The sequence below is a fragment of the Zunongwangia sp. genome, from assembly GCF_048269745.1.
Taxonomy (GTDB): Bacteria; Bacteroidota; Bacteroidia; order Flavobacteriales; family Flavobacteriaceae; genus Zunongwangia.
Genome location: NZ_JBLXIB010000016.1, coordinates 1 through 57,671, shown reverse-complemented (window position 1 = coordinate 57,671; position 57,671 = coordinate 1). Strand labels below are relative to the sequence as shown.

The 57,671-nt window shown below is 32.3% G+C and carries 51 protein-coding genes and 1 tRNA gene (1 of these 52 running past the window's edge); 29 read left to right on the top strand and 23 right to left on the bottom strand.

The annotated features are described in order from the left end of the window. The 6 genes from ACN0WI_RS15090 to ACN0WI_RS15065 form a co-directional block, all read left to right on the top strand. Positions 1-226: the end of a DUF1853 family protein gene (locus ACN0WI_RS15090; protein ID WP_417887883.1), read on the top strand. Its footprint begins 602 nt before the window's first position; 226 of the gene's 828 nt are visible here — the last part of the coding sequence; the start codon falls outside the window, past its left edge; it ends in the stop codon at positions 224-226. A gap of 65 nt (positions 227-291) precedes the next feature. Further along, the gene (locus tag ACN0WI_RS15085) at positions 292-1,164 is read left to right on the top strand and encodes a cation diffusion facilitator family transporter (protein ID WP_417887876.1); all 873 of its coding nucleotides are present in this window, start codon (positions 292-294) and stop codon (positions 1,162-1,164) included. A 106-nt stretch (positions 1,165-1,270) separates the two neighbouring features. Then, a complete protein-coding gene (locus ACN0WI_RS15080) occupies positions 1,271-2,014 on the top strand; it encodes an NYN domain-containing protein (protein ID WP_417887875.1) in 744 nt (247 codons plus the stop codon). Between the two features lie 157 nt (positions 2,015-2,171). Further along, a complete protein-coding gene (locus ACN0WI_RS15075; RefSeq protein WP_417887874.1) occupies positions 2,172-3,026 on the top strand; it encodes a pirin family protein in 855 nt (284 codons plus the stop codon). A gap of 323 nt (positions 3,027-3,349) precedes the next feature. Continuing rightward, positions 3,350-4,144, top strand: coding sequence for a carbonic anhydrase (locus ACN0WI_RS15070; protein ID WP_417887873.1), 795 nt, complete (start codon positions 3,350-3,352; stop codon positions 4,142-4,144). Positions 4,145-4,363: 219 nt separating this feature from the next. Continuing rightward, entirely contained in the window at positions 4,364-6,232 is a 1,869-nt protein-coding gene (locus ACN0WI_RS15065; RefSeq protein WP_417887872.1) for a DUF4139 domain-containing protein, read from the top strand. 26 nt (positions 6,233-6,258) lie between these two features. On the opposite strand, the gene ACN0WI_RS15060 is transcribed toward ACN0WI_RS15065, so the two are convergent. The 9 genes from ACN0WI_RS15060 to ACN0WI_RS15020 all read right to left on the bottom strand — a co-directional run bounded on the left by ACN0WI_RS15060 (position 6,259) and on the right by ACN0WI_RS15020 (position 20,604). Then, positions 6,259-7,287 (bottom strand): LacI family DNA-binding transcriptional regulator, encoded by a 1,029-nt coding sequence (locus ACN0WI_RS15060; protein ID WP_417887871.1) that lies wholly within the window; start codon positions 7,285-7,287, stop codon positions 6,259-6,261. Between the two features lie 116 nt (positions 7,288-7,403). Further along, complete coding sequence (locus ACN0WI_RS15055; RefSeq protein WP_417887870.1) at positions 7,404-9,107, bottom strand: sodium:solute symporter; 1,704 nt, start codon at positions 9,105-9,107, stop codon at positions 7,404-7,406. A gap of 1 nt (position 9,108) precedes the next feature. Then, the gene (locus ACN0WI_RS15050) at positions 9,109-10,296 is read right to left on the bottom strand and encodes an aldose epimerase family protein (RefSeq protein ID WP_417887869.1); all 1,188 of its coding nucleotides are present in this window, start codon (positions 10,294-10,296) and stop codon (positions 9,109-9,111) included. 12 nt (positions 10,297-10,308) lie between these two features. Further along, entirely contained in the window at positions 10,309-11,817 is a 1,509-nt protein-coding gene (gene araA, locus ACN0WI_RS15045; RefSeq protein WP_417887882.1) for an L-arabinose isomerase, read from the bottom strand. 25 nt (positions 11,818-11,842) lie between these two features. Next, positions 11,843-12,547 (bottom strand): L-ribulose-5-phosphate 4-epimerase, encoded by a 705-nt coding sequence (locus tag ACN0WI_RS15040; protein WP_417887868.1) that lies wholly within the window; start codon positions 12,545-12,547, stop codon positions 11,843-11,845. Further along, positions 12,548-14,227 carry a ribulokinase gene (locus ACN0WI_RS15035; RefSeq protein ID WP_417887867.1) on the bottom strand — a complete coding sequence of 560 codons (1,680 nt, stop codon included), beginning with the start codon at positions 14,225-14,227 and terminating at the stop codon, positions 12,548-12,550. It abuts the gene before it with no gap. A 97-nt stretch (positions 14,228-14,324) separates the two neighbouring features. Beyond that, positions 14,325-16,292, bottom strand: a complete 1,968-nt coding sequence (locus ACN0WI_RS15030; RefSeq protein WP_417887866.1) for an alpha-L-arabinofuranosidase C-terminal domain-containing protein — start codon at positions 16,290-16,292, stop codon at positions 14,325-14,327. Positions 16,293-16,439: 147 nt separating this feature from the next. After that, positions 16,440-18,824 (bottom strand): beta-L-arabinofuranosidase domain-containing protein, encoded by a 2,385-nt coding sequence (locus ACN0WI_RS15025; RefSeq protein WP_417887865.1) that lies wholly within the window; start codon positions 18,822-18,824, stop codon positions 16,440-16,442. A gap of 232 nt (positions 18,825-19,056) precedes the next feature. Further along, positions 19,057-20,604: an alpha-N-arabinofuranosidase gene (locus ACN0WI_RS15020; RefSeq protein ID WP_417887864.1), complete on the bottom strand. Its 1,548-nt coding sequence runs from the start codon at positions 20,602-20,604 to the stop codon at positions 19,057-19,059. Between the two features lie 394 nt (positions 20,605-20,998). On the opposite strand from ACN0WI_RS15020, the gene ACN0WI_RS15015 reads away from it, so the two are divergent. Beyond that, entirely contained in the window at positions 20,999-21,688 is a 690-nt protein-coding gene (locus ACN0WI_RS15015; RefSeq protein WP_417887863.1) for an NUDIX hydrolase, read from the top strand. A gap of 104 nt (positions 21,689-21,792) precedes the next feature. On the opposite strand, the gene ACN0WI_RS15010 is transcribed toward ACN0WI_RS15015, so the two are convergent. Together ACN0WI_RS15010 and ACN0WI_RS15005 are read right to left on the bottom strand one after the other, a co-directional pair. Further along, the gene (locus ACN0WI_RS15010) at positions 21,793-22,374 is read right to left on the bottom strand and encodes a hypothetical protein (protein ID WP_417887862.1); all 582 of its coding nucleotides are present in this window, start codon (positions 22,372-22,374) and stop codon (positions 21,793-21,795) included. A gap of 894 nt (positions 22,375-23,268) precedes the next feature. Next, complete coding sequence (locus ACN0WI_RS15005; protein ID WP_417887861.1) at positions 23,269-23,850, bottom strand: hypothetical protein; 582 nt, start codon at positions 23,848-23,850, stop codon at positions 23,269-23,271. A 218-nt stretch (positions 23,851-24,068) separates the two neighbouring features. On the opposite strand from ACN0WI_RS15005, the gene ACN0WI_RS15000 reads away from it, so the two are divergent. Then, positions 24,069-24,947, top strand: coding sequence for an AraC family transcriptional regulator (locus ACN0WI_RS15000; protein WP_417887860.1), 879 nt, complete (start codon positions 24,069-24,071; stop codon positions 24,945-24,947). A gap of 58 nt (positions 24,948-25,005) precedes the next feature. Here ACN0WI_RS15000 and ACN0WI_RS14995 read toward each other — a convergent pair whose 3' ends face one another. Beyond that, positions 25,006-25,353: a 4Fe-4S dicluster domain-containing protein gene (locus tag ACN0WI_RS14995; RefSeq protein WP_417887859.1), complete on the bottom strand. Its 348-nt coding sequence runs from the start codon at positions 25,351-25,353 to the stop codon at positions 25,006-25,008. 145 nt (positions 25,354-25,498) lie between these two features. Between ACN0WI_RS14995 and ACN0WI_RS14990 the strand changes: the two genes are divergently transcribed. From ACN0WI_RS14990 to ACN0WI_RS14965, 6 genes are all read left to right on the top strand, one after another. Next, positions 25,499-26,560 carry an acyl-CoA reductase gene (locus tag ACN0WI_RS14990; protein ID WP_417887858.1) on the top strand — a complete coding sequence of 354 codons (1,062 nt, stop codon included), beginning with the start codon at positions 25,499-25,501 and terminating at the stop codon, positions 26,558-26,560. Positions 26,561-26,568: 8 nt separating this feature from the next. Next, on the top strand, positions 26,569-27,633 hold the full coding sequence (gene serC / locus ACN0WI_RS14985) for a 3-phosphoserine/phosphohydroxythreonine transaminase (protein ID WP_417887857.1): 1,065 nt from the start codon (positions 26,569-26,571) through the stop codon (positions 27,631-27,633). Between the two features lie 18 nt (positions 27,634-27,651). Further along, positions 27,652-28,623, top strand: a complete 972-nt coding sequence (locus ACN0WI_RS14980) for an NAD(P)-dependent oxidoreductase (RefSeq protein WP_417887856.1) — start codon at positions 27,652-27,654, stop codon at positions 28,621-28,623. Positions 28,624-28,750: 127 nt separating this feature from the next. Continuing rightward, positions 28,751-29,371, top strand: a complete 621-nt coding sequence (locus tag ACN0WI_RS14975; RefSeq protein ID WP_417887855.1) for a hypothetical protein — start codon at positions 28,751-28,753, stop codon at positions 29,369-29,371. 25 nt (positions 29,372-29,396) lie between these two features. After that, positions 29,397-29,822: a DUF6146 family protein gene (locus ACN0WI_RS14970; protein ID WP_417887854.1), complete on the top strand. Its 426-nt coding sequence runs from the start codon at positions 29,397-29,399 to the stop codon at positions 29,820-29,822. Between the two features lie 42 nt (positions 29,823-29,864). Continuing rightward, on the top strand, positions 29,865-30,167 hold the full coding sequence (locus ACN0WI_RS14965) for a DUF6787 family protein (RefSeq protein WP_417887853.1): 303 nt from the start codon (positions 29,865-29,867) through the stop codon (positions 30,165-30,167). Positions 30,168-30,234: 67 nt separating this feature from the next. Here ACN0WI_RS14965 and ACN0WI_RS14960 read toward each other — a convergent pair whose 3' ends face one another. Beyond that, positions 30,235-30,531 (bottom strand): hypothetical protein, encoded by a 297-nt coding sequence (locus ACN0WI_RS14960; protein ID WP_417887852.1) that lies wholly within the window; start codon positions 30,529-30,531, stop codon positions 30,235-30,237. A 59-nt stretch (positions 30,532-30,590) separates the two neighbouring features. Then, positions 30,591-31,127, bottom strand: a complete 537-nt coding sequence (msrA, locus tag ACN0WI_RS14955; RefSeq protein WP_417887851.1) for a peptide-methionine (S)-S-oxide reductase MsrA — start codon at positions 31,125-31,127, stop codon at positions 30,591-30,593. A gap of 144 nt (positions 31,128-31,271) precedes the next feature. Here msrA and ACN0WI_RS14950 point away from each other — a divergent pair, with 144 nt between their 5' ends. From ACN0WI_RS14950 to ACN0WI_RS14920, 7 genes are all read left to right on the top strand, one after another. Further along, entirely contained in the window at positions 31,272-31,931 is a 660-nt protein-coding gene (locus ACN0WI_RS14950; protein WP_417887850.1) for an ABC transporter ATP-binding protein, read from the top strand. Between the two features lie 16 nt (positions 31,932-31,947). Then, entirely contained in the window at positions 31,948-32,712 is a 765-nt protein-coding gene (locus ACN0WI_RS14945) for a TIGR02757 family protein (RefSeq protein WP_417887849.1), read from the top strand. Positions 32,713-32,895: 183 nt separating this feature from the next. Next, positions 32,896-34,149: a dihydroorotase gene (locus ACN0WI_RS14940; RefSeq protein WP_417887848.1), complete on the top strand. Its 1,254-nt coding sequence runs from the start codon at positions 32,896-32,898 to the stop codon at positions 34,147-34,149. A gap of 10 nt (positions 34,150-34,159) precedes the next feature. Then, positions 34,160-34,483 carry a hypothetical protein gene (locus ACN0WI_RS14935; RefSeq protein ID WP_417887847.1) on the top strand — a complete coding sequence of 108 codons (324 nt, stop codon included), beginning with the start codon at positions 34,160-34,162 and terminating at the stop codon, positions 34,481-34,483. Then, positions 34,483-35,142: an alpha/beta hydrolase gene (locus tag ACN0WI_RS14930; protein ID WP_417887846.1), complete on the top strand. Its 660-nt coding sequence runs from the start codon at positions 34,483-34,485 to the stop codon at positions 35,140-35,142. Before ACN0WI_RS14935 ends, ACN0WI_RS14930 begins: the two co-directional genes overlap by 1 nt. Before the next feature lie 113 nt (positions 35,143-35,255). Beyond that, complete coding sequence (gene pta / locus ACN0WI_RS14925) at positions 35,256-37,349, top strand: phosphate acetyltransferase (protein ID WP_417887845.1); 2,094 nt, start codon at positions 35,256-35,258, stop codon at positions 37,347-37,349. A gap of 7 nt (positions 37,350-37,356) precedes the next feature. Then, the gene (locus tag ACN0WI_RS14920) at positions 37,357-38,553 is read left to right on the top strand and encodes an acetate/propionate family kinase (RefSeq protein ID WP_417887844.1); all 1,197 of its coding nucleotides are present in this window, start codon (positions 37,357-37,359) and stop codon (positions 38,551-38,553) included. A gap of 84 nt (positions 38,554-38,637) precedes the next feature. On the opposite strand, the gene ACN0WI_RS14915 is transcribed toward ACN0WI_RS14920, so the two are convergent. Together ACN0WI_RS14915 and ACN0WI_RS14910 are read right to left on the bottom strand one after the other, a co-directional pair. Further along, a complete protein-coding gene (locus tag ACN0WI_RS14915; RefSeq protein ID WP_417887843.1) occupies positions 38,638-39,120 on the bottom strand; it encodes a hypothetical protein in 483 nt (160 codons plus the stop codon). Then, positions 39,110-39,883 carry an MBL fold metallo-hydrolase gene (locus tag ACN0WI_RS14910; protein WP_417887842.1) on the bottom strand — a complete coding sequence of 258 codons (774 nt, stop codon included), beginning with the start codon at positions 39,881-39,883 and terminating at the stop codon, positions 39,110-39,112. The genes ACN0WI_RS14915 and ACN0WI_RS14910 overlap by 11 nt, the downstream gene beginning before the upstream one ends. Positions 39,884-39,985: 102 nt before the next feature. Here ACN0WI_RS14910 and ACN0WI_RS14905 point away from each other — a divergent pair, with 102 nt between their 5' ends. After that, on the top strand, positions 39,986-41,443 hold the full coding sequence (locus ACN0WI_RS14905) for a TonB-dependent receptor (RefSeq protein ID WP_417887841.1): 1,458 nt from the start codon (positions 39,986-39,988) through the stop codon (positions 41,441-41,443). 231 nt (positions 41,444-41,674) lie between these two features. Next, entirely contained in the window at positions 41,675-44,029 is a 2,355-nt protein-coding gene (locus tag ACN0WI_RS14900; RefSeq protein ID WP_417887840.1) for a TonB-dependent siderophore receptor, read from the top strand. Positions 44,030-44,389: 360 nt separating this feature from the next. Here the strand turns inward: ACN0WI_RS14900 and murA are convergent, their stop codons facing one another. The 3 genes from murA to ACN0WI_RS14885 all read right to left on the bottom strand — a co-directional run bounded on the left by murA (position 44,390) and on the right by ACN0WI_RS14885 (position 46,761). Next, positions 44,390-45,703, bottom strand: coding sequence for a UDP-N-acetylglucosamine 1-carboxyvinyltransferase (gene murA / locus ACN0WI_RS14895; protein ID WP_417887839.1), 1,314 nt, complete (start codon positions 45,701-45,703; stop codon positions 44,390-44,392). A 14-nt stretch (positions 45,704-45,717) separates the two neighbouring features. Further along, entirely contained in the window at positions 45,718-46,353 is a 636-nt protein-coding gene (locus ACN0WI_RS14890) for a DUF4290 domain-containing protein (RefSeq protein ID WP_417887838.1), read from the bottom strand. Between the two features lie 114 nt (positions 46,354-46,467). Continuing rightward, on the bottom strand, positions 46,468-46,761 hold the full coding sequence (locus tag ACN0WI_RS14885; protein ID WP_417887837.1) for a DUF493 family protein: 294 nt from the start codon (positions 46,759-46,761) through the stop codon (positions 46,468-46,470). Positions 46,762-46,843: 82 nt separating this feature from the next. Between ACN0WI_RS14885 and ACN0WI_RS14880 the strand changes: the two genes are divergently transcribed. The 5 genes from ACN0WI_RS14880 to ACN0WI_RS14860 all read left to right on the top strand — a co-directional run bounded on the left by ACN0WI_RS14880 (position 46,844) and on the right by ACN0WI_RS14860 (position 51,374). After that, complete coding sequence (locus tag ACN0WI_RS14880; RefSeq protein ID WP_417887836.1) at positions 46,844-47,383, top strand: AAA family ATPase; 540 nt, start codon at positions 46,844-46,846, stop codon at positions 47,381-47,383. 3 nt (positions 47,384-47,386) lie between these two features. Next, complete coding sequence (locus tag ACN0WI_RS14875; protein ID WP_417887835.1) at positions 47,387-49,291, top strand: RecQ family ATP-dependent DNA helicase; 1,905 nt, start codon at positions 47,387-47,389, stop codon at positions 49,289-49,291. Beyond that, positions 49,288-50,235, top strand: a complete 948-nt coding sequence (gene fmt / locus ACN0WI_RS14870; RefSeq protein ID WP_417887834.1) for a methionyl-tRNA formyltransferase — start codon at positions 49,288-49,290, stop codon at positions 50,233-50,235. Before ACN0WI_RS14875 ends, fmt begins: the two co-directional genes overlap by 4 nt. Before the next feature lie 184 nt (positions 50,236-50,419). Next, complete coding sequence (locus ACN0WI_RS14865; RefSeq protein ID WP_013071944.1) at positions 50,420-50,692, top strand: HU family DNA-binding protein; 273 nt, start codon at positions 50,420-50,422, stop codon at positions 50,690-50,692. Between the two features lie 121 nt (positions 50,693-50,813). After that, positions 50,814-51,374 (top strand): YqgE/AlgH family protein, encoded by a 561-nt coding sequence (locus tag ACN0WI_RS14860; protein WP_417887833.1) that lies wholly within the window; start codon positions 50,814-50,816, stop codon positions 51,372-51,374. A 16-nt stretch (positions 51,375-51,390) separates the two neighbouring features. Here ACN0WI_RS14860 and ACN0WI_RS14855 read toward each other — a convergent pair whose 3' ends face one another. Together ACN0WI_RS14855 and ACN0WI_RS14850 are read right to left on the bottom strand one after the other, a co-directional pair. Next, the gene (locus ACN0WI_RS14855) at positions 51,391-52,236 is read right to left on the bottom strand and encodes an aminotransferase class IV (protein ID WP_417887832.1); all 846 of its coding nucleotides are present in this window, start codon (positions 52,234-52,236) and stop codon (positions 51,391-51,393) included. Between the two features lie 54 nt (positions 52,237-52,290). Beyond that, positions 52,291-52,680, bottom strand: a complete 390-nt coding sequence (locus tag ACN0WI_RS14850) for an START-like domain-containing protein (RefSeq protein WP_417887831.1) — start codon at positions 52,678-52,680, stop codon at positions 52,291-52,293. 171 nt (positions 52,681-52,851) lie between these two features. On the opposite strand from ACN0WI_RS14850, the gene ACN0WI_RS14845 reads away from it, so the two are divergent. Further along, positions 52,852-52,925 (top strand) — tRNA-Met (locus tag ACN0WI_RS14845). Positions 52,926-53,117: 192 nt separating this feature from the next. Here the strand turns inward: ACN0WI_RS14845 and ACN0WI_RS14840 are convergent. Together ACN0WI_RS14840 and dinB are read right to left on the bottom strand one after the other, a co-directional pair. Further along, positions 53,118-56,108: a DNA polymerase III subunit alpha gene (locus ACN0WI_RS14840; protein ID WP_417887830.1), complete on the bottom strand. Its 2,991-nt coding sequence runs from the start codon at positions 56,106-56,108 to the stop codon at positions 53,118-53,120. A gap of 2 nt (positions 56,109-56,110) precedes the next feature. After that, complete coding sequence (gene dinB, locus ACN0WI_RS14835; protein ID WP_417887829.1) at positions 56,111-57,325, bottom strand: DNA polymerase IV; 1,215 nt, start codon at positions 57,323-57,325, stop codon at positions 56,111-56,113. Positions 57,326-57,671 lie beyond the last annotated feature (346 nt).

The following is a 57,671-nucleotide window of genomic DNA, read 5'->3' as shown; positions in this document are numbered from 1 at the left end:
ATTTTGGATTTCTTTTAAAGCATTTAAAGAGTCTGAATATGGAAACGCAACATTTTACAGTCCAACAAAACAATTTTGGCCGGTTGATCCTTCTAAAAATAAAAATTGGCTCAATTATTCCACTATTTTACCGGAAATTCAAGAATTCATAAGGCAAAAAAGGTCTCCCCTAGTGTGGATGAAGCTGGAAAACAGCTTCGAACGTTTTTTTATTGTTTGGTGGTAAATTATTGGTGTTTTATTAGCATGCTTAGTATTTGGTTGTAAATTTGTATTCTTAATTTATAAATAATGGATGCGCAGGTAGAAAAGGCTGTTAAAACATCTTTTTTAAGTATTTTAGGAAATGCCGCGTTAGCTATGGTTAAATTTCTTGCAGGTATTTTCGGTAATTCTTATGCTTTAATAGCGGATGCAATAGAATCTACTGCAGATGTTTTTTCTTCAATATTAGTATTATTAGGCTTGCGTTTTGCAGCTAAACCACCTGATAAAAATCATCCTTACGGGCATGGACGTGTAGAACCTTTAATAACATTTGCTATTGTTGGTTTTTTAATTGTTTCAGCAACTATAATTGTTTATGAAAGTGTTGAACATATTTTAACACCTCATAAATCTCCAAAACCTTATACTTTAATTGTGCTAGCGGTTATTGTAATTGTAAAAGAAATATTTTACAGATTCGTTTCCAAAAAAGGTGATGAAACAAATAGCTCTTCACTTAAGGCGGATGCATGGCACCATAGAAGTGATGCCATTACCTCGCTTACAGCATTTATAGGAATTAGTATAGCATTAACCATGGGGAAAGGTTATGAAAGTGCAGATGATTGGGCCGCTTTAATTGCTTCTGGAATTATATTAGTAAATGCTTATTTTATATTACGTCCGGCATTAGGAGAAATAATGGATGAGCATATGTATGATGATTTAATAACTGATATTAGAATTAAAACTTTAGAGGTTGATGGCGTAAAAGACACGGAAAAATGTTTTGTTAGAAAAACAGGAATGACCTTTTTTGTGGATCTTCATATTTTTGTTGATGGTAATATTACTGTAAAATCGGGACATGATATTGCTCATAAAGCAAAACGACATCTTCAAAAAGAATTTCCGGAAATAGCCGATGTGCTAATCCATATGGAACCCGATAAATAAACTTTAGTATAAATCAGTATTTTATTTCTTCTTTTTAACCTAAAAAAACTAATCTATAATATTACTTTTCTTAAAAAACCTTAAATTTATTTACAAATAAAAATACATGGAAAATAACTTGGCAGTCTTAATTGATGGAGATAATATTCCATCTGCCTATGTAAAAGAAATGATGGAAGAATTAGCGAAATTCGGAAATCCTACTATCAAACGAATTTATGGCGACTGGACCAATCCACACTTAGCAAAATGGAAATCCGTTTTGTTAGAAAATGCCATTACCCCTATTCAACAGTACGGATATACGCAAGGTAAAAACGCAACTGATTCTGCGATGATTATCGATGCTATGGATATTTTATACTCTAATAAAGTAGATGGTTTTTGCCTAGTTTCTAGTGATAGCGATTTTACACGATTAGCAACACGATTAAGAGAAGCCGGAAAAAATGTAATTGGTATTGGAGAGAAGAAAACTCCAGATCCTTTTATTGTAGCTTGCGATCGTTTTATATATCTTGAAATTCTAAAGAATAAAAAAGAAGACCAAACAGAAAATAACCAAGAGAAAGCTCAGAAGAAGAGTAATGTAGATCGAATAACTCCACGCGTAATACGCCTTATCGCTAATAGTATTTATGATGTTGCCGATGAAGATGGTTGGGCATTTATGGGAGATATAGGAAGTTTAATACAAAAAAAACAACCTAATTTTGACTCTCGAAATTATGGCTTCCAAAAATTAACACCAATGATTAACTCTATTGAACAATTTGAAATAGAATCTAGAGAGAATAATAACAGTAACAAATTCAAATTAATTTACGTTCGTAATAAGGCTTCTTCATAAATTTTAGGGAGCTCTACTTATTGATAGCAGCTATCAAAAAAATATCGAAATTATTGAATTTCAATTAAAAAATAAACTAGTAACTTATATGTTAGTTAGTTGACCTTCAAAATAATCGATTTTTAGTACTTCTTTTATTAATTTCGATATAAAAACTATGCGAAGTATAAAAAAGATACATCAGGCAGATTGGCGTCCTATTGGAGATTTAGTAACCTACTCTCCTATTCCAACGGCAAGTTTACAAATGATAGATCCTTTTATTTTTTTGAATCATCACGGTCCACAAGTATATCCAGAAAATAGTAATGGTTTACCGTTTGGCCCTCATCCACACCGAGGTATGGAAACAGTTACTTTTATTTTAGATGGTGATATTGCACATAAAGATTCTGATGGACATAATAGTGTTATCGAAAGTGGTGGTGTACAGTGGATGACAGCTGGTAGCGGACTAATACATGCTGAGGTTTCTTCTGAAAAATTTAAAAAAGAAGGTGGTGACTTAGAAATTCTTCAGCTTTGGGTTAACCTTCCGGCCAAATACAAAATGAATTCTCCTAAATATAAAGGACTTCAAAAAGAAGAGATTCCAGTTGTAAAAAATTCAGACGAATCAGTAACTGCACAAGTAATTTCTGGTGAATTTTTAGATACAAAAGGTGCTTTTGAAACCTTAACTGATATAACCTTGACTACGCTTTTTTTCAACTCAAATTCAAAATTGAATTTAGAAATTCCTACTATTCAAAATATATTTTTCTATGTAGTAAAAGGAAAGCTAAACGTTAATGGAAAAAATGTTACTGAAAGGCATTTAGTTGAATTTACTAACGATGATACTAAACTAGCAATATCCTCAGAAGAGGAGAGTATTCTGCTATTTGGCTATGCTACTCCTTTTAATGAACCTGTGGTTGCACGTGGACCTTTTGTAATGAATAGTATGGAAGAAATAGATCAAGCTTATCAAGATTTTCAAAATGGAAAAATGGGCTCTTGGAATAGCTAATTAAATAGAATGAAATCTTATAATTAAACCCTCAAATTTAAGTTTTTAAATTTGAGGGTTTTTTAGTGTATTCCGTAAAATATTACCATTTATACTTTCAAAGTATAGATAATACCTCAATACTAAACAAAAAGCCTTTTTTTATTACAAGTATCTCTATTTAGAATCAAATAAAAAATTACACTTAAACAAAAATATGTTAGTAAAATGTTAAATTAGTAGTAAGATTTAGTAAATTAGTAAAAGAATCCCCATTTGTTCATTTAAATATTAAGTACTGTATTTCAGTAACTTAAAACCAACTAAACTAATTTTATTTACTAATGAAAACAAGCATTTTAGTAATGATTGCACTTATTTTATTTTCGTGCAAAAACAACAATGAGGATTCAGTAGCAACAAAAACTTCAACAGAAAAAAATCCGGAACACCACTGGACATATCAGGGTGAAACCGGTCCTGAGCATTGGTCGGAAATCGAGAAAGATTCAGATTGTAGCGGCGATAGGCAATCTCCTATAAATATTATAGAGGTAAATGTAAAAAAGAATGCATCTTTAAGCGCATTAGATATTCATTATTCCGATGAAGTAAAAATACATGAGGTAACCAATAATGGCCATTCTATACAATATAATTTTGAGAAAGGTGATTATATCAAAGTTGATGGGCAGCAATACGATTTAAAGCAAATTCATTTTCATGAAGCTTCTGAACATACTGTAAATGGTGTTCGCTATCCATTAGAAATCCATTTAGTACACACTGGAAGTAATCAAGAGATTGTAGTACTTTCTATTTTGGTAGAAGAAGGAAAAAACAGTGAACCTTTTACATTTTTAGAACAATTTTTACCTATAAAAAAGGGTGAAACAAAAGCTATCGATAAAAATTTTGACCTTAATCTTAATTTCCCAGCAGATAAATCGTACTACACTTATAAAGGTTCCTTAACTACACCTCCTTGTACTGAAAATGTTACTTGGTTTGTTTTTAAACAGCCTATTACCGTTGCTTTAGATCAAGTAAAATTATTACAAGACTTAATGCCTATTAATAATTACCGAACTGAGCAACCTATAAACGATCGTATCGTAGAAAGCTATGATATCGAGTGATTTTTTATTTTTTTCTTCGGGAGTGTACGCTCCCGAAGTTTTTTCTCATCAATTTTTCTGTAGAAAAACATTTAATACTTCACCAATTACTATTCAGTAAATTCCTCTCTTTTTATTCCTTCTTCAAATTAAATTTAACTGTTATTTACTCAAAAAACACAACGGTTAAAACTAAAAAATTGGTATCTTAGAAATAGCATCGACATATACTGATTTTCTATGAAAAAATACTTCTTTCTATTAATTACACTCATTACTTCTACCCTATTTAGCCAAAATATTCCTGAAAAATCCATACAAACTGAAGTTGAAGGAGCAACGGTTTTCTTAAAAGGTGCTCAAATTTTCCGGAATAAAAAAGTTAGTTTAAATAAAGGAATTTCAATTTTAAAATTTACAAATCTCTCCCCTTTTATAGATCCTAAAAGTATTCAGGTTAAAGCCGATGGCGAAATTATGGTACTTACTGTGAATCATCAGCAAAATTATTTAAACGAAAAGGAAAATTCTGAAGCATATTCTAAGATTGAAAATCGTTTAGAATCAATTAACGATAAAATTGAATTAGAAAACACTTATATATCCATTATAAAAGAAGAAATTAAATTTTTAAACGAAAACAGAGATGTAAGCGGAAAAAATAAGCAAATTAATGTAAGCAATTTACAACAGGCTTCTGAATTTTATGGAAATAAGCTTACTCGCCTAAAATTAAAAGAGATTGAACGTACTAAAAATTTAAAGGATTTTTTTAAAATTAAATCTGATTTGCAAAATCAGATAAATACAATTACAAAAACTAAAGATTATCCTTCGGGAGAAATTTTGGTGAAAATTGATGCAAAACAAGCAACTACAGTTTCTTTTTATATTAATTATTTAGTGGCAAATGCTAGTTGGTTTCCTTCTTACGACATACGTGCTAAAAACGTAAACGAACCAGTTAATTTAGTATATAAAGCAAATGTAAAACAAAATACAAAAGTAGATTGGAAGAGTGTTAAACTCAGTTTTTCTTCAGGAAATCCGTCTGTTTCAGGAGTTGCTCCCGAGCTTAAAACCTACTATTTAAATTATAATAGTTTGCCACCATCATACCTTTTATCCGACAATAATATTACCGGAACTGTTCTAGACGAAGAAGGTTTACCCTTACCAGGGGTAAATGTAATTGTTGATGGTACTACTATAGGTACGAGTACCGATTTTGATGGACATTTTTCAATTACAGTGCCAAACGCTAACAGCACGCTTTCGTTTAGCTTTGTAGGTTTTAAAATGAAAAAAGTAACGGCAAGCAGTAATAATTTACGTGTAGTAATGAATCCAGATACCAATTCTTTAGATGAAGTGGTGGTAGTAGGATACGGCAGAACAAAACGAAAAAATAGCCCTAAAAAATTAGCCGATAAAGTAAATGGTATTGGTGTAAATACTCAAAATACTAGTATACCTATCCCCAGCAGGCAAAAACAAAACCAAACTAATATTTCTTTTGAAATTGATATGCCATACACTATAAATTCTGACAATAAAAATTACAGTGTAGCCATGACAACCTATAATATACCCACATTTTATCAATATTATACCATTCCAAAAATAAAACAAGATGCTTTTTTAATAGCTAATATTGAAAATTGGGAAGAATATAATTTATTGGAAGGTGAGGCTACCGTATTTTTTGAAAATACTTATATCGGAAAAACGTTACTAAATCTTCGTGCTGCTACTGATACACTAAAAATTTCAATGGGAATTGATAAAAAAATAGCAGTAAATCGAAAAAAAGTTACCGATTTTACTGAAAAACAATTTATAGGTTCTAAAAAAATAGAGACAAAAGAATGGCAAACTACTATTAAGAATACTAAAAAACTGCCTATTAATATTATTGTTTTAGATCAAGTTCCGGTTTCTACTTTAGAAGATATTGAAGTAGAAATTGAAGAAATTTCGGGAGGAATTTTAACAAAAGAAACTGGTGAAGTAAAATGGAATTTTAAACTTCAACCAAATAAGGAGAAAATAGTTGATTTAAAATATTCCGCTAAATACTATAAAAACAAAACTATAATTCTAGAATAAAAAATCAATATTATAAAAATCTACCGCTATTTTTTAAAAGCGGTAGATTCCCGCTCTATAAATTTAGTTTTTAATATTCTTCTTTTAATAGAATGTTTTCCTTTCTCACTATCTAAAACATCAAACATTAAATTCATCATTGCTTCAGCCATTTCTTGTAAAGGTTGATGAATTACAGAAATAGTTGGTGTATATATCTGAAATAATTCATCATCATCGAATGTAATTATGCCTAACTGTTTCTTACATCCATTGCTTTCCATTTCTTTAATCACTTTTAATCCAGCAATACTTAAATAATTTGTGGCAAAAATTATAGCATCAATTTGGGGATTATCGCTTAGAAACTTTGCTATATAATTATTAGATTCTTCTTGTATAGTATCTGGATAAGGAATCTCTAAAGTAAGTAATTTTTTTTCATTATTGATTACTGCTTTTTTATAGCCTAAAAACCTATTTTTCATCTGGCTTTGTGGCGAATTTATTGTAATAAAAGCAATTTGCTTATAATTTTTTTCGTAAAGATGTTGTGTAGCTCGGTATACAGAATCTTCGTTATCTATTCCTACATAATTGATTTTTAAATCGGGAAAATCTCGATCGAATAAAATAATCGGAATTTCTTCTTCAAGAAAAGATTTAATATCATTTTCAATGCCTGGAGAAGGTACTATCATATATCCATCTACGCGACGCTCTCTAAAAGTTTTAATTAAATCTATTGCACGTTCATCTTTATTTTCATTGCTACAAAAAAAGACCTTATAATTCTTTTGAAATGCTAAATCTTCTAAGATACGTGCTAGTTTTGCAAAGAAAGGATTGGAAATATCTTCTAGCATCACTACTATTATTCGGCTCTTGCCAGTTCTCAAGCTTTGGGCCAATAAATTAGGCCTGTAATTTACTGAATCTGCAAAATTTTTAACCTTTTTTGCAACCTCATCAGATATTCGTTTTTCTTTTGCCTTTCCGTTTAAAACAAAGGATACAGTAGTTACCGATACATTTAATGCTGCTGCTATATCTTTAATAGCATATTTCTTCTTCATGATTTATTTGGGTAGTTTTATTAAAAATAAGATTTTTTTTCATTTTTATAGTTAATATAAAAGGAAAAGGCCAATAATTGCTTATTGACCCCTCTCCATAATCAAATACTAAATTGTTACCAGAAATACCAATAGAAAGCACCGGTAATCCCTAATATTATTACAGAATGAATAACATCCCATTTTGTCCAACTTTTTCGATCTTCATCATTTTCTTCTTTAGTAGAAGTTCCAAATACTAATCCACGTATTTTAGCTGGATCTGGTGCTTCAGTTAATAAACTTACCACAACAACCACTAAAATACAGAATAAAAACATCCATCCGCAGAAGAATAACCAGTTTAGATCGTAAAATAAATATTTAAATAAATTATCAGCTGCGTCTGTTACATTACTGTAATATACTTTTGCACCTAATCTTGTTATTCCTATAATTAGTCCTGATAAAAGTCCCCACATTCCACCTTTTGCAGTGGTACGCTTCCAAGTAATACCCAATAAAAATGCTGAAGCAATACCCGGTGCCAGAACCGATTGCACGTCTTGTAAATACGTATACAGAACATCTCCAACGCTACGCATTATAGGAATCCATAAAATACCTAAAATTACAATTACTAAAGTAGCCATTTGCCCAATTCTAACCAATTTTTTTTCAGAAGTTTCAGGCTTTATTCTTTTATAAAAATCTATAGTAAATAACATTGCTGAAGAATTAAATAATGAGGCCAAAGAGCTCATTAAAGCAGCTAAAATTCCACAAACCACTAAACCTTTTACACCTGCAGGTAGTAATTTGGCCACCAATGTAGGAAAAGCGGCATCTGCATTTGGAACCCCATTATCTAAAAATGGTAAAAAGCCTTCACCTCCACCCGATATACTTTGGTAATGGATAGAGAAAGCAATCATCCCAGGAATTAAGAATAAAAATACAGGAAGTAGTTTTAAGTAAGCTCCAAAAATAGTACCTCGTCTAGACTCTTTTAAATTTTTTCCAGAAAGTACGCGTTGTACAATATATTGATCGGTACACCAATACCAAAAACCAATAATTGAAGAACCAATTAACGCTCCTAACCAAGGAAAATCAGGATCTTTATTACTCCTTATAAGGTTTGCCATAGAATCTCCGTAATCATTTACTTTTACAGAACTTGTAATTTCCATCATTCGATCCCATCCTCCTAATTCTTTTAAACCAAGAACTACAATAATTAAAGAACCTAAAAGCAAAATTGGAGTTTGTAAAATAGAAGTATATAATACAGACTTCATCCCACCAAAAATGGTATACAATGCAGTAATTAAAACTAGCCCAATCGCTGCAATCCAGAAAAAGTCAATTCCCCATAACGTTTCAATACCAAAAACTTGCTGAAAAACTAATCCTCCAGCATAAACAGTAACAGCTACTTTAGTTAATACATAACTTATTAAAGAAATCATAGAAAGTATAGTACGCGATTGTGTATTATACCTTCTCTCTAAGAACTCTGGCATAGTATATACCATACTTCTAGTATAAAAAGGAACAAATACCCAACCAAGTATCAAGATCATCCATCCTTGTATTTCCCAATGCGCCATTGCCATACCGCTAGACGCTCCTGCACCTGCCAGACCAATTAAATGTTCCGACCCTATGTTCGATGCAAATATTGAAGTACCTATCGCTATCCATGTGGCATCTTTACCTCCTAAGAAGTAATCGGCAGAACTAGATTGCTTTTGTCTTACAACATATATGATGACTCCTATAAGTAAGATAGCAAATAACCCAATTACTAGCCAATCTAAAAATTCAAATCCTTGCATATTATTTTACTGAAAATTTAAATGTTGTTTTCGATGAATATTTCTCACCTGGACTTAATACCGTTGATGGAAATTTTTCTTGATTTGGAGAATCTGGATAATGTTGAGTCTCCATACAAAAACCTGTTCGTTGTGCATAGGTACCTTCTCCTCCCTGCATAGGTAGTGTACCATCTAAGAAATTCCCAGTATAAAACTGAATTCCGGGTTCTGTTGTATAAACTTCTAAAAACCGTCCAGATTCTGGATGATATGCAGATGCAGCAAAATGCATAGCATCTTCTTGATTATTTAATGTCCAACAATGGTCGTAACCATTTGCTAATTCTAGCTGTTTATTTTTAACTGAAATTTCTTTACCTACTTCCTTAGGAGAAGTAAAATCGAAAGGAGTTCCTTTTACAGGTCTTAACTCTCCTGTAGGAATTAATTTATCGTTTACAGGTAGAAAATGGTCTGCATCAATCTGAACAATATGGTTAGTGATTTTAGTTGAAAAATCTCCAGATAAATTGAAATAAGAATGCTGAGTTAAATTTATAACTGTTTTCTTATCTGTTTCTGCTTCATACAAAACATCTAACGAATTATCCTCTGTTAGAGTATATGTAACGGTAACGCTTAAATTTCCAGGATATCCCATTTCTCCATCTTTACTTTTATAAGTAAGAATTAATGAATTTGGATCGTTTTCTGATTCTTTTGCAGTCCATATTACTTTATCGAATCCTTTATCTCCTCCATGTAAAGATTGTCCATTATCGTTTTGTGGTAATTGATAGTCTTCTCCATCTAAACTAAATTGCCCATTAGCTATTCTGTTTCCATATCTACCAATTAAAGCTCCAAAATAAGGATGTTCACTTGTATATTGTTTTAAATTATCAAAACCTAAAACAACATCCGCTAATTGCCCATTTTTATCCGGTACTTTTAATGAAGTAATCCTACCTCCATACGTTATTATTTTTACCTCAACACCAGCATCGTTAACTAATGTGAATTCTGAAATTTCTTTACCATCTTTGGTTTTTCCATATACCCTTTCTGTAAGGAAATCGTTTTCGGCTTGTTCTATTTTTTTAGCATCTTTTTTTTCTTCAGACTTCTGGTCTCCCTTACAATTAGTAAGGAAGAGCAGAAAACTAAAAATACCAAAGAAGCAAACTGTTCTTCGTAGTTTTTTCATAATTTAGAGATATTACATTTTATGTTGAAACATGTGGTAATATGCTTCGTTAGAGTTTATAGTGTCTTTAAAAGATCTAATTTTAGTATCTTCATCTATTACCAATAATTCAATACCTGCAATATCGGCAAAATCCTCGAGATATTCGGTAGTTAAAGCTTGTGTATATACAGTATGGTGTGCCCCTCCTGCCAAAATCCAAGCAGTAACTGCAACTTCTAGATCTGGTTTACAATCCCAAATTACTCTTGCAACCGGTAAATGAGGTAATTCTTGTTCTGGAGCTACAGCTTCAACTTCGTTCACAATCAATCGAAAACGGTTACCCATATCTACTAATGAAGCATTAAGAGCCGCTCCTTCGGGAGAATTAAACACTAAACGAATCGGATCTTCTTTTCCCCCAATTCCTAAAGGATGTACTTCGCAAGAAGGTTTTGCTGCTGCGATACTTGGGCAAATTTCTAACATATGAGAGCCCATTACATAAGATTTTTCAGGTTTAAAGTGATATGTGTAATCCTCCATAAAAGAAGTACCTCCTTCTAAACCATAAGCCATTACTTTCATTGCACGAGTTAGTGCAGCAGTTTTCCAATCTCCTTCTGCCCCAAAACCATAGCCATCTGCCATTAAACGTTGTACAGCAATACCTGGTAATTGTTTTAATTCGCCTAAATTTTCGAAAGTATCGGTAAAAGCTTTAAACCCACCTTCATCTAAAAATTTTCGTAAACCTAATTCAATTTTAGCAGCATCGATTAAAGATTGCCTTTTTTCACCACCTTCTTTTAGGCTATCAGTAAGTGCATAATCTTTTTCGTAAGTACCTAGTAATTCTGCTACTTCTTCATCAGTAACTTCATCAATTTTAGCAGTAACATCAGAAGAATCGTAACCATTAACCGATACGCCAAATTTTATTTGCGCTTCTACTTTATCGCCCTCAGTAACTGCTACTTGACGCATATTGTCTCCTATTCTGGCTACTTTTAAATTTTGCAACTCATCCCAACCTAAAGCTACACGCGACCATATTCCTAATTTTTTCTGTACTCGATCAGATTTCCAATGCCCAACAATAACTTTACGTTTTTTACGCATTCTAGACATCATAAAACCAAATTCACGATCGCCATGAGCTGATTGATTTAGATTCATAAAATCCATGTCAATTTCACTCCATGGAATTTCAGCATTAAACTGTGTATGTAAATGGCAAATAGGTTTGCTTAATATAGAAAGACCGCGAATCCACATTTTTGCTGGAGAAAATGTATGCATCCAAGCTACTATACCAATACATTTAGTTGAATTATTAGCTTCTCGCATTACTGAAGCTACTTCTTCTTCGGTTTTAACCGTATCTTTATAAATTAATTTTACAGGAATTTCAGAAGAATTATCTAAACCGGCTACAATTTCTTTTGAATTTTTAGCAACTTGCTCTAGAGTTTCAGGACCATATAAATGCTGACTTCCTGTAACAAACCAGACTTCTTTTGTATCTATATCTATAATCATTATTGTTGAATTTTACGCATTATTAATTTTGACCATAATAGGCATTTTTTCCATGCTTACGCTCGTAATGTTTTTTTATTAAAGAATCTTTTAAACGTGGTGCTCTTGGGTTTATTTGAAGGGTTAGAAATGCCATTCTAGCAACTTCCTCTAATACTTTACTATTATAAACTGCTTTAGCTGCGGAGTTTCCCCAAGTAAATGGACCATGATTTCCGATTAAAATCATTTGTACTTCTTCATAGGATAATTTTTTATCTTTAAAACAATCTAAAATCTGGATACCAGTATTATGCTCATAATTTCCAGCAATTAAATCGTCACTCATTGGTGGTGCACAAGGAATATCTGCCGTTAAATGATCGGCATGTGTAGTCCCAAAAATAGGAATGTCTAATTGAGATTGTGCCCAAGCTACTGAATAGGTAGCATGTGTATGAGCAACGCCACCAATATTCTCCCACTTTTTATATAAATAGGCATGGGTTTTAGTATCGGAAGATGGACGCATACTGCCTTCAATAATAGTATTATCGAAATCTAAAATAACGATATCTTCAGGCTTTAATTCAGAATAAGGAACACCACTTGGTTTAATAGCAAAAACGCCTTCATTCCTATCTACTGCACTAACATTTCCGAAAGTATATATTACGAGATTTAATGCATCTAACTGCATATTTGCTTCGTAACATTCTTCTTTTAAGGATTGATATTTAGAGCTCATTTATTGTGCTTTTTTAATAATACTATTTTCTACGAATTGACTTAACTCTCGATAAGCCTCCATTTGTTTTTCAAATTCTGGCACTTCACTTTCTTGCGGATAGTATTCTGCTTCAAAATCACTTCCTAAAGTTTTACTGGCTGTAATCACATCTTCGTAAATACCAGCTGCTGTAGCTGCGTATACTGCGGCACCTAAAGCAGGTGCTTGATCGGAGGCAGCAATTTTTATAGGCATGTTTAAGGTATTAGAAAGTGTTTGCATAATGTATGGAGATTTACGAGCTACACCTCCAATTCCGATAATAGTATTTATACTTACCCCCTCGTCTTGAAAACGTTTTACTATTTCTTTAGCTCCAAAGCAGATAGAGTTAACAAGTGCCTTGAATATATGAGGCGCTTTACTTCCTAATGAAAGATTACTTATAGCACTTTTTAATTCTTGATTAGCATCTGGGGTTCTTCTACCATTTACCCAATCTAAAGCTACAGGAATACTATCTCTAATATCTATAGCCTCAGCTTGAGCGGATAGCTCTGCAATAAATTTTTTATCGACCTCAGCTTGTAATCTTTCTTTTTGTTCATCCGATAAAATATCTGAAGTATATACTAAATTAGTTAATGGCCAAGAGAGAACATTTTTAAACCAAGCCAATACATCTCCAAAAGCAGATTGCCCAGCTTCTAAACCTACCATTCCCGGTATAACTGAACCATCTACCTGGCCGCAAATACCCCTAACTGTTTTGTCGCCGACAGTATTATAAGGAGAAACAATAATATCGCAAGTAGACGTACCCATAACGCGAACTAATGCATGTTCTTCTACTTTAGCTCCTACAGCTCCTGAATGGGCATCGAAAGTTCCCACCGCAATTAAAGTATCTGTAGAAAGACCTAGTTTTTCAGCCCATTCTTCACTTAAATTACCAGCAACTTCATCAGACGTATAAGTTTCTGTATATAATTTTGAACGTAATTCAGCACAATATGGGTGTAGTTTACCTAAAAACTCTTCTGAAGGCAAACCTCCCCAGCTTTCATGCCACATAGCTTTATGCCCGGCTCCGCATCTACTTCTTTTAAAAGTAGCGAGATCGTTTTCTTGAATTAATAAATAGGTCATTAAATCGCAATGTTCCATCCAAGAATACGCTTCGTTTTTTACAGCTTCATCTTCTTTAACAATATGTGCTATTTTTGCCCAAAACCATTCGGAAGAATAAATTCCACCTTCAAATTTCGTATAATTTTCACCACCCCAAGTTTCTGCTAATTCATTAATTTGATTAGCTTCTGAAATTGCTGTATGATCTTTCCATAAAATCATCATAGCGTTTGGATTCTCCTCAAATCCTTCTTTTAAAGCAAGTGGAGTACCATCTTCAGTTACTGGTACTGGTGAAGAACCTGTGGTATCAATACAAATACCTTTTACTAAAGTTCCATCTATACCACTTTTAGATACTACTGCTTTTATTGTATTTTCTAGACCCTCAATATGATCTAACGGGTGTTGCCGAAATTGATTTAGGCTAGCATTGCAATACAATTGCTTTTTCCAACGAGGATACCAATAAGTTTCTGAAGCTAATTCTTCACCACTTTTAGCATTTATCAATACAGCTCTTACTGAATCGGTCCCGTAATCAAGCCCTATAACATAGCTTTTCATTTGCGAATATTTTTAATAATAATATGCTTTTCGTCGTTATGACTCCTTACAAATATAAAATTTTACTTTTATAAGTGTAGTAAAAACACTTATAATTTTAAGATTTCTTTAATTTTATAATATTTACTGAATTTGCTGCTAATTGAATTATGCTATTGTTCTTAATTTTCACTTCTTTTTCTACCGGAACAATAGTGTTTGGATTTTTAAATGAATTGTAAGCTTTAATATTATCGCCAAAAAGGCTAATCCAATCTGCCTTCTTTTTAAACTTACTACCAGAGATATTAAGTTGCACTTCTTTGTTTTCCGCACTAGTATTCACTAATTTTAAAATAATTTCATCTTTTTCTGAATCTATAGCAGCGGTAGCATATATTTCTTCCTGCCCAATTACATTCGCTCCATTACTACTTACCTTTAAAACATTGGTTCCTTTATTATTGGCAAATAATTTTTGAACGTAATAATTTACTGTACCATGAGATGACAAATTATCGAACCAAATTAAATCAGGAGCCCATTGCCATGCATCTTTATGAGCCATAAGCGGCGCATAAGAAGTAAGATGAACCACATCTGCATTACGTTCTAATCCTGTCATAAATGCAGCTTCAGCAACTGCGGCTTCCAGATTATTTTCTTTAGGACCATCTTCTGCTTTTGGATGTGCGGCATATTCCCCTGCAAAAACTTTAGGACCATTACGGTCATAATCATCATAGCGATCAGCATTTTCTTTAAACCACTCTGGTGATTTATAATAATGCTCATCTACCAGTTCAGCATCTAATTTTTTAAGTTCTTCCCATCCATAATCAAAATACTCACCATCTGGAGAAGGACCACTTCCCGAAACGATAATCATATCAGGATACTTTTCTTTAATAGCTTTAGCAAAAACCTTATACCTATCGATATATTCCTGCCCCCATTGCTCGTTCCCTACTCCTATATATTTTAAATTGAAAGGCTCTGGATGTCCCATATCTGCACGTACTTTTCCCCATTTAGAAGATGTATTTCCATTAGCAAATTCTATTAAATCTAAGGCATCCTGTACATACGGGTCTAAACTTTCCATTGGAGCTAGTTCTCCTGTATTATACTGGCAGGCAATACCACAACTTAAAATTGGTAACGGCTCCGCCCCTAAATCTTCAGAAAGTTGAAAATATTCAAAAAAACCAAGTCCAAAACTCTGAAAATAATCTGGCGTTAGTTTATTTGAAAATTCGGTATTCCAACGATTTACGAGCATTTCGCGATCTTCTACTGCTCCAACCGTTTTTTTCCATTGATAGCGTTTTTCCAATGTTCTTCCCTCTACAATACATCCACCAGGAAATCTTAAAAACCCTGGTTTCATATCGGCTAATAATTGTACTAAATCTTTACGTAATCCGTTTTTACGACCTTTCCAAGTATTTTCAGGAAACATAGAAATCATATCCATTGCTATAGAACCCTTACCGGAAAAAGTTATTCGTAATTTTGCCTTTTCTACCGTTTTAGAAGGAGTTATCCTAGCTTCAGAAGTGTTCCAGTCATTTCCTTTGGGTGCAATTGAAGCTTCCCCAAAAACATCTCCGTTTTCATCTAAAAGCTCAAATTTTATTGAAGAAATTCCATTAACCTTTCCAGTCATTGCTGAAATTCGGTAATTTTCGCCAGCCCTTAATCCCATGCCCCGAAAACCTTCGTTGATAACCTCGTAACTGGAAGCATCGTTGATCTCGAACCTTGCATAGTTTCTATTCCCGGTACTATCTGCATAGTTAATAATCTTTGCTATACCTGAATCTTTATTTAGAGAATGACGGCTACTGTTAGGCTCTTCCCAGCCCATTTTTGGAGAATCAAACTCAAAAGAACGGTTTTTTATAAGCTCGGCATATAATCCTCCATCAGCGGCAAAGTTGATATCCTCAAAAAATATCCCATACATGGTTGGCTGAATTTCAGCTATACTTTTTGAAGCGTCAATATCTATTGGGGTTTGCGCAAAGGCACTGACTCCAATAGCCAAAGCGGCTGCTATACCGAGATTCTTAATTCTACTCATATTTATTAGTTTCTTATAATCTTAATTCAATTCCAAAAAAATAAAAATGTATGCACCGAAGCTCTAATATGTATAGATTATAATTGAATATTAAAGTTTTCTTATTCTATTATTAAAGCGTCTCAACTACTAATTCTATAATTTTTATCATTGCTTTTTCATTAATCTAACACCATAGATTCCGGCAGTTCTGGAACCCGGTTCGGCTTCAAAGCGTATGCTTAGAGTTTCATTTTTTTGTTCTACTATTTTCTTTGGTAATTCGTAGTCTTTGGTAAAAAATTCAGGACCGCGATCTCCCTTTAACTCTTCATTTGCAATCGTCGTCCCATTTACCATAATTTTAAATTTACGGTTGCCATCTAAACCAAAATAAGTTATTCTTATACGGGAAGCTTTGTTTTCTTCATTTTTAAGCTCATAACTAAACCAGCCGGCAGCATCTCTCCAATGACGATCCTGGTTTACACCAGCATTCGAATTTTCAGTCTTGATAAAATGATCAGATTCCGGTTGCTGCTCACCCGGACTTACATAATCGATAGTTACTGCTTCTAGCTCACGTTCAGCAATTTCCTGTTCTTTTCTTTTTTGCTGAATAGCTGCAAGACTTTCCGGTGATTCTACCGGCAGGTAAATGACATATCTGGAATCGTGAACCTTATAAAAAGGCTCAAATTCTAAATCTTTAAAATTTGAAGGATATAAAACCGATTTTGCTGAAAAACGAAGGTCTTTTTTAGAGTCTACCTGAACTTTAGAAGCGAGATCATCCAGATTTTCTAAAAGAAAAATTGGAGTTTCTGAAAGCGGAATCTTTTTCCCCGAAGCAATATGACCTCCTCTACTGGTATCAGCAAATAAACCTTTTAAGTTCTCTTTTCCGGTTTTGGCTGCCAGCACAAGTGGTCCATATTTCAAAGATTCATAGTCTGATCCATCGGGTAACCTCTCCGAAGTGATATTCATGGGTAATCGCATTGAAATTTGATCTCCATTTTTCCATTTTCTAGTAATAGAAATATATGAACCCGGTTTTTTATCGAATTTCTCCTTTTTACCATTTACCTGAACCTCAAAACCATTTCCTGCCCATGATGGGTAACGAAAGTTTATAGTTAATCTTTGCGGTTTCTGGGTTTCAATTTTAAAAGAAGTTTTTTCGGCATTCGGAAAATTGGTTTCCTGGATTAGTTTAAAGTTTTTATCCTTCCAGTTCACTTCAGAAGGAATAAAAAGATTTATATATAACGCATCATCACTATGCGCGTAGATCATTTCATTATATTTACCATGATTTTCTAAACCAGAACCTACGCAGCACCACATGCTGGTTTCTGGCTGCGAATATACACGGTAATGGCCAGGGCGCATAGGTGTAAAATAAACAAATCCGCCTTCAGGGTGCTGAGAAGAAAGGATATGATTATATAAGCCCTGTTCGTAAAAATCTATATATTTTTCTTCTGGATTCGCTAAAAACAACTTCTCACTTAGCTTTAGCATATTATATGTATTACAGGTTTCTGGCCCCTGCACACTAGTTATCATACTCGAAAAATCATCGGCGGGATGAAAATGTTCTCTAACACTATTTCCTCCGATAGAAACGGTTCTATTATTCACTACATTTTCCCAGAAGTAAGTGGCTGCATTATGGTAGTCTTTATTTTGATCTAAAGCGGCAATGGTTTCATAACCAATCACTTTTGGAATTTGCGTATTGGCATGCATTCCGTTTAAAATATCTTTTTCATGTTCTAAGGGATCAAGGACTTGTTTTTGAGTAAAGGCATAGGCTAAATCTAAATACTTTTTATCTCCGGTAATTTTATAAACATCAGCAAAAGTTTCGTTTAATCCGCCATGTTCTGATTTCAGCATTTCCTGAATTTGCTCTTCAGAAAGATTGGATGTAATATCGATCATCCAATCGGTTAAATCGATAAGCATTTGTTTTGCCTCCTCGTTACCAGCAATAAGATAAGCATCCCGTAAACCAGCATAAGTTTTATGAATATTATAGAGTGGCACCCAACCGCCGTTAAGGCTAAATCCGCCTGCGTTTATTTTTCCTTCTGAAATTTCTTTCCAGATTCGCTTACTATCAGGAATTCCTCCTACATATCCATTTCCATTAGCATCCTGAGCTTTTTTTAACTCAGAAATCATATAATTTAATCGCTGCAAAGCCTCTTCACTATCTGCTGAAGCATACATTTGGGCAAGCGCCGTTAAATAATGCCCGCCAATATGACCATCTAAACCTGTATTTTCCCAATTAGGATAATTCTCCGCTTTTGGTTTTAAACCAGCTTCCCTTAAAAAAGGGGCAAGTAAGCGATCAGGCTCCATTTGCAATATATAATCCAAATCGGTATACATAGCTTCTTCAAACAAGCTTTTATGAAGCTTTACATCGTTGAGATTAAAAAGAGACAATTTATTTTGTTGTGCAAAGGAAGGGGTACTAAGAATTGCAATACCTATAACTAATCCTGCTTTTTTGAAACTTGGTATTCTAATATTCATATTAAAATAATTAATAGACTAATTTTTTATTTGATTATCCAGATTCAGTATGTAATAGAATAAGAAGTATATGTTTAAGATAAATCTTTTAAAAATATCATCATTAGAGCAATTATGCTCTAATGATGATTAAAGTTGGGCTAATTCAAAATATCTTTTTTAAACATATTTTACTCAAAAATTGAGATTTCATATCATTAGATAGTTTCGTGAAACTGACTCAAATAGTTTTTTACTTACTCTCCAATACCACTACGGAGAAAGGAGGCAAAGTCATTTTCAAATTTCCTTTTTTGAATTTAAAATCTTTAAATTCTGAAGGTGTTATTTTATTAGGATCATCGAAAGTATTATGATCTTGCAATTTTTTTGAAACTAAAATTTCCGCATTAAAATCATCAACATCAAATTCTGAAAGATCAAACTCTACTTCATTTTCTTTTTCTGAATCAATATTTACTACTGAAATATGCACTATACCATTACTATTTTTAGAAGCAGATACGGAAACCGCTGGTAATGATTTTCCTTCAAAAGTATATTCAGGTGAATCAAACTCTACCGGAAGTAATTGTGCATCCTGATGAACTTTATACATTTCCATCACGTGATATGTTGGTGTAAGGATCATTTTAGCACCATCTGTTAAAGCTACAGCCTGTAAAACATTAACAGTTTGCGCCAAATTCGCCATTTTAACACGCTTACTGTGATTGTTAAAAATGTTTAATGACACGCCCGCGATCATGGCATCACGCATAGTATTTTGTTGATATAAGAATCCAGGATTAGTCCCTTCTTGAACATTGTACCAACCACCCCACTCATCTACGATAAGATCAATTTCTCCTTTAGGGTCGTATTTATCCATAATCTCACTATGCTTTGTCACCAACTCTTCCATCTTCAAAGCTGTTTGCATTGTTGAAAAATACTGTGCTTCATTAAAATCTACAGCATCTCCTTTATCTTCCCACTTCACAAAAGAATAAGAGTGTAACGCTACACCTTCAATTAGGCTATGAGGAACATCACGCATTAATACTTCCGTCCAATGGTAATCGTCTACATTTGCACCAGATGCAATCCTATATAATCCAGTTTCTTTATCCCAATCACTCATAAATGTAGCATACTGACGATAAAGGTTGGAATAATATTCAGGTGTCATGTTACCTCCACAACCCCACATTTCGTTACCAACACCCCAATATTTAACTCCCCATGGTTTTTCTCTGCCATTTTCTCGTCTCAAATCGGCCATAGGGCTTACACCATCATGGTTTACATACTGAATCCAATCTGCAAATTCTTGAACACTTCCACTACCAATATTCGCGGCCAAGTAAGGCTCTGCTCCCAGAACTTCACAAAGGTTTAAAAAATTATGTGTTCCAAAGCTATTATCTTCTGTCACTCCTCCCCACCATTGATTTACAATCGTTGGACGATCCTCTTTAGGACCTATGCCGTCTTTCCAGTGATAGGTATCTGCAAAACAACCGCCAGGCCATCTAAGAATAGGTATTTGAAGGTTTTTAAGTGCTTCGATCAAATCGTTACGAACACCATCTGTATTTGGGATTTCACTGTCTTCACCAACGTACAATCCACCGTAAATACAGCGACCTAAATGCTCAGCAAAATGTCCATATATATTTTTATTAATTGTAGGAGCATTTTCATCGTTTTTTACAGATATTTCGGTTTGTGCTTGTAATGCAGAAAAAGAAAATGCTAAAAAAAGTAAAGGAAAATTAAGGAGTCTGGGTTTTTTCATAATAATTAAGTAGTATAGTTAATTTGCTTTATTATAAGAATAGTAAATATTGAAATTTCTATAAAATCATCTTGATTTATTCAAATAGACCGAAAACCTTTTCGGAAAAAGCTTTAAAATTTTCTTTTTAATATGTTTACAACCCATAATAAATAATAAGTGTAAATCATACATTTCCAAATATAATTAAATTTTAACTAAAAAAACAAATGTCTTTTTAGAGATTTTTAACTTTTAGTGATTAGAAAAAATAATATAACAAATTTCGAGTATCTACTTATCAAGTATACCAAGATTTTATCTCAAAAAATTTAATCGTTTTGGGTCTTTTTTAGATTTTCATTAATTAAAAATGTAATTTTGGCAAAATTCAATTAATATTACTCAATTTTTAATGATTCACAATTATAAATCTGAAGACAAAGTTTTAGTAGCTGTAGACTGTATTATATTTGGTTTTGATGATGAAGAATTAAAACTATTGTTAATTAAAAGAGATTTTGAGCCTGAAAAAGGTCAATGGTCTTTAATGGGAGGTTTTTTGAAAAAAGATGAAAATCTAGATCAAGCAGCTAATCGCATTTTATATCATCTTACCGGAATTAACGATATTTATCTTGAACAATTATATAATTTTAGTAAGATAGATCGTGATCCTGTAACTCGTACAGTTTCTGTTTCTTATTTTGCTTTAATTAATATTTCAGAACACGATACTAAACTAACTGCAAACTACTCTGCCAAGTGGTTTAGTTTTAAAGATATTCCGCCTTTAATTTTTGACCATGATAAAATGGTTAAGCATGCCAGCCGAAGGTTATTATACAGAGCTTCAACCGGCCCTATTGGCTTTGAATTGCTACCAGAGAAATTTACTATGCGACAACTACAAAAGCTATATGAAGCTATTTTAGGAGAGAAGCTTGATAAACGTAACTTTATTAATAAAATTAATTCTTTCGATATTCTTATTAAATTAGAAGAGAAAGATATGAGCTCTTCTAGAAAAGGTTCTTTTCTATATAAATTTGACCAAGAAAAATATCAAAAGAAAAAAGCGGAAGGATTTTCCTTTAAATTTTAAAAAATAGAAATTATTATCCATAAAAAACCAGCTTTTAAGCTGGTTTTTTTCTTTTCTAGTTTTCGCTTGTTTGGGGTAAGCGATATACTTTTATTCTAACGATCTTATTTAACGTCTAAAGATTTATTGATTACTTGGTTTCCTACTCTAAGCGAAATAGTATATTCTCCACCAGGAACTTTTGAAAAATCAAATGTCTTTTTAACTACTAAATCAGTATTTACAGAAGAAGCTACCTCTGTTCCTTCTCTATCATATACTTTAAAATTAACTTCTTGTGATTTTGGGTTGGTAAATGATACCATTACTTTATTACCATCAACAGTTTTAAAGAAAGGTTTGAAGAATATTTTAGAAGCTTCATCGTTTATCATCACACCTCGATTAGACTTTGAAATTACTGTAGTTAAAATACTACCTTCTTTTTCTACACTTAAAAAGTAAGTCCCTCTTGGAATCTCATTTAAATCTAAGGCTTTCTTATAAGAAGAGCTCTTCAAATGATCTTTAAAAAGAACTTCTCCATGAATATCTGCTAAAACTAATTCAGCACCTTTTTGTGAATTAGCTAATTCTACAACTAATCGGTTTTCTTTGTTTACTTTTACGTCTATATCTTTAGCACTTAATGTGTTACTCAATACTAAAGTCAGCGCTAATAAACTTATTTTCAATAGGTTTTTCATAATTTTCGGAGTTTTTGTTAAATGACTAATTATTCTTTAGCAAATATACGAGCAACCTTACGTTATATTGAATAGAAAATATACCAAAATATGTTCTATATTAACCGAAAATATTATAGTAGATTAAATTTATTGATAATAACACACATTTAATATGAATTTAACCTAGATAAGTATATAATGATTTTTAGACTAAAAATTACGAAAACGCTATAGATTTGATAAAATCTAGATTATAAATTTTTAAATGTTATATACATTAAATTTCTTTTTACCATTTAGTAGCCGAGACAAAAAAACCGTAGATGTGATATATTTGACACATTTGTTTATGATCGTTAGCCCAGTAGAAAAAAATATTAAAAAAAGTATTGAATGGGTAAAAGTCAAGAAAGAAGTAAATGAACTCGGATTAAAATTTCCATAAATTAAAAATTTGACCAATAATTTCGCTTCTCCTACTCCGGCAACTACATTATAGAGTGTACTAACAACTCTATATCTTGAATTCATTATTCTATCTTTATATAAATTCCATCACGCTATATAACCGCAATACTCTAAAAAAAATTTGTATATGATTTTTGTTATGAACTATTTCTGAAAAATTGAATTAAACAACTATCGATAATAATCCTATACTTTTTATTCAATCATTGAATTTAATACCGAATGATTATAGCGTTTTGAGCGAACCAAATTATACAACAATATAGATAAAGTGTCTCTTATATAGATGTTTACATATGAGTACAAATAAAGATTATTGATTTTCAGCATAAATAAACCTTAATATATTTATAGTAATTACAAAAAAAGCCAGCATTTTTGATGCTGGCTTTTTTTTTACAACAATCGTTTGTTTGGGGAAACGATATTATGTTTTTATATACTTTACTTTATGTCTAACGTTTTGTCAACTACTTGGTCTCCTACAAGTAATGAGATTGTATATTTTCCAGAAGGAACATTTGAAAAATCAAATGTCTTTTTAACTACTAAATCATTGTTTACAGATGAGGCTACTTCTATACCATTATCATCATAAACTCTAAAATTAGCATCTTTATATTGTGGATTGGTAAACGATACCTTTACTTTATTTCCATCTACTGTTTTAAAGAACGGTTTGAAAAAGATTTTAGAATTTTCATCGTTTACTATTACTCCTTTATTTGATTTTGAAATAACAGTTGTTAATATACTATCCTCTCTTTCTATACTTAAAAAGTAAGTCCCTCTTGGAATTTCATTTAAATCTAATGCTTTCTTATAAGAAGAGCTCTTCAAATAATCTTTAAAAAGAACTTCTCCATGAATATCTGCTAAAACTAATTCAGCACCTTTTTGTGAATTAGCTAATTCTACAACTAATCGGTTTTCTTTGTTTACTTTTACGTCTATATCTTTAGCACTTAATGTGTTACTCAATACTAAAGTCAGCGCTAATAAACTTATTTTCAATAGGTTTTTCATAATTTTCGGAGTTTTTGTTAAATGACTAATTATTCTTTAGCAAATATACGAGCAACCTTACGTTATATTGAATAGAAAATATACCAAAATATATTCTATTTTAACCGAAAATATTATAGTAGCTTAATTTTTTTGATAATAACACACATTTTATGTATTTTCAACCTAGTTAACTATATCGTAATTTATAGATTATAAATTGCGCTAACGTTATAGATATGATAAAAACAACGAAGCCTGCTTTTGAAAAAATTGAACCACCATTCGGTAGCTCATTTATTTATAAAACTTTTACTGAAGAAAATCCACATCAAAATAACAATTTTTGGCATTACCATCCTGAAATAGAATTGGTATATGTTAATAGTGGATCTGGTAAAAGGCAAATCGGTAGCCACGTTTCATATTACCACCATGGAGATTTAATATTAATTGGAGCTAACTTGCCGCATTGCGGATTATCTGATTCTTTAAATAAATATGAAAAAGAAACTATAATTCAAGCTAATCCAGAATTTTTAGGTAAATCCTTTTTTGAATTACCGGAAACTAAAAACTTAGGTTCCTTTTTAGAAACAGCAAAAAAAGGCATTGTTTTCCACGGAGAAGATAAACGTTTTATTGGCGAAAAAATGGAAGAGCTTCAGCATAAAAATGCATTTCAACGGCTTACAGGATTTCTAGAAATTTTAAAATGGTTAGAAGAAGCAAAAAACTACACCATCTTAAATGCACATGGTTTTGTATTAGAAAGTGATTTACAAGACACTAACAGAATTAACGAAGTTTTCAATTTTGTAAAACAGGAATTCAAGCGAAGTATTTCACTAGATGAGATTGCCGAGATGGTAAATATGACGGTTCCAGGCTTTTGCCGATATTTTAAAAAAATTACTGGAAAAACTTTTACTCAGTTTGTTAATGAATATCGATTATCGCATGCTGCTAAATTGCTTCATGAGCAAGAACTTAGTATTACCGATATTTGCTACGAAAGTGGTTTTAATAATTTTAGTCACTTCAACAAACAATTCAAAAAATTTGCAGGGAAATCACCTTCAAAATATAGAAATGAACTTAAAGTAACCGTTTCTTAATAAAAAATCCGCTTTCAGAAAGCGGATTTTTTATTATCTAAAGAAAAATTAATTTTTCTTAATCGTGCATAAATTTTTGTTTTGCAAGAAGTTCTTCTTCTGCCTCAACATGATCTTCATCAGGCACGCAACAATCTACCGGGCATACCGCAGCACATTGTGGTTCTTCATGGAAACCTTTACACTCTGTACATTTATCAGGTACAATGTAATAAAACTCATCACTAATAGGTTCTTGAGCTTCTTCCGCGTTAGCTTCGTGCCCGTTTGGAAGCACTACATCGCCACTTAATTCAGTTCCATCAGCATAACGCCAATCGTCTGCTCCTTCGTAAATCGCAGTGTTAGGGCATTCTGGTTCACATGCCCCACAATTTATACATTCGTCTGTTATTATTATCGCCATAGCTATTTTTCTTGAATTTGTAAAAATAAAACGAAATATGAACTGATCCCAAGCTTTTGTTGAAATTTATAGTATTTCCAAATAGGAAGTTTTAATTTCGCTGTTGCAAATTTAAAGTGCATAGCATTCATAACCAAATTAGGCAATGACAATTAAAGAACGTGTATTTTATTTCACAAGATTAGGAGATTTGTTACGTAATTACGATACACAGTCCCCTTCTAACTTTTCAGAGACAGAACAGGTTTATTTTGAGGAACTTCAGAATAAAATAACAGCTGCTAGCCTGCATAATGGATGGTTTTCTAAAGAGAATATTCATTATGCCTTAAAAGAATGGGCAAAAGCTCTTACTAAAGAAAATCTAGAAAATTGGATTCGGAATTATCAATTTTCAACTACAATTACTCCTAAAACAGTAGCAGTAATTATGGCTAGTAACATTCCATTAGTAGGTTTTCACGATTTTTTAAGTGTCCTTATTAGTGGTCATACTATTCTTATAAAGCAATCTGATAACGATAAGCAGTTGTTACCTGTTTTATGTGCATATTTAAAAACGCTAAATGCTGAATTTGAATCGAAAATTAAATTTACAGAGAATAAACTCGATAATTTTGATGCTGTTATTGCTACGGGAAGTAATAATACAGCCCGATATTTCGAATATTATTTTAAAGATAAACCCAATATCATTCGTAAAAACCGAAATTCAGTCGCTATTCTTACCGGAGAAGAAACAGCTGAAGATTTTGAAGCATTAGCCGAAGATATTTTTAGGTATTATGGTTTAGGATGCCGAAATGTTTCTAAAATTTTTGTACCCAAAAACTATAATTTCGATTCTTTTTATAAAGGAATATTTCATTGGAAAGAAATCATTAATCAAAATAAATACGCTAATAATTACGATTATAATAAAGCAGTTTATTTAATGAGTGAGTTTAAAATGTTAGATAATGGCTTTTTGATGGTGAAAGAAGATAAAAATTACGGCTCTCCTATTTCTGTTCTATTTTATGAAGAATACGAAAATAGAGAAACATTACAGCAGCACTTAAACGAAAATAAAGAAAAACTTCAATGCGTTGTTAGTAAAGAATCTAAACGAGCAAATGAAGTTACTTTTGGGAATACACAACATCCAAGATTATGGGATTATGCCGATGGCATAGATACCCTTGAATTTTTAATTAACCTTAACTAATCGAAATCATGAAAAAGCATAATTTTAGTGCCGGACCTTGTATTTTACCACAAGAAGTGTTCGAAAAAGCTTCTGAAGCGGTACTTGATTTTAATAATAGTGGACTTTCAATTCTTGAAATTTCTCACCGTAGCGAGGCCTTTGTTTCGGTTATAGAAGAAGCACGCTCTTTAATTTTAGAAATTTTAGGGCTTCAAAATAAAGGATATACAGCATTATTTTTACATGGAGGCGCCAGCACTCAATTTTTAATGACAGCTTATAACTTATTAGAGAAAAAAGCAGCTTATACAAATACTGGTACTTGGAGTACTAAAGCTATTAAGGAGGCTAAATTATTTGGAGAGGTAGTAGAAGTTGCCTCTTCTAAAGATAAAAATTTTGCTTACATTCCTAAAAATTATAGCATTCCAACAGATGCTGATTATTTTCATTGTACAAGTAATAATACTATTTACGGTACTCAAATGAAATCTTTTCCAAAAACTGAAGTTCCTTTAGTTTGCGATATGAGTAGCGATTTTTTATCTAGAAGTTTAGACTTTAGTCAGTTTGATTTAATTTATGCTGGTGCACAAAAAAACATGGGGCCTGCAGGAGTTGCGGTTGCTATTATAAAAGAGGACATTTTAGGTAAGGTTAAGCGTCAAATTCCGTCTATGATGAATTATAAAGTTCATATAGAAAAAGACAGTATGTTTAATACGCCTCCGGTTTTTGCCATTTATACATCGTTACTAAATTTACAATGGCTAAAAAATAAGGGCGGAATTGCTGGAATTGAAGGGAAAAACATAGAAAAAGCAGCACTACTTTATAACGAAATAGATCGAAATCCTTTATTTATAGGATATGCGAATAAAGAAGATCGCTCTATAATGAATCCGACTTTTAACTTAATTGAAGGAACTGATAAAGCAACTTTCGATAAACTATGGAAAGAAGCAAATATTAACGGATTAAATGGACATAGAGTTCTTGGCGGTTATAGAGCTTCTATGTACAATGCATTACCTCTAAAAAGTGTGCAAGTGCTGGTTGACGTAATGCAGCAGTTTGAAAAAATTTCATAATTAAAAAAATAAAATTAGATGAATATTTTAGTTACCGATGGGCTATCACAACAAGCAATAACACAACTAACACAATCAGGGTTTAATGTATTAGCTGTAAAAGTAGCTCAGTCTCAGCTAAAAGAATACATAGTTTCAAAAAATATAGAAGGAATTATTTCCCGAACTACTTTTATTGAAAATGAAGTAATCGATAATGCTCCAAAGCTTAAATTTATTGCTGTAATTGGCGACCAACCAGTTGTAGATTCTACTTCTTATGCTGAAAAAAAAGGAGTTCAGTTTATAACCGCTCCAGTAGCTGCAACTCGATCTGTTGCAGAACTTGTTTTTGCACATATTCTTGGCGGTAGTCGATTTTTACATCATTCCAACAGAAACATGCCACTAGAAGGTGATTTAAATTTTAAAGATCTTCGAAATTTTTATGCAGGTGGAATAGTGGTAAAAGGAAAAACACTAGGCATTATTGGTTTAGGAAAAATAGGCCAAGAAATAGCTAAAATCGCTTTAAGTTTTGGAATGAAAGTTATTGCTCACGATAAAGTAATTACTGAAACTACTATCGAAATACAAATTCAAAATCAAAAAGTAAGCATTCCAATTACAACCAAAACGAAAGAAGAAGTTTTACAAGAAGCTGATATTATAAGTTTAAGTGTATCTTCTCAACAAAAACCGATTATTGGTAAAAATGAGTTTGATCTATTGAAGCCAAATTCTGCTATAATTAATGTTTCTAATGGAAATGTAATTGATGAAGAAGCTCTAGTCCTAGCTTTAGAAGAAGGAAAGCTATTGTTTGCTGGTTTAGATACCTATAATGATGAGCCTAATCCGGCTATTAAGCTTTTGATGAATGAACGTATTTCATTAACACCACATATTGGTGGACTTACTGGCGAAGCTGCAGAGCAAGCAGGAATAGAAATTGCTCAGGAAATAATTGAAAGATTTAAAGCTAAATCAGGAATGGATTTCTTTAAATAATAAGAAATTACAGCGTATTACTTTTTACAAAAAAATCAATAATTTATTATTTTATAAATAGTTATAATACAATTTTAACAGTATAGATGTATTTAAATACCTAATTTAGGATAAAACCTATTTATTTATGGCGTCTATACTGGATTTATTTAAAACCTCAATCGGAAAAATTTTAATAAAAAAATCTGAAGAAGTTACCGGTGAACAGGAGAATAAAATATCTACAATTTTGAGTATGCTTTTACCTCTTACACTTGGTAAATTTAAAAACGATATAATTGAAGATCATAGAGATTCTTTAAACGAAATGCTTATACAAGCACCTGTTCCTAGAGAATTTTTACAAAGTTTACATGAAAAATCGTCTAAAGAAATTATAGCCTGTGGTAAAGAATACGAAGAATTTATTCTAGGTAAGAATTTTGATAAAATTTCAGAAACTATAGTGAATGCTACAGAAACTTCTCTAGAAAATGTAGAAAAAATAACGGATCTGGCTATCCCTGTGTTAGTAGCTATTTTGAGCATTGCCAAAACGAGAAATAATATTCCGAAATATGAATTAGAAATATTGTTGGATAGTGCTTTAGGTATTTCCTCAAAATATTCCAACTCTTTAAATTCAATTATATTCTCCCACAATACTGATCCAAATATTATTAAAGATCCTTCAGAAATTGTAGTAACCCAACAAAAATATACTTCTAAAAAAGAAAGTATTTTAAAAGGATTTACAAGTGGTAAATAAAATTCTTTTTAGTTAAATTGCTCACATGAAAAATTGCTTACTTGTTATTTTAGTTTCCTTATGCATTTATAGCTGTGGAATTGTAAAAAACGGAAATCGTAGTAGCCGTATTGCAAATTCTAAAAATGATACAATTAGAATTGCAAACGATAGTTTGGAATACGAGATTATAATTATAGAACCTGGTTTCAATCTGTTTATGAATACAATTGCCAAACCAAAAAACTATTATTCTCAATCTTGGTTAGAAAATAAAAATAAATTTCTAGTAAACGATTACAATCAAAGAGTACATCAACCAAATCGTTACAATCCTAGCTTATATGTTCAAGAAATAAATTATAATACAAATATCGATTATGGGTATGACGTAAATTATTTATTATATTATTATTTTGTGTATTTAAGTAGGCAATACGATCAGCGCTTTTCGGTGCCTACCAGAATTTAACTTTACAACGATCTCATTTTTATAAAAATAGAAAGTTTTACTATGAAGAAATTAAAAAAACGTTGGGATGTAAAATCAAACGTACAACTATTTATAATTTTTCTGGTATTTGCAATAACCGGTTCAACAGCAGCAAAATTAGCTGCACCATTAACCAATTTTGTAGGAATTACTAAAGCACACGATTGGTTTATTTACTGGCCGATTCGAATTTTAATCATATTCCCTATTTATCAAGTTTTATTAGTAGCAATTGGATGGTTATTTGGTCAATTTGCCTTCTTTTGGTCTTTCGAAAAAAAAATGCTAAGCCATTTAGGTTTAGGTAAGTTTGTAAATTCTTAATTAAGATATTATATAAAAAGCCGCTAAAAGAGGCTTTTTTATTGATATTCTTCAAATAATAATCAATTTACACTTTTATAGTTTGCATCCGCAAGGTTGATTTTTGTTTAAAAATATACATGTATAAATACATTAATGTAAATGTTGGTACTACATCTGTAAAAGGTAATATCTCTTCAGCAAAAACTAAAATTGAAGCAATTTTACCTCTTTTATCGGGATATAACTCTCGCATTTTTTTGGCTGCATAAGGTGCCCATAAAATATCTAAAAATGGCCCAACAACTGGAATGCCTATAGTAAGCATTCCTATTCCATCAAAAAGCAAACTCTTTAGCAACACTTTTTTATTAGGTATATTCATAATTAGTCTTTGCAAAAAATATATCAAACAAAGTGCCAAATCGATAAATTATTTTCAACCTATTTTAAATACTGAGAAAAATAGGTAGTTAATTTCTTGATTTTTGGATCTATAATATATTGACAATACGGTTGCTCTTTATGCTGATTGTAAAAATCTTTATGTTCTGCTTCTGCTTCATAAAATTCAGAAGCTTCAGTTACTTCAGTAACAATTTTATTCTCAAATATGCTTTTTGCTTCTAACTCATCAATTATAGCTTCTGCAATTTGTTTTTGCTCTTCGGAATGATAAAAAATAGCACTCCTATATTGTATCCCTACATCGTTTTGCTGTCTGTTTAAAGTTGTAGGATCATGTGTGCTAAAAAATATTAATAATAAATCTCGATAACTTACTTTATCAGGATCATACGTTATTTGTATAGCTTCTGCATGCCCTGTTCTTCCGGTAACAACTTCTCGATAAGGCGGATTTTTAATAAAGCCACCCGTAAATCCGGAAATCACATTTTTTACTCCTTTTAAACGCTGAAATACGGCTTCTGTACACCAAAAACATCCGGCAGCAAAGGTAGCAACTTCTTCTTTTTTCATTATATTTCTTTCTTTTCCAATTTTTTAAAAACTTTTAGTCTGGTAAACTACATAGTTTGTCGAGAAATCGGAAATGAATTAACAAACTTTAAACTTGGGGGTGGTAATTAATTTGGCTAATTTTCGCCTGTTTTAAATTGTGTTATGATTGAGATTGAAAATATACATAAATATTACGGAGATCTACATGTATTAAAAGGTGTTAATCTTCATATCAAAAAAGGCGAAATTGTTTCTATTGTGGGAGCTTCTGGCGCCGGAAAAACCACACTACTTCAAATTTTAGGTACATTAGATTTACCGGAAAAAAACAAGCAGTCTAAATTGATTATTAATGAAACTGAGATTTATGGTTTAACAGCTAATAATTTAGCCAAATTCAGAAATCAGCATATTGGTTTTATTTTTCAATTTCATCAATTATTACCAGAATTTACTGCGTTAGAAAATGTATGTATTCCTGCTTTTATTCAGAATAAATCAAAAAATGAGACCGAAAAAAGAGCTTTGGAATTATTAGGTTTCCTAGGACTTAAAGATCGTGCAAACCATAAACCGGCTATGTTAAGTGGTGGTGAGCAACAACGTATTGCAGTCGCTAGAGCATTAATTAATAATCCGGCTGTTATTTTTGCTGACGAACCTTCGGGGAATTTAGATAGCGAGTCTGCTGAAAATCTACACCAACTTTTCTTTAAATTAAGAGATGAATTTGGGCAAACCTTTGTAATTGTAACGCATAACGAAGAACTAGCCGATATGGCCGATCGTAAATTAACCATGGTAGATGGTGAAATTGTATAATTTTAAGTGATTTTTTTTGAAGCAAAGTGAATTAAAAGAGTTTTTAGATTTTAAAGCGAATCAATACAATCATCCGTCTTTTATAGAAACCGACCCGATACAAATTCCCCATCAGTTCTCTATAAAACAAGATATTGAAATTGCTGGATTTCTTACGGCAACTATTGCTTGGGGAAACCGAAAAAGTATTTTAAAAAATGCAAATAGCCTGATGGAGCGTATGGGAAAAACTCCTTTTGATTTTGTAATGAATTATACTGATGAAAAGGCGAAAGTATTTGATGGATTTGTACATAGAACCTTTAATCAAACAGATCTTAGCTATTTTATAAAAGCCTTACAGCATATTTATAAAAACTATAGTGGTCTGGAAGCTGTTTTTTCTAAAGGAGCCTCTCCCCTATCCTTACAACCTGCCATTCATAATTTTAAAACTATTTTTTTTGAATTACCACATGAAAAGAGGACCCAAAAACATGTGAGCGATCCATTAAAGAATTCAGCTGCAAAACGTATAAATATGTTCTTAAGATGGATGGTTAGAACAGACAATAAAGGTGTCGATTTTGGTATTTGGGAATCTATGTCTCCTGCTCAACTTTCTTGCCCTTTAGATGTACATTCCGGAAATATAGCCAGAAAACTCAAAATATTAAAGCGAAAACAGAACGATGCTAAAGCATTAGTGGAGCTAGATACCAAACTTCGCAAATTTGATAAAATAGATCCTGTAAAATACGATTTTGCCTTATTTGGCTTGGGTGCTTTAGAAAATTACTAGAAAAAATGAATAAAAACAGTTTTCTAAATTTAAACCCTTATTAGCTAGTTGAACAATAACTAATTAAATAAAATTTATAAAACAAGCCTAAAAGCAGAAGCATAAATGCAGCTGCTTTACAAATGGTTTGTTATTTTTGCACCAATCTTTAACTATAGAGATGCTCCTCTAAAATTTTTTTAAATGAAGCTACTTATAAAATCGGCCAAAATCGTAGATCAGGAAAGCGATTATCATTTAAAACAAGTCGATTTATTTATACAAGACGGAATAATTCAAAAAATCGGATCTAACCTTAAGCTTGAAGCTGATAAAACAGTTCAAATTGATGGTTTACATGTTTCCAAAGGTTGGCTAGATACTAGTGTAAGTTTCGGCGAACCTGGTTACGAAGAACGAGAAACTATCGAAAATGGACTAAAAACAGCTGCTTTTAGTGGTTTTACTGATATTGTATTAAATGCAAATAGTAATCCTGCTATCGACAATAATCCTGCTATACTTGCAATTAAAGCAAAAGGAATGGGTAATGCAGTAAACCTGTTACCAACCGGAACTGTAACGGTAAAATCAGAAGGAGTAGATTTAGCTGAACTTTTCGACATGCAAAATGGCGGAGCAGTTAGTTTTGGAGATTATAAAAAATCAATAGCTAATCCTAATTTGCTTAAGATAGCGCTTCAGTATGCACAAAATTTTGATGCTTTAATACAATCTTTTCCATTAGAGAAAAAAATTGCAGGGAAAGGAATTGTAAACGAACATCATAATAGTACATTATTAGGCTTAAAAGGTATTCCGAATTTAGCTGAAGATTTACAAGTTGCCAGAGACCTCTACCTTTTAGAATATACAGGTGGTAAATTACATATTCCTACTATTTCTACTGAAAAATCGGTTCAACTAATAAAAGAAGCAAAAAAGAAAGGTTTAAATGTAAGTTGCAGTGTTGCTATACACAATTTACTTTTAACGGACGATTTACTGAAAGAATTTGATACTCGAGCAAAAGTATTACCTCCGTTACGTACCAAAAAAGATACAAGAGCTTTAATAAAAGGAGTGAAAGATGGGACTATAGATTTTGTTACTAGTGATCATGATCCGATAGATATAGAAAATAAAAAATTAGAGTTCGATAATGCTTTTTATGGCACCGTTGGCTTAGAAAGTTTTTTTGGAGCTCTACAAAATATTTTCACTACAGAAGAAACAATTACTATTTTAACTCAAAACACAACACGATTTAAAGTTTCAACAACTAAAATTGCTGAAAAAGAATCAGCTAAACTAACGTTCTTTTTACCAGAAGAAAAATACACTTTCAATAAATCAAATATTATCTCGACATCAAAAAATAGTATTTTCTTAGGTCAAAAACTAAAAGGAAAAGCTATCGGAATATTCAATAATAATCAATTACAAATAGCTGAATAGTATTCTAAATATGGCTGAAACTCAAAAAGGAAAAACAACTGCTGTAGTATCATATATTACTCCTGTAGGTTTTATTATTGCTCTCTTTATGAATATGGACGATAAGCATAAACTGGCAAGTTTCCATATTCGGCAAGCATTAGGCACGCATATTATTTTCTACTTACTAGGTACTTTAGCATCTATGTTTACCAATTTTTATGTCCCTACAGCTTTTTATTTAGTGTATGTAATCATGGTTATTTACGGTCTAGTGTCTGCTGTTCAAGGAGAATTCAGGTTAATTCCTTTTATTGGTATTTATTTTCAAAAATGGTTTAAATCAATTAAATAATGCAACAAGCATCTCTTTCTTTAGAACATATAATTAAACAACCGAAAGGTCAAGTAGAAAAAGCTCCTGTACTATTTATGCTACATGGGTATGGTAGTAATGAAGAAGACTTGTTTAGTTTTGCTCCCGAATTATCCGACGATTTTTTTATAATTTCAGTTAGAGCTCCCTACCCTATGCAACCTAGTGGAAACGCTTGGTATGCTATTTACTGGGATGCACCGGATGAAAAATTTGGAGATCAAGAACAAGCTAGAAGCTCTAGGGATTTAATCGCTAAATTTATAGATGAAGCCATAAATGCTTATCCTATAGATAAAAATAAAGTAAATCTTCTTGGTTTTAGCCAAGGTAGCATTCTTAGTTATGCAGTAGCACTTTCTTATCCACAAAAAGTAAAAAATATAATAGCCTTTAGTGGTTATATAGATCCTGAAATTTTAGTTGAAAATTATACCGATAATAATTTTGATCATTTAGACTTTTACTGTTCGCACGGAAGTGTAGATCAAGTTATACCTATAGAATGGGCGCGTAAAAACAAACCTTTTTTAGATAAATTGAATATTAAAAATACGTATTCTGAATTTCCTGTAGGGCATGGAGTTGCCCATCAAAATTTTTTTGAAGCTAAAAAATGGATTGAAAATAAACTCTAAAAAAAATTAATTAATTCGTTACTATTCTTTATTTTTTTTGAATAAGAATAAAATGATATTTGTTTCTTTTTTTGCCTATAATTACTGTTAAATTTGCACAAAAATAAAGATTCATGAATAAGGGCATATACATAACCACCATGGAAGAAGACAGCGGGAAATCTCTCGTTTCTTTGGGGTTAATGCAAACACTATTGGGAAAAACTGCTAAAGTAGGTTATTTTAGGCCTATTATAGATGAAATTCAAGAAGGAAAGAAAGATAATCATATTGAAACAATTCTTTCTCATTTTGAATTAGATATCCCATACGAAGAGACCTACGGAGTTACTCGAAAAGAAGTTCTCGAAAAGAGAAATAAAGGTAACGAAGGAGAGGTTCTAGATATAATAATTAAAAAATACAAAAAATTAGAAGATCAGTACGATTTGGTATTGGTTGAAGGAACCGATTTTTCGGTAAAAGGAAATGTATTTGAATTTGATACAAATGTTTCTGTAGCTAAAAACTTAGGACTTCCTACTATCATTATTTCTAGCGGTCGTGGTAAAACACAATCCGAATTAATTGGCGGGCTTAATTATGCGTATACTTCTTTTAGAAAAAGAGAAGTAAAAGTAATCGGAATTATAGCCAATAAAATTGATGAAGAGAATGTTAGATATGTGGATTTCGATCTTAAAAAAACATTCCCGGATGATGTTGAAGTTGCTGTAGTTCCTTTAATCAATAAATTATTTAATCCTACTGTTAAAGAGATTACAGAAACTTTAAATGGTAAAATTTTATTTGGTGAAGAACATATCGATAATCAAACCGGAAGTTTTGGTGTTGGTGCTATGCAGTTACGTAACTACATTACCAAATTAAAAGATGATAGCTTAGTAGTAACTCCAGGTGATCGAGCAGATATTATTCTAGGTGCATTACAAGCTCATATTTCATCTAATTATCCAACCATTTCTGGTATTATCTTAACAGGTGGACTTATTCCTGAAGATAGCATATTAAGGCTGATCGAAGGACTCTCTCAAATAGTACCAATTGTATCAGTTAAAGGAGGTACTTTTAGTGTTACTAATAAAATTGGTAATATAAAATCTAAAATTTATAGAGATAGTACCCAAAAAATTATGACGTCAATTGCGGCTTCTGAAAAATATTTGAAGCTGGATCGAATCACCGAAAAGTTAATCAACTTCCAGCCTGAAGCAATTACTCCTAAAATGTTTCAATATGGGCTATTTAAAAAAGCTCAAAAATCTAGAAAGCATATTGTACTTCCGGAAGCTACCGACGATCGTATCCTGTTAGCTACAATGCGTTTATTGACTTTAGATATTGTAGACATTACACTTTTAGGAAAAATTGAAAAAATAAAATCTAAAATCACCGATTTAGGAATCAATTTAGATTTAAGTAAATTAAACATTATAGATCCTATTGCTTCTGATAAGTTTTTAGACTATGCAGAAACTTTTTACGAGCTTAGAAAACATAAAAATGTAAATATGGATATGGCCAAAGATATGATGGCCGATGTTTCGTATTATGGCACTATGATGATTTATAAAGGAGATGCAGATGGTATGGTTTCTGGTGCAGCACACACCACACAACATACAATTCGTCCAGCTTTACAATTTATAAAAACAAAACCAGGAGTATCTGTTGTTTCTTCTGTATTTTTTATGTGTCTAGAGGATCGTGTTTCTGTATTTGGAGATTGTGCTATTAACCCAAATCCTAATGCAGAAGAATTAGCTGAAATTGCAATTTCTTCAGCAGAAAGCTCAATCTCTTTTGGAATCGAACCTAAAATAGCTATGCTTTCTTACTCTTCAGGTGCTTCAGGAAAAGGGGAAGATGTAGACCGAGTTCGGGAAGCTACAGAAATTGTAAAAAGATTACGTCCTGAATTAGCAATTGAAGGCCCTATTCAATACGATGCTGCTGTAGATGCTACTGTTGGAAAAAGTAAAATGCCGGACTCTAAAGTTGCCGGACAAGCAAACGTACTTATTTTCCCTGATTTAAATACCGGAAACAATACCTACAAGGCAGTACAAAGAGAAACAGGAGCTTTAGCTATTGGTCCAATGTTACAAGGCTTAAACAAACCAGTAAACGACTTAAGTAGAGGTTGCACAGTAGATGATGTGTTTAATACCGTAATTTTAACAGCTATACAAGCACAAGAATTTTAATATAAAAATGAATATACTCGTAATAAACTCCGGTAGTTCTTCAATTAAATTTCAATTGATAAAAATGCCGGAGGAAACTGTCGCTGCAAGCGGGATAGTAGAACGAATTGGTTTAGAGGGAGCATTAATCAATTATAAGTCTGGTGATTTTAAAATGACCAAAGAGTTTGATATTCCTGATCATGAAACAGGACTATTAAAACTTACAACTTTTTTACTTGATAAGGATTTTGGTGTAATAAGCAATAAAGATAATATAGATATTGTTGGGCATCGAATAGTACATGGCGGAAAAAACTTTCCTAAAACTATTGAAGTTACTGAGGATGTAAAAGAGAAAATAAAAAGTGTATTTCCATTAGCACCATTACATGGTCCTCACAATCTAAAAGGAATTGAAGTTGCTGAAAAAGTATTTTCAAATGCAAGTCAGGTTGTGGTTTTTGATACCGCATTTTTTCAAACATTACCAAAAAAGGCTTACCAATATGCTATTCCGAAAAAGTTTTTAGAAGAAAATGATATTCGTGTTTATGGCTTCCATGGTACTAGTCACAAATATGTATCTGAAGCAGCGATTAATTATCTAAAAGAAAAGGAATTACCATCAGGAAAAATAATCACTGTTCACTTAGGTAACGGCTGTAGCGTTTCTGCTATAAAAGATGGGGTTGCTATCGATCACTCTCTTGGATTAGGACCTGCAAATGGTTTAATAATGGGAACAAGAGCTGGAGATATTGACCAATCAGTAATTTTTTATTTAATAGATAAATTAGGCTATACTTCTAAAGAAGTTAATGAAATATTACTGAAAAAAAGTGGAATGTTAGGGCTTACCGGATATAGCGATATGAGAGATATCGAATCTAAATCTGCTGAGGGTGATGAAGATTGCCGATTAGCACTTTATATGAATGGTTACCGAATTAAAAAATTTATTGGTAGTTATGTTGCGGCTTTAAATGGTATTGATGCTGTTATATTTACTGCTGGAATTGGTGAAAATAGTAGTGTTATCCGAAAAATAGTTTGTGAAGATATGGACTTTTTAGGTTTACAATTAGACCATAGAAAAAACGATGTTCGTGGTAAAACTATTCGGTCTATAAACAAGCCGGGAGCTGATGTGCAAATATTGATAGTTCCTACTAATGAAGAATTAGAAATTGCAAAACAATCCTATAATTTAATAAAGAAATAGCTGCTATTTCTTTATTAAATTATTCCAATATAAAAAAGGAGAAGTAATAAAAACTTCTCCTTTTTTATATTGGAATTTTAAATTTTATTCTGAGTATAAAACTGATTTTAAATTTTCAAAATGAATATTCTCTTTACCAGAAATATCATAACTTAATAAAATTTCGCCCCAGTATTTGCCATCTGTAAAATTAGCTATCAGCCATTTGTTATTTAATAACTGAACTTGATTAATTCGCATTACTCCATTAATCCCATCATATGGAACTAATGGATTATCTTTAGAAGCATCATTTAAATCAATTAAACTATCAATTACTTTTTGTTGAATTTCATTAGCCTCAAAACCTTGCCTTTCAAAATAAGTTATTGCTTTTTCATTTTCTAAAAGATTAAATTTTTCGGCCTTAACTCCAGAATGAACTTTTTTATCAAGCTTTTGTAAACGTAATTCTAAATTTTGGATAGTTATGGTTTGACTTTCCAATATCTTTTTATCATTAACATAAATGAAGATGCTAGTAAGTACTGAAAATATAAATAAATACAATAAAATTTTATTCTTCATCTTCAATAGTTATTTTTAAATTATCGTAAGCTAGATATACATTTTTAGGTAAAGTGGATTCTACTTCAGCATGGAAACCTAATAAGTGGCTAATATGCGTTAAATAGGCTTTTTTGGGTTTAATTTTTTCAATAAATGCTAAAGCTTCTTCTAAATTAAAATGAGAATGGTGTGGCTCTTTACGCAAAGCACTAACAACTAAAACCTCTACTCCATTTAGCTTTTCAGCTTCTTGATCTTCAATAGATTTAATATCTGTTAAATAGGCAAACTTATCTAACCGATAGCCATATACTTGTAACTTATTATGCCAATAGCTTATGGGAGTAATTTGCTTTGTAATTACTTTAAAATTTTCATTAGTTACCTCATGCTCAATAACTGCAGGTGCACCTGGATATTTATTTTCTGTTTCAAAAATATACTCATACCGTTTGTGTAAGGCATTTAAAACTCGAGTATGCGCATAAATTGGAATATCTCCCTGTTTAAAAAAATAAGGGCGAATATCGTCTAATCCTGCTATATGATCGTTATGCTCATGTGTAAATAAAATTGCATCTAACCTAGAAAAGGTATTGCGTAACATTTGCATTCTAAAGTCTGGACCACAATCTATTAATATATTTGTACCTCCCCACTCTACCATTACAGAAACTCGCAAACGCTTGTCTTTACTATCATCGCTTAAACAAACCGGATGGTTACTACCTATAATGGGAATTCCTTGTGATGTTCCTGTTCCTAAAAATGTAACTTCCAAAAGTGTTATATTTGTGACAAAGTTAGGTATTATTTTTTGTTTACTTAAGCGATTTAATACCTTAGACCAATATAAAAAAGAAGATTATTTAAAACAGAATTTATGCCAATTACAATAATGGGCGATAAGGAATTTGAGAATGTTCCTTCCATCAAAAGTAAAGCGCTTCGTATCAACTTAAACGAAAATATCTATGGGACTTTCTCTGAAATTGGTGCAGGTCAAGAAACCGTGCGTAATTTCTTTAGAGCTGGTGGTGCCTCTGGGACTATAGCGAAAGCTATGAGTGCCTACGATAAAGATTTTAGTGATGCTATTTATGGTGTTGAAGACGACCGTAGATATGTAACAGAAGCTCGATTGAAAAAAATGCTTTCCCATGAAATTCGGTTAATAGAAGAGCGAATATCTAGAAAAAAGCACCCGAATAAGCTGTTTTTTAGTTATGCTAATACTGTTGCCACTATCGATTTTGCTAAAAAGTACAAAGGCCATGGTTGGGTAGGAATTCGTTATCAAGTAAGCCCCGAAGAAGATTATAACGAAATAAGCCTACATATCCGCTTTCATGAAAATGATGCCCGACACCAACAAAATACTTTAGGAACATTAGGTGTTAATTTAATTTATGGAGCCTATTATAAATACGATAGCCCAAAAAAATTGCTAAGATATTTATACGACCATATCGATAAAGATCAAATTGAAATTGATACCATAAATTTTTCCGGCCCCAGATTCAAAAAAGTAGATAACCGATTGATGAGTCTTCAATTGGTTAAAAATGCAATGACCGATGCGGTTATGTTTGGGCCTGATGGAAATAATGTATTACCGGCAAAACTTCTTTACAAAAAGAACATTTTAGCTTTACGGGGTAGTTTTAGACCTGTAACTAAGGTTAATATGGATATCTATCATAAATCTTGCGATTTATTCTTTAGAGAAAATAAAGTTTCTGAAGATAATACTGAAGTTATTTTCGAAATTACACTTTCCAACTTACGTTCTGAAGGAGAAATTAACGAGAAAGACTTTATGGATCGTGTAAAATTACTTTGCGATCTCGGCCAAACAGTTATGATTTCTAACTTTCAAGAATATTATAAAGTAGTAGAATACTTTAGCCGATATTCTAAAATGAGAATGGGATTAGCTATGGGGGTAAATAACTTAGTTGATGTATTTGATGAAAAATATTATCGTCATTTAAGTGGAGGTATTCTAGAAGCATTTGGTAAACTATTCTTTAAAGATCTTAAAGTATATTTATATCCACTAAAAGATTCCGAAACGGGAGAAATTACTACCAGTGATAATGTAAAAGTTCACCCTAGAATGAAAGAATTATATAAGTTCTTTAAATATAATGGTCGCGTAGAGGATATTGAAAACTTTGATCCCGAATTATTAAATATCTATTCTAGAGAAGTTCTGCAAATGATTTCTAATGGACAAGATGGTTGGGAGAATATGCTACCGGAACGAAGTGTAGAGATTATTAAATCTGAAAATTTATTTCATTATAAAGAAAATAAAGAAAAAGCTCGAAATGCATAATTGAGTTTTGTTTATTATATGAATAAAAAAGCGACCACTATTTGGTCGCTTTTTTATTCAAAAGATATCTTGAAAATAAAATATTATATCCCCTTTATAAACTTTAAGTCTTTCTATTCTCGAAAAGATACAAACTCATAAAATTCAAATATGTATAAAAATAGTTATGCAGAACCAAATCACTTTAATATATTTAGATTTTTATTTTTATACAATCCAAATAAATATAGAATGAGAAAACTATTACTCCTAATTTTATTAGGTAGTTTATACTTCACTACATACGCACAAAACGAGCAATTTAGTGTTGGGGGAAATGTAGCTGATAAAAATAAAAATCAGCTTCAAAATGTAAATATTCAAATACAATCTACAACAAGAACATTTTCAAAAGGAACACGTACTAACAAAAATGGTTCTTTTATTATAGGACGGATCCCAGAAGGAAAATATATTTTAATAGCCTCCATCATAGGATTTAAAAAGAAAGAAATACCGGTTACAATAGATCATAATGTAAGTATTTCTATTTTTTTAAATACTGAAATTAACTCTTTAGACGATGTTATTATTTCTGGAAAAAAAGAAACTTATATCGGTAGAAATGTTTCTTCTTCTCTTAAGTTAGATGAAGAAATACTAAAAATTCCGCAGAATGTTCAAATAATAACTAATGATGTGTTGCAAGATCAGGCAACCATCAGTATGATGGAAAATATTACGAGAAATGTAAGTGGTGCTCAAATGATTGAACACTGGGGAAATTTTGCTAGAATAAACATGCGTGGTTTTAGAATCCCTCCTTTTAGAAATGGAATGAATGTATTATCCACATGGGGACCAATGGCAGAAGATTTGGCAATGGTAGAACGTATAGAAGTGGTAAAAGGTCCTTCGTCTTTTATGCTTTCTAGTGGAGAACCTGGCGGATTATATAACGTAGTAACAAAAAAACCTACAGGAAGTACTTGCGGAGAAATTAATTTTTTAACGGGTAGTTATAATACATTACGAGTTAGTACCGATATAGAGGGAACTTTATCGAAAGATAAAAAATTACAATATCGTTTTGTAGGAGCTGCCTCTACTAAAGAATCGCATAGAGATTTTGAACCTCAAAATCGCTATACTTTAGCTACTAGTATCAAATATGAATTTGATGATAAAACCTCATTAACTGCACAATATACATTTCAGTATAACAAGATAAAACTAATTGGTTCTGCTTATGTTTTTGCTCCCAAAAAATATGCTGATCTAGATCGAGATTTTACATTAGGAGACCCAAAATTAGGACCTTCAATAATGAAAGAGCACTACGCCTATATTAATTTTGATCATAAACTAAATGAAAATTGGAACTTAACCGCACAACTAAGTTACTTAAATCATCAAAATCAAGGGCAAAGTTTATGGATAGATTCTCAATATAATATTGAAAACGATCCTAACAATTATGGAGTTTTAGATAATGGAGATTTAATACGGCAAATTTCAATTTGGGATGCTCATGAAGAACAAAAATTAGGACAAGTTTTTATAAAAGGTAAAGAAACTACAGGAAATATATCTCATTATATTTTAGCAGGACTTGATTTTGGAAATAAAAATTACATTGCAGATTGGTCTCAAAAAGTAAATATCGATACCCCTAGAGATCCGTTTAATATTTATAATCCACAACCTGCGGCTGTCTTACCTAATTTTGATAGAAGTTTAGATCTAGAACAACGTGCAAATGGAATTATTACATCTCAATATTTATCGTATTATTTCCAAGACGAATTAGGCTTTTTTAATAATAATCTTAGATTAACCTTAGCTGGTAGATATACAGAGTTCGAAAGTTCCTACTCAGGAATATCAGACGATAATGTCTTTACGCCAAGAGTTGCACTTTCGTATTCGATATTAGATAATTTTTCTGTATATACAATGTACGATCAAACGTTCTTACCAGAACAAGGAACAAATAGAAATGGCGAAGCTTTCGATCCTGTTACTGCTGAAGATATAGAAGGTGGATTAAAGTTTCAGTTTATGAACGGCAAATGGAATGCTACGGCCACTTATTTTAATATTCATAAAAATAAATTTTTAGTTACAGATCCAGAAAATGCACAATATTCCATTCAACAAGATACAGATATTACTTCTAAAGGATTTGAATTTGATATCCGCGGTGAGATCACAAAAGGGTTGCATGTAATTCTTAATTATTCCTATACTAATCTTGAAGATGAAAATGGAAATCCTATAGCCGGATTTTCTAAACATATTACAAATGCTTGGTTAAAATATAAATTCAAAACAGAAAAATTAAAAGGTTTTGGTATCTCGGCTGGCTATCAATACTTAGTAGATCGATCTTCTTGGACTTGGGGAGCTGATGGGCAAACCGATTTACCCGATTATTTTAGAATGGACGGTGCATTGTCTTGGCAAAAAAATCGATTTAAAATAGGCTTAAATATCAATAATTTATTAAACGAATACCTATATTCTGGAGCCGATTATGGCAATTATGTCTATTGGCAAAGTGAACCAGGTAGAAATTTTAGACTAAGCCTTAACTATAAATTTTAACAATGAAAAAATAAGTTTATTAGTACTATTTTTAAGTATTTCTGCAACGGATTTCTCTTAGAAACTCCGCCGGAAGCTACAATATCATTACAGTGAACATACGTATGGTGTATTTGAAAAATCAGAAGATGCTCCGTTTAAAAATGTTGCTGAATTTGAATTATGGGTTATTACTTCAGATAGATTCCAGTTACAATGAGATACTAAATACATTTTAGAAACAACTAAAAATGAAAAGCCTCCCGGCTCTTATAAAGGTGAAGATTACGAGTTTATTTGCCACTGTGTTATCTATTGTATTTTTAATAAATAGAATGAAAAAGGCTTTCTGAACAGAAAGCCTTTTTTGATATATTATTTTTATCCTACTCGTTCTATTTTAGCACCTACTTTTTGTAATCGTTCTACAATATTCTCGTAACCTCGATCAATCTGCTCGATATTATGAATAACAGAAGTTCCTTTAGCAGATAAAGCTGCAATTAATAACGAAATACCAGCCCTAATATCTGGAGATGTCATTACTGTTGCTTTTAATGTCGATTTAAAATCATGACCAATAACTACAGCTCGATGCGGATCTCCTAAAATAATTTTAGCTCCCATATCAATTAATTTATCGACGAAGAACAAACGACTCTCAAACATTTTTTGATGAACTAATATACTACCCCTTGCTTGTGTTGCTATCACTAAAATAATACTCAACAAATCGGGAGTAAAACCAGGCCAAGGTGCATCGCTAATATTCATTATAGAACCATCTATAAAGCTTTGTACTTCATAGCCATTGGTATGAGCTGGAATATGGATATTCTTTCCTTGCTTTTCTACTGTTATTCCTAATTTTCTAAACGTATTTGGAATAAGTCCTAACATATCCCAATTTACATTGGTAATTGTTATTTCGCTTTGCGTCATTGCTGCCAAACCAATCCATGACCCTATTTCTATCATGTCCGGAAGAACAGTATGTTCACAACCTTTTAGTTCTTTAACACCCTTTATAGTAAGCAAATTAGAGCCTACTCCACTTATTTTTGCACCCATTGCATTCAACATATTACATAGTTGTTGCAAATAAGGTTCACAAGCGGCATTATAAATAGTAGTAGTACCCTCTGCCATTACCGCAGCCATTAAAATATTGGCCGTACCGGTAACCGATGCTTCTTCTAAAAGCATATAAGCACCTTTAAGTCCTTTTTTGGCTTCTACACCATAAAAACGCTCTTCTTTATTGTATTTAAATTCAGCACCTAATTTTACAAAACCTTCAAAATGGGTATCTAAGCGTCTTCTTCCAATTTTGTCTCCACCAGGTTTAGGGATGTAACCTTTACCAAATCTAGCTAAAAGCGGACCTACAATCATAATAGAGCCCCTTAAACCACTACCGTCATGTTTGAATTGATCGCTTTCTAAATAATCGAAGTTAAGATTATCGCTTTTAAAGGTATAGCTCCCTTTTTTTATTTTTCGAATAGTTACTCCTAAATTCTCTAATAAATCGATCAGCTTATTTACATCAATAATATCTGGAATATTATGAATTGTAACTTCTTCTGATGTCAATAATACGGCACAAAGTACTTGAAGTGCCTCATTTTTTGCGCCCTGGGGTTGAATTTTTCCCTTAAGCCTATGCCCTCCTTCTATTTGAAAAGTTCCCATTAAATTAGCTAATTTTAGTGACGCTTTCTTGGTTTGCCACGACCACCCGATCGTTTAGGAGTATTCTTATATTTTTTCTTTCCTCTAATTAAATTTGAAGAATCGGTTAAATCCTCATCCGAATTTTTAAGATTCAAAGCTCCATCACTCAATTCTCTTAAGTGTTCAAAAATAACTTCATCATCTACCGTTTCTCGGTTCCAATTTAAAAAAGACTTTTTCATATGGTTCGCAATAGCTAAAACCAAAGCTTCTTTTAAAGGACCTTCTTCATATTTTTTGGCTTCATCAATCATTCGTTTAATATTATTTCCGTAGAAACGATATTTAGGAAAATTTTGCGGATACCCTAAAGGCTCTGGATGTTCTGCCAATTTTTCAGGAACTGGTTTTGGGAAAGGTGATTCTACATCTAATTTAAAATCACTAATAATAAATAATTGATCCCATAGTTTATGCTGAAAATCAGCCACGTCACGAAGATGTGGGTTCATATTACCCATTACAGAAATTATCGATTTAGCGACTTTATTACGCTCTTCATCATCTTCTATAGCTACAGCATGTTCCACCATTTTTTGAATATGTCTACCATATTCAGGAATAATTAACTGACTCCTTTCGGAATTATATTCTAACGCGTTTGTCAAAAAAATAGATTTTAAGTTGGTAATTTACGTTTCGGAAGTTTAATTACGAGCGCAAAATAAAGAATTTTAGTTTAGGTCGCTAAAAACTTACGATATTTTTATACTTATTAGCAGTTATAAAGATATAACTCCTTCCACTTTTTCTCCTACTTCTTTATATTTATTTATCACCGCATCCGGATTTTTCATGGTCACGTTTATAGAAACACTTGTATAGGTTCCTTTTTTAGATTGCTTTGTTTTAATAACAGCCCCCATATTATCGAATATACCTTCTACCTGCTGTATCTTAGTTTCATCAGTAGGAACTATAAATTTATAAAGATATTCAGATGGCCATAAAGATGTATCTTGTAATTGTGTTTTTAGTTTGGTGTAGAATTCCTCAGAATTTTTAGATGTACTCATATTTTTGTTTCATTTTTGAAAATACAAAGATACAAGCTTTATACCATTTTTATAATCGAAATCAAATGACGAAATTTGCAACGTGAAAGCAAAGAAAATAGTTATTACCGGCGGCCCTGGAACGGGTAAATCTTCCATTATTATGGAATTAGAGAAAAGAGGTTACACCTGTCTACATGAAATATCTAGACAAGTTACTCTAGAAGCACAGAAACAAGGAATAGACCAACTATTCCTAGAAAGACCTATATTATTCAGTGAAAAATTATTAGAAGGTAGATTAAAACAGCATAAAATTGCGAGCAAAAGCGAAGAAAAAATTATTTTTTTAGATAGAGGTATCCATGATGTTGTAGCCTATCTAGACTTTTTTTCAACTTCGTATAAAGAACCTTTTATGAGTACTTGCGAGCAAAATAAATACGACCAGGTATTTATTTTACCACCTTGGGAAGCTATTTATAAAAGCGATAATGAACGTTACGAAAATTTTCAAGAGGCAACAGAAATTTCAACATATATTTCTGCTACTTATAAAAAATATGGGTATAAACCTATTACTGTACCTACAGGAACAGTAAGCAATCGAACTGATTTTATTTTAAAAAATCTCGATAACTAGCATTTGCAAGAGGCACTGCACATATTAAAAAAATATTGGGAACATTCCGAATTTCGGCCCATGCAATATGCCATAATAGAAGCTGTTGTTGCCCAAAAAAATGTATTAGGATTACTCCCCACTGGTGGAGGGAAATCGATATGCTTTCAAATACCAGCTTTATTGCAGGATGGCATATGTATCGTGGTATCTCCTCTAATTGCACTTATGGAGGACCAAGTGAATAGCTTGCTGTCTAAAAACATAAAAGCAATGGCATTAACCGGAAGCATAAAATTATCCGATTTAGATAGCCAATTAGATAATTGTATTTACGGTAATTATAAATTTTTATACCTTTCTCCGGAACGGCTTCAGAACGATTTAGTACAAGCTCGCATTAAATTAATGAATGTAAATTTATTAGTTATAGATGAGGCACATTGTATCTCGCAATGGGGTCACGATTTTAGACCTGCTTACCGGAATATTTCTGTATTTAAAGAATTAAAACCGCGAGTACCCTTATTAGCTCTTACTGCTACCGCTACTCCCAAAGTAATTGCTGATATTAATACACAACTAGATACTACATTAAAAGTATTCCAACAATCGTTTTTTAGAGCGAATATTTCTTATAAAGTCACTATTGCTGAAGATAAATACTATAAAATCACCAGTATTTTAACCAATAGTAATAGTACTGCTATTATTTATGTGAGGAATAGACATGCTACACTAGAAATTGCAGCATATCTTCAAAAATTAGGATATCAAGCTGCTGCCTTTCATGGAGGACTAAAACTCTCGGAAAAAAAGAAAAAATTAAAAGATTGGCTTGCTAACAAATTTAGAGTTATGGTAGCCACCAATGCTTTTGGAATGGGTATCGATAAACCAGATGTTCGCCATGTAATTCATTTTAACTTACCCGAAAATCTAGAAAGTTATTATCAAGAAGCTGGAAGAGCTGGAAGAGACGGTAACTATGCGGAAGCTACAATTATTACCAATACTAGCGATAAACCTACTTTAGAAAATCAATTTTTAGCCAAATTACCTTCCTATGAAGAAATTACCGAATGTTATCGGAAATTATTCAGTTATTTCGGAATTGCTTATGGAGAAGGCTATTTAGAAGAATTCAATTTCAACTTTAATGAGTTCTGTAGGCAATATCGGTTTGATAATCATAAAACTTTTGCTGCCTTTCAAATTTTAGAGCGTTGTGGCCTATTAAAATTTAACGAAGAATTCCGCAGCCCTACCCTTTTAAAATTTTCAACTAAACCATGGATTTTGGATAAATATCTCGATAAAAATCCACGGGCCAATTTAGTAGTAAAATCTATATTAAGAACTTACGGTGGTATTTTTGACAATAAAACAGCAATAAATATTAGTTCAATTAGTGATAAAACTAATATTACGGAACAAAAAATTCAGGAAATTTTAAACAAATTAGCAGAGAATTCTTTAATTGAATTAACAAAAACCCCGCTAGATGCTCTCATTATGTTTTTGGTTCCTAGAGAAGATTCTCGCACTTTATCACCTCATAAAAAATTTATACAAGAATATTTAAAGGATAAAACGCTAAAAATAAATCAGGTTCTACAATATATCGATAATACTAAAACTTGTAGAAGTAAACAATTGCTTAGCTATTTTGGAGAAGAAAAAAAAGAGAACTGCGGAATCTGTTCAGTTTGTACCTATACAAAAGAAACAGAACTAAATCGAGATAAAATGAATAGTATTTATCTTGAAATTGCAAAATCTTTAAAGCAAAGCCCTAAAACATCAAGACAGCTGGTTGAAGCATTAAATTTTTCAGAAAATCATATTTTAGAAGTTCTCCGGCTACTTTTAGAAAAAGAGAGAATTAGCCGAACAAATATAAATACATACAAATTGAATCGAAAATGAGAGAAATACGCATATTATTTATGGGAACGCCCGATTTTGCGGTAGAAAGTTTGGCGCAAATTATAGCAGCCGGGTTTACTGTGGTAGGCGTAGTAACTGCACCCGATCGTCCTGCAGGAAGAGGACGAAAATTACAACAAAGTGCTGTTAAAAAATACGCACTTACCCAAAACCTGAAAATTTTACAACCCACTAATTTAAAATCAGATTCTTTTCAAGAAGAACTACAAGCATTAAACCCTACTTTACAAGTTGTAGTTGCATTTAGAATGCTCCCAGAGAAAGTATGGCGTTTTCCTAAATATGGTACTTTTAATTTACATGCTTCCCTATTACCCGAATATCGAGGAGCAGCTCCAATAAATTGGGCCGTAATAAATGGTGAAAAAATAAGTGGTGTTACTACCTTTTTTATAGATGAAAAAATTGACACCGGAGCAATTATAAATTCCAAAAAAATTGAAATTGCTCCTAGTGAAACAGTAGGTACTGTACACGATAGGCTTATGAAGATTGGTGGAGAACTAATAGTAAGCACGATTAAACAAATTGAAAGCGGGGAAGTTAAAACTACTGCGCAAAATAAAGAACTGGAAGAAAAACCAGCTCCAAAACTAAGTAAAGAAAATACTAAAATAGATTGGAGTAAACCTATTTTAAATATTTACAACCTAATTAGAGGGCTTAATCCATATCCGGCAGCTTGGTGTATACTTGAAAATAATGAAAAGTCTTTAAAAGTAAAGATTTTTGATTGTGAAATGGCCTTAGCCGAAACTAATGAAACTCCCGGAACTGTTTCTATTGAAGATAAAACTTTAAAAATTTCAGCCATAGATGGTTATCTTTTTATAAAAGAAATTCAGTTACCTGGTAAACGAAAAATGAAAGTAAAAGATTTGCTAAATGGTTTAACCCTATCAGAAGATGCTAAAATGCGCTGAGACCTTATGAATACTGAAATCATAAAAAATCAATAAAATTAAGGATTAATTATTAACATTTCCTTAAAGTTATCAACATGAAATAGCTTTTCCCTTGCTATTACTTGCATGAACGATAAATCCATCTAAATTTGTAGATGTTATTAAAGAGATAATGTATAACCAACAAATTTAAATTCAAATTATGAACAAGACAGATTTAATTGACGCTATGGCAGAAGACGCAGGGATTTCAAAAGCTGCGGCAAAAAAGGCATTAGAATCTTTTTTAGGTGGTATTGAAACTTCTCTAAAAAAAGGTGATCGTGTATCTTTAGTAGGTTTTGGTTCTTGGTCTGTATCTAAAAGAGCAGCTAGAGAAGGAAGAAACCCTCAGACAGGAAAAACAATAAAAATTGCTGCTAAAAACGTAGTGAAATTTAAAGCTGGTGCAGATTTACAAAAAGCAGTAAATTAAGCTTAGTTTTAAGAAAAAATAAGAGCTTTCCTCAATGGAAAGCTTTTTTTTATCAAATAATTTAAAATAATCATTGGTTTTTTTTGATTTAATATTTAGATTAGTTAAAAAATCGATGCCTATGATTGCACTTAAACCCTCAAAAGGTCATTTATTAATTGCAGAACCATCTATTATGGGAGATGTTTCTTTTAATAGATCTGTTGTTTTGTTAGCTGAATATTCTCAAACTGGCTCAGTTGGCTTTATTTTAAATAAAGTATTAGATTTTACTTTAAAAGACCTTATTCCCGATCTAAACGTAGACTTCAAAATTTATAATGGAGGTCCCGTAGAACAAGATAATTTATATTTTATTCATCGCATTCCCGAACTAATACCCGATAGCGTTGAAATTGCTGATGGTATTTATTGGGGTGGTAACTTTGATGCTGTAATCTCTTTAATTGAAAAAAACCTGATTAGTGAAAATCAAATTCGATTTTTTTTAGGCTATTCAGGATGGGGCGCAGAACAATTAAATGATGAATTAGATGCAAACTCTTGGATTATAGCTACCAATGAAGATGAAAAATATATCATTGAAAAGCCCTGCCAATCTTTTTGGAAAGATCAAATGGCACAACTTGGAGGTGATTACTTAATATGGTCTAATGCACCTGAAAATCCTACTTATAATTAAGCAATTTTACTTTTAGCTAGCCTAACCGTGCTTTTGTATTTAGCTTTGCTAAAAGATTTTTAGCAACTGTATTTACGTATGTCTTCTTACGATATTTTGTAATTGGCTGAATTCCCATTATTACATTTGTAACAAATAATTCGTCGGCTTTTTGCAATTCAAATGGAGAAATAGATATTTCCTCTAGTTTAAATTCTGGTAATTTTTTTACAATATCGATTAATTGCTTCCTTATAATTCCTTTTAAAGCTCCATCGTTTACTGGTGGTGTTTTAATTATGTTATTTTTTACTAAAAATAAATTTCCGTTTAATGCCTCTACAACCGATTTTTTTTCATTTAAAAGTAAACAATTACCATAGCCATTTTCCTCTGCAAAAATTCCCCCTAAAACATTTATGGCTTTATTATTGGTTTTAATTGTAGATAAAATTCCGGATTGGATATAATGATCTTTAAATAGTTCTACTTCGTAATTAGCTTCATTTAACTGATAAAATGCGGCAGGAATAGATTCAGCTAAAATAAAATAATCGATATGCCGTGTTTTTGGGGTATAAAATCCACCTGGTTTTCTATACACCGAAAATTTTACACGAACAGGCTGGTTTTGGAGATTTTTTTCTTTAAGAAGCTTTAGAATTTGATTCTCTAAAAATTCTGGTGAAAAATTCTGAGGTATTTCCATACGCATGATACGCATAGATGCCATTAGGCGGAAATAATGATCTTCCCAAAACATTATTTTACCATTTATAACACGTATAGTTTCGAAAACAGAATCCCCATAAGCATAACCTCTATTGGTCACGGCTAATCCTACATTCTGCTCGTTTACTAATTCACCGTTAAAATTAATCATAAAAAAACCCCATTTTTAATAAACGGGGCAAATGTAAGTTTTAATTATCGAATATTAAACTGATCCTAATACCTGTTTTAAGTTAGAGATCATATTTTCCCATAACATTTTTCCTTCATCTATCTCGTCTTGATCTTCAGCAAAATCGGTAATTAATATTGATACATCTTTTGTAATATCGTCGACTTGAATACGAATTTCAAAAAAATAAGGAGTATCTTCTTCTTCTAGCCATTTAAATTTTACACGCTCTTCACTCTTTCGGCTTACCAATTTAGCTTGCTCTTCGCTTCCTTCCCATATAAAAGTAAATAACTCTCCACGTGAATTTACATTATCTGCATACCATTCACTTAAACCAGAAGGAGTTGAAATATATTGATATAATAAAGAAGGAGAAGCCTGGATTGGAAATTCCATTTCGTATTTAATCTTGTCTTCCATTTCTTGTTTTTAATTGTTTCGGGCAATATATATATTAATTAGAAACATTAAAAGAAATCAATTTAAATATTTTTTAAAAAAAGTTTTGCAGCATTGATAATTGTGATTATATTTGCACCCGCATTTGAGACACAATAAAAGTGTACTGAAAGCAGTAATAATGCAGCATACGGCGAGATAGCTCAGTTGGTTAGAGCGTCGGATTCATAACCCGGAGGTCCCGAGTTCAAATCTCGGTCTCGCTACTAGGAAAATCAAGGCTTCACAGAGATGTGAAGCTTTTTCTTTTTACAACGGGTACAGAATAGGTACAGAATTTCAGCTTTTTCAAATAAATTAAAAAAAGTGGTTTAGAATAATCTTATTTGGTAGCAATTGAGATGAAATTTTAAGCTATTCTGGAAATTATATCTTGAAAAAATCCATTATTTATTCTTTTAATAATTACTAACAAACCGGGGATCGGTCATAATTTCCATCTTTTCTATTGATATTATGGTTAGCGAAAGGTATCCTAACTCATTTTGTAGCGTACCCGTACAACGGTAAATCCCTTTTCCATAAATAGGATATTTTCTAGCAGTTTCTGGAAAATGTACGGTATCAAAAACAGAAAATTTATAGTCATAAAAGGTTCCGAAGTACATATACTTTCCGTCACTGGTCTTTGTCCTTTTTATTGTAATAAGAGATCCATATATGGTTATTTGTTGACCACAAAGATTTCCCGAACCTCTAAGCTTATCGCGTATATGACAGATCGTAAGTTTGCTGGTTATTTTATTCTTTAGAAACTTAAAAGGATGATCTAGCGAAAAACCTAAAATTTCTAATTGATCATAAGTACGGATCAAGTCTCCTTCCTCAAACTTGGGTAGCTGAAATGCTTTGACTGGATCTTTAAACAAACGCTCTTGATGTGTTATCCTTTTTTGTTTACTTGATGTAAAATAAGCCTCCCATAAAAGTTCATATCTATTTTTCCCTGTAAATCTAAAAGCATCTATTTTTATCAGTATAGCAAGTTGTTCGGTGCTGATGTTAATCCTCTCCAAGAAGTCAGCCAGGGATTTAAAAATTCCGTTAAACTGACGAGTTTCAAGTATTGCTTGTACCGTTTTCTTTTCCAGCTCTTTTAAATAACCAAAGCCTAAAAAGATATCGTTTCCGTGAATTACTGTCGGATGATCACTACGGTTAATACAGGGAGCGTGAACCCTCCCACCTTTATTGCGTATCTCTTGTAGGTATACTTCGATATTATAAAACCCACCTCCATTGTTTATTGACGCAACCATAAATTCTAATGGAAAATAACATTTAAGATAAAGACTTTGGTAGCTCTCTATAGCATAAGACGCTGAATGTCCTTTGGGAAAAGCATATCCTGCAAAAGAAGATATTTGTGTCCAGATTTCTTCGGTGAGTTTTTCATCGTATCCCCTATCTCTACAGTTTGCACGAAACTTTTCGGCAATCTTTTCCATTTGTCCCTTTGAGGTTTTCTTTCCGCTCATTCCGCGACGAAGCACATCTGCATCATCTAAATCCAATCCTGCAAATTGGTGAGCAACTTTCATCACATCCTCCTGATAAACCATTACTCCATAGGTATCCGGCATTATATCATATAATATTGGGTGTGCTTCTTTTCTTTTCTCAGGAAATCGGTGCCGCTTAATAAATTCCTCTTTCATCCCTGCACTGGAAACTCCAGGACGTATGATAGAACTGGCCGCCACAAGGTTTAAATAATTATCTGTCTGAAGTTTGGTTAGTAGTCCCCTCATCGCCGGTGATTCTACATAAAAAACTCCCATACAATCCCCTACTTTCAAAAGGGCATTGATATTCTCGTCATTTTTAAACTTCTGCACATCATCAATATCCAGAAGTTTTGCTCCAGGCTGATTTTCACGAATTAATTCAATGGCATCAGTAATTTTGGAAAGTCCGCGTTGAGCAAGGATATCAAATTTATGAATGCCTACCTCTTCAGCAACATTCATATCGATCTGTACCGTAGGAAAACCTTTGGGCGGAAGGAAAGTAGCTGTGAAAGTAGTCACCGGGACTTCCAATATCAAAATCCCTCCAGAATGAACACTCACATAATTTGGAAATCCCTGAATATAATGGCTGTATTTTACAACAAGACTTTCCAGTTGGTCTAATTGTTCTGGATGATAGTTGCCGGACGAGAGCTTATCTATATTCTCTTTTGGCAGTCCAAATACCTTACCCAGTTCACGGGCTACTGCACGCTCTTTAAAACGTACATAGGTTCCCATTAGGGCTGTATATTGATAACGTTCGAAAATATACCGCGTTACATCTTCCCGGTCTTTCCAAGAAAAGTCAATATCAAAATCAGGAGGGCTACTTCTATTGGGATTGATAAAACGTTCAAAATATAAGTCCAATTCGATAGGATCTACATTGGTAATCCCCAAAATATAGGCTACTATAGAATTGGCCCCACTCCCTCTTCCTATAAAAGGATACTCTTTTTTTCTTGCATATTCTACAATATCAAGGTTGATCAAAAAATAAGATACAAAACCAAGCTTAATGATAGCATTAAGTTCCCTTTCCAAACGATCTTCCACTTGTTGTGATTTATCAGGATAGCGCTTAGGTAAACGCTGCGTACATAGCCTTCGAAGTAACTTTTCATCACTGGATCGGCTTTTGCCGTAGGTACTTAAATTTTGATTAAGGCCTTTTCCAAAAGAAAAAGATACTTGGCAATTTTCTATAAGTTTCTGCGTATTATCAAGGATATAAGCGAAATCTTCAAAAAGATTCTTAACCCTTTGCATAGGCAACATTCGGTCGTTCTCATCCTCTTGTTGGCAGGATTCAAGTTTGCTTAAAAGAGTGTTTTTATCTATAGCACGTAAGAGTCGGTGTGCATTCCAATCTTTTTTATCCCGGAAACTTACCGCTTGACAAAAAACTAATTGTTTCCGGTACAGAGAAGAATTAAACTTTGAAAATCTAAATCGGTTAAAGGTGGTGATCCCCACCCCTATTTTTTCATAGTGTTGGTCTAGACTATTTTCAAATAGTAACGCTTGGTTCAACGGATAAATAAAATAACAGTCTTTTAAATAAGGAGCTCTGGATGGGAAATCTATTTTATGCTGTAAATGGTACGAAAGATATTGATTCAGTTCTCGATATCCTTTATTATTTTTTGCAATACCAACATATAAAGTCTGATGATCATTCCTAAAATCAATTCCCAATAATGGCCTGATCCCGTATTCTGGGGCTATTTTCAAAAAATTAAGGCAGGCAGAAGTGTTATTGATATCGGTAATGGCCAGGCTTGTGATACCAAGCTGCTTCGCTAAACGACACAGTGCTTCTTCAGAAAAAGTTCCATAACGAAGCGAAAACCAAGTATGACAATTTAAATACATAATTATTGTTTTCTATGAGCCAATACTATGGGAGGTTCACCATTGAAGGGGTTTTGCATCCCCCCAATTGTTCGAGTTCCTATAGTGGAAGCTCGAAGAACACTTCTTTCGCCAAAACGGTTCTTAATTTTGTCAAGGGATTGATAAAGGCTAAGCATCTTTTCTGAGTCATCAAAGAGGTTGATTTGATAGTTTCCACCTACAATCCCGGAAAAACGCACACCAATCAGACGAATCAATAGCCTACGGCTGTATAGCTGATGAAACAGGTCTAAAGCTTTTGGCGTTAAAACGTGGTCGGCACTGGTATAGGGAATTTTAGATTGTTTGGAATAGGTCTGATAGTCGGAATAACGGATTTTAATCGTTATGACAGAGGAAAGCTTATTGGCAGACCGAAGTTGATATGCCAAACTTTCAACCATTGCCTGTATGGTCGCACGAATCCGGGTCACATCAATAGTGTCTTTGTTAAAAGTACGCTCCATAGAAATGGATTTTCGTTCGTGAAAAGGAATAATAGGTTGATGATCTATTCCGTGAGCCCTGCGCCATAATTGCTTACCATTCTTTCCTAATACAGACTCCAACATTTCTTGCGGCATTTCCTGTACAGTGTGGATATAGCGAATACCGAGGTGCAATAATTTTTGATAGGATTTTTTCCCAACCATAGGAATCTTTCGGACAGACAAGGGAGCTAAAAAAGATCGCTCTGTACCTATTCCTATAATTTTTTGATTATTGGGCTTTGCCTCACCGGTAGCTATCTTTGAAACTATTTTATTTTGCGACAGTCCAAAAGAAATTGGTAAGCCACTCTCCTCTATAATCTTATTACGAAGTTCCCCTGCAAATTTTGAAATCCCAAAAAAGCGATCCATACCACTAAGGTCTGCATAAAATTCATCCACACTGGCTTTTTCAAATACAGGAACCTCGGATTTTATGATTTCCGTAACCAAATCTGAATATTTAGTATACGTAGAGGCATTTCCCTTAATAACAAAAGCCTCTGGACAAAGTTGACGGGCCACTTTCATTGACATTCCACTATGGACTCCGAACTTACGGGTTTCGTAACTACAAGCTGCTACTACACCCCTATCACCCAAGCCACCTACTAGTAATGGTCTATTAACTAATTTTGAATCAAGAAGTCGTTCTACAGATACAAAAAAAGTGTCAAGGTCTAAATGAATAATAGAATTGATCATATTTTTATATTTGGAATAATTCCCTATAGTAGGAAATTTTCCAAAACTAGATAAATATTATTTCTCTTTGATTATAAAAAATCATAAAATTTGATCCACCCTATAGGCCCTAAAAGAGAATACCTGAATGATTCCCTAAATCCATTGAAAATTTATTCTTCTAGAGCTTGTATTTATTCAAAGTGACTCCTTATAAATTCCATTCTTGCATTTAGCTTCCCTTCCTGAATGTTTCCGATTCTTCATTTCAGGTTTTTGATTCCCTACCACACCGTACAGTTATTCTTTTTTTGGTCGCAAAACACCAAAATTTTGGAGTTGAACCGCACTGCATAAGCCGCTCCCC

Coding starts and splice junctions, on each gene's coding strand:
- ACN0WI_RS15085 (WP_417887876.1), top strand. CDS start 292: ATGGATGCGCAGGTAGAAAAGGCTGTTAAAACATCTTTTTTAAGTATT.
- ACN0WI_RS15080 (WP_417887875.1), top strand. CDS start 1,271: ATGGAAAATAACTTGGCAGTCTTAATTGATGGAGATAATATTCCATCT.
- ACN0WI_RS15075 (WP_417887874.1), top strand. CDS start 2,172: ATGCGAAGTATAAAAAAGATACATCAGGCAGATTGGCGTCCTATTGGA.
- ACN0WI_RS15070 (WP_417887873.1), top strand. CDS start 3,350: ATGAAAACAAGCATTTTAGTAATGATTGCACTTATTTTATTTTCGTGC.
- ACN0WI_RS15065 (WP_417887872.1), top strand. CDS start 4,364: ATGAAAAAATACTTCTTTCTATTAATTACACTCATTACTTCTACCCTA.
- ACN0WI_RS15060 (WP_417887871.1), bottom strand. CDS start 7,287: ATGAAGAAGAAATATGCTATTAAAGATATAGCAGCAGCATTAAATGTA.
- ACN0WI_RS15055 (WP_417887870.1), bottom strand. CDS start 9,107: ATGCAAGGATTTGAATTTTTAGATTGGCTAGTAATTGGGTTATTTGCT.
- ACN0WI_RS15050 (WP_417887869.1), bottom strand. CDS start 10,296: ATGAAAAAACTACGAAGAACAGTTTGCTTCTTTGGTATTTTTAGTTTT.
- ACN0WI_RS15040 (WP_417887868.1), bottom strand. CDS start 12,547: ATGAGCTCTAAATATCAATCCTTAAAAGAAGAATGTTACGAAGCAAAT.
- ACN0WI_RS15035 (WP_417887867.1), bottom strand. CDS start 14,227: ATGAAAAGCTATGTTATAGGGCTTGATTACGGGACCGATTCAGTAAGA.
- ACN0WI_RS15030 (WP_417887866.1), bottom strand. CDS start 16,292: ATGAGTAGAATTAAGAATCTCGGTATAGCAGCCGCTTTGGCTATTGGA.
- ACN0WI_RS15025 (WP_417887865.1), bottom strand. CDS start 18,824: ATGAATATTAGAATACCAAGTTTCAAAAAAGCAGGATTAGTTATAGGT.
- ACN0WI_RS15020 (WP_417887864.1), bottom strand. CDS start 20,604: ATGAAAAAACCCAGACTCCTTAATTTTCCTTTACTTTTTTTAGCATTT.
- ACN0WI_RS15015 (WP_417887863.1), top strand. CDS start 20,999: ATGATTCACAATTATAAATCTGAAGACAAAGTTTTAGTAGCTGTAGAC.
- ACN0WI_RS15010 (WP_417887862.1), bottom strand. CDS start 22,374: ATGAAAAACCTATTGAAAATAAGTTTATTAGCGCTGACTTTAGTATTG.
- ACN0WI_RS15005 (WP_417887861.1), bottom strand. CDS start 23,850: ATGAAAAACCTATTGAAAATAAGTTTATTAGCGCTGACTTTAGTATTG.
- ACN0WI_RS15000 (WP_417887860.1), top strand. CDS start 24,069: ATGATAAAAACAACGAAGCCTGCTTTTGAAAAAATTGAACCACCATTC.
- ACN0WI_RS14995 (WP_417887859.1), bottom strand. CDS start 25,353: ATGGCGATAATAATAACAGACGAATGTATAAATTGTGGGGCATGTGAA.
- ACN0WI_RS14990 (WP_417887858.1), top strand. CDS start 25,499: ATGACAATTAAAGAACGTGTATTTTATTTCACAAGATTAGGAGATTTG.
- serC (WP_417887857.1), top strand. CDS start 26,569: ATGAAAAAGCATAATTTTAGTGCCGGACCTTGTATTTTACCACAAGAA.
- ACN0WI_RS14980 (WP_417887856.1), top strand. CDS start 27,652: ATGAATATTTTAGTTACCGATGGGCTATCACAACAAGCAATAACACAA.
- ACN0WI_RS14975 (WP_417887855.1), top strand. CDS start 28,751: ATGGCGTCTATACTGGATTTATTTAAAACCTCAATCGGAAAAATTTTA.
- ACN0WI_RS14970 (WP_417887854.1), top strand. CDS start 29,397: ATGAAAAATTGCTTACTTGTTATTTTAGTTTCCTTATGCATTTATAGC.
- ACN0WI_RS14965 (WP_417887853.1), top strand. CDS start 29,865: ATGAAGAAATTAAAAAAACGTTGGGATGTAAAATCAAACGTACAACTA.
- ACN0WI_RS14960 (WP_417887852.1), bottom strand. CDS start 30,531: ATGAATATACCTAATAAAAAAGTGTTGCTAAAGAGTTTGCTTTTTGAT.
- msrA (WP_417887851.1), bottom strand. CDS start 31,127: ATGAAAAAAGAAGAAGTTGCTACCTTTGCTGCCGGATGTTTTTGGTGT.
- ACN0WI_RS14950 (WP_417887850.1), top strand. CDS start 31,272: ATGATTGAGATTGAAAATATACATAAATATTACGGAGATCTACATGTA.
- ACN0WI_RS14940 (WP_417887848.1), top strand. CDS start 32,896: ATGAAGCTACTTATAAAATCGGCCAAAATCGTAGATCAGGAAAGCGAT.
- ACN0WI_RS14935 (WP_417887847.1), top strand. CDS start 34,160: ATGGCTGAAACTCAAAAAGGAAAAACAACTGCTGTAGTATCATATATT.
- ACN0WI_RS14930 (WP_417887846.1), top strand. CDS start 34,483: ATGCAACAAGCATCTCTTTCTTTAGAACATATAATTAAACAACCGAAA.
- pta (WP_417887845.1), top strand. CDS start 35,256: ATGAATAAGGGCATATACATAACCACCATGGAAGAAGACAGCGGGAAA.
- ACN0WI_RS14920 (WP_417887844.1), top strand. CDS start 37,357: ATGAATATACTCGTAATAAACTCCGGTAGTTCTTCAATTAAATTTCAA.
- ACN0WI_RS14915 (WP_417887843.1), bottom strand. CDS start 39,120: ATGAAGAATAAAATTTTATTGTATTTATTTATATTTTCAGTACTTACT.
- ACN0WI_RS14905 (WP_417887841.1), top strand. CDS start 39,986: ATGCCAATTACAATAATGGGCGATAAGGAATTTGAGAATGTTCCTTCC.
- ACN0WI_RS14900 (WP_417887840.1), top strand. CDS start 41,675: ATGAGAAAACTATTACTCCTAATTTTATTAGGTAGTTTATACTTCACT.
- murA (WP_417887839.1), bottom strand. CDS start 45,703: ATGGGAACTTTTCAAATAGAAGGAGGGCATAGGCTTAAGGGAAAAATT.
- ACN0WI_RS14885 (WP_417887837.1), bottom strand. CDS start 46,761: ATGAGTACATCTAAAAATTCTGAGGAATTCTACACCAAACTAAAAACA.
- fmt (WP_417887834.1), top strand. CDS start 49,288: ATGAGAGAAATACGCATATTATTTATGGGAACGCCCGATTTTGCGGTA.
- ACN0WI_RS14865 (WP_013071944.1), top strand. CDS start 50,420: ATGAACAAGACAGATTTAATTGACGCTATGGCAGAAGACGCAGGGATT.
- ACN0WI_RS14860 (WP_417887833.1), top strand. CDS start 50,814: ATGATTGCACTTAAACCCTCAAAAGGTCATTTATTAATTGCAGAACCA.
- ACN0WI_RS14855 (WP_417887832.1), bottom strand. CDS start 52,236: ATGATTAATTTTAACGGTGAATTAGTAAACGAGCAGAATGTAGGATTA.
- ACN0WI_RS14850 (WP_417887831.1), bottom strand. CDS start 52,680: ATGGAAGACAAGATTAAATACGAAATGGAATTTCCAATCCAGGCTTCT.
- ACN0WI_RS14840 (WP_417887830.1), bottom strand. CDS start 56,108: ATGTATTTAAATTGTCATACTTGGTTTTCGCTTCGTTATGGAACTTTT.
- dinB (WP_417887829.1), bottom strand. CDS start 57,325: ATGATCAATTCTATTATTCATTTAGACCTTGACACTTTTTTTGTATCT.